Origin of the sequence: Paracoccus mutanolyticus (assembly GCF_003285265.1) — a bacterium.
GTDB lineage: Bacteria > Pseudomonadota > Alphaproteobacteria > Rhodobacterales > Rhodobacteraceae > Paracoccus > Paracoccus yeei.
Window position 1 is genome coordinate 1,461,087 of the sequence record NZ_CP030239.1, and the last position, 53,730, is coordinate 1,514,816.

A 53,730-nucleotide genomic window follows, 5' to 3' on the forward strand; every position below is an offset into this window, starting at 1 on the left:
AGAACGAACCCTTCAATCTCTTGGCTGGCAATCGCGCTGCCAAAGCGCGCCGTGGACGCGACGGTGGAGGGGTTCCGTCAGCGGATGAGAGATCGTGGGGCCATTCAAAATCTTGCAGTTGGCCAAGTGTAGCAGATGGACCAGGCAGCTTGGCGCCATCCCGGGCCCGGAGATGGGTCATGATCTCCTCGTGCTCCTCCACGGCCTGCGCCCAGCGGGTGGGCGTGGTATTGGCGACGTAGCGCGCCCTCTGCACCCGCGCGGAGAGCGAGCGGTAGTGCGTGGTCAGCGTGTGGTTCTTCGCCGCGCCGAGCACCGCCTCATGGATCCTCTGGTTGGCCGCGAAGCGCATAGCATAGTCCCCATACACGACGCCCAATCCGAATTCTTCCGCTTCCTGTAACCGCCGCCCAATGCTTAGCAACAATCCCATACAAAGCCATCATGCGATCCACAGGCGCGCCGCCATCTTTCGCGCCTTGCTGGGCGATGGCGTGTTGGAACATCACTCTGCCATCGACGATACCAAGACCAACCTCAAAGGCAACGTACAAGCGGCCGATACAACCTGCCGTCACCAGAAAAAAATCACCGAGAGGGGCGCGGGTTCGTAGCGCAATGCCGCAGTTCGTCCAAGACGGCTTGTAATGCCCTCGCACCAAACCACCTTCAGCGAGCTCGTGAGCCAAGGTATTCTCGCTCATTTGCTGAATCGCGCAATACCACGCAGCGCCCGCAGCCGCAGCAACTCGCCCAACACGCTGGTCATTCCTTGATGGCGACGTCGACTTTACCAAGCCGCGCCAACCAGGCTTTCCAAGCACCGCAGCAATTAGCCGTGCCGCTTCGCGCTGCCTGAGGATGCGGCGCTGGCAACAGTTTCTTGTCTGTACAACCCTTAGGAAAGGTGGACGTGGCAACCTTAATGCCGAGTTATGCAATACTGCCATGATATCAATAACCGACATATTCGCTGTGTACTGATATGACGCCACTGTTCGCGCTAACAACTAGAGCGCTGACGACAGATCCCACACCCATCAGTGTGGATCGTAATTTTGAAACAAGTTCATGAGCCTATATCTGGCCCAATGTTCTTGGCAGGGAGACGCCGTTGATTGCCGTCCTCAGATACCCTTGGCGACCACATCCAGGGATAGGCAGAAGAGCGACCAGAGCCTCAGTTAACCAAATACCGTCTGCAGCAAGATTGCAAGCCTTTACCGTTCTAGCATTTCACACACGGGTAAGAGATTAGGCGCTGTTGAACCCGCAACACGAGGTGAACACGCATTTCTCCACCCCGCCCTATTCGATCATTGCGATGAAGGATTCGCGCGTTCACAAGGTGATGGACACGAATGACCTGTTCCCCGAGCCGCTGAACAGCAACGTGATGTTTTCGGTGCCATCCCCTCCGTAATTGATAATGCGATAGGTCGGGCCGGTGCCATAGGTGCGATGCTTCTCAAGGGTTCGGATGGATATGCCGAGGCACCGCTGGACGTACGCGCTCAACACGCTTGGTGCGCGCCGCATATGCAGGCGAGGCATAGCAAGCTCCGCGCCGTCGCAAGATCGGCGAATTCGATCACCACATGACGGTCGAGCGCCGGACCTTCAAGCACCTCGGCCTCAGGGTGGCGAGGCCGAGGTGCTTGAAGGTCCGGCGCTCGACCGTCATGATGGTGTTCGCCGATCTTGCGACGGCGCGGGCTTGCTATGCCTCGCCTGAATATCAAGCGGCGCGCAACAAGCGTGATGGAGCATGCGTCGCCCATGTGGTGATCGTCGCGGGCGTGTAACCGCAAGGCCCAGAATTTTGGCCGATGCGCGGCGCGGCGCTCTAGTAAATCCCGCAATTTTTCAAATGCCCGGACTAAAGCTTTATCTACCTTTTCGATGCTTACGACGGGAACCGGGCCGCGAACTCGCCCTATCACATGGCCAGCCTCTGGTTGGTTCGCGACTTTGACAACGGGTTCCGCCTGGGTGGCGGGGTGCGCTACGTCGGCGAACGCTACGGCGACGATGCGAACAACTATCCGCTGGACAGCAATAACTCTGGTCGACGGCAGGAATCTTGCCGAGCTGGGCAAAAATGGATATCCTGACCGCGCGCCGGCCATCTTGTCAAAGCCACGCGCGATAAAACCACTTTTGCAGATAAACCTCGATTCGTCACAACTGGACGGGCCGGCAGGATGATTTTCATAGTCGTGAGATCTCGAACGCGGCTTCAGGCGCTAACGCTGCACATCACAACGACCAGGAAGCGACATGTTCAAGGTGCTGCGTGCGTTAGAGATGAAGTCAGACTGGCTTCCACGGTGGGTGATCGGATCGGCACCATGCTGATGTATGTCAACAAGCCGCGAGGGGCTGGGTTTTCAATAGACAAGTTTTTCAAACGAAAGTTTCGTAAGGCAGTTCCGGAAATATTTAGTCACAAATTTGACTGTGCGGCGTCAAAGTAAATCCGCTAGAACGGTCGCATGCGTAGGTGTTGACGATGATCCACATCCTGATCGTCGTGTCCTGGGTCAGTGCGGCCAGTCCTCATCGGGCCAATCCCGCGAGGTATGGATGACACGCCAGGATGACGGCTTCCCGGCCGGCGATCCGCTGGCGGGCGGTAGGAGTATGAAATCGTGCAATGGCACCGAAATTCTTCATCGGCGGCATTCGTGCCGTCAATAGCGGCTTGGTAGGCTGGTGCAACGTATTGTTTGCGAGTGCGGATTACGTTCAGGAATCAGTCGCGCATTGATTTCGCGCGCATTCGCGTTTGCTTTTTCAACGAAAGCTGGAACGCGTCACGAATTGCAATGATGCTCGACCTGACGCCAGCCGTTTCAAAGTGCGCAAAAGTCCCACTCGGCCCGCAAGAGCTATCCTTCGTGGTCTTGCCGGGTTGCCGAGACTTCTTCGGCGGGCTTCTTGTCGTTGGGGGCGAGATAGAGCTTGATGCCGCCGCGGTCGAGGAGGAGCTCGATGTCAATAGGGCGTCGATTCCAGCTGGATCGACACTGCGTGATGATCGACAGACCGATACCAAGAAGTGGATATGAACAACTCCTCAGGCGGCCACTGCATGGCGGTGAAGGGTCCTTTCGCCCCGGATGATCGCCGTGATCAGGTGAAGCAATAGAGTCCAAAGAGCCCTGAGATGGGCGAGGATCTTGCGGATATTGTGCCCGCAGGCGCAGAGGACGGCGAAGACCGCGTCGCCGATGCGGCCTTTCAGCGGGCATCTGGCCAGGCGACCATCGCTCTTCATGTGCCCGATCTCAGGCTCGATGGCACTTCGTCGCCTGAGGAGCTTTGCCAGGAGCGGGGTGATGCCGCGTCTTGTGCCGCTGATCAGGACCTTGGTGGTCTCCACGCCATGGCCGCGATAGCCGCGATCGACTACGGCGAGATCGAGCACCTGGTCGGTCAGGATGACGACCTGCTCCAGCGCCGGTACCAGTGTGTGGCCATCATGAGAGTTGCCGGGAAAGCTGCGCACGCCAACGACGAAGCCCTCCCCGATGATCGTGGCGAGGCTGACCTTGGTGCCGAATTCGTAGCGGACCCGCGTCTTGCCCTTGGAGATGCAATCGAGCTCGGGTTCGTGCAGCCGTCCCGCCCGCCAAAACAGGCGGGGCCGGCCCTAGGCCCTAAGCTACCGCTTGATCCTGAACTGTGCTGCTCTGCCGCACGCCCTGGAGGCGCGGAGCAGCTCTCGAGCCGCACGCGGCAACGCCCTTGAGCTTGGCGCGGGCCAAGGCATGCGCGGGGACTGACGGAATAAAGATTGCGCCCCACCGGCGGCCAGCACGGTCGATGGGCCCGGGCGCGTAGTTCTGGCGCAGATCGACCCCCGCTTCCTTCGCCAAGCCGACCAACAGCGCGCGGGCGCGCTCGTAAAGCCGCGCATCCGTGGGATGGGCGATGGTCTTTTCCATCACGGTCGTATCCACAGCCACCCGCTTCAGGCTCTTGTCGGTGACCGCGCCAGAAGCTCGGCCTGCCTCGATCGTCTTGGTCAGCAGCCACTCCACTCCTTCCTCCCCGATCCGCTTGCGCCAGCGCACCAGCGACGAGGGATCGATCGGGGGACGGTGCTGGAAGAACGTCTCGCCGGTGAAGTGCTGGTAATACGGGTTCTCGACCCACCGGGCGACGACTGCCTCGTCAGAGAGCTTGAAGGCGTGCTGGAGATACATGAGCCCCGCCACCAGGCGTGGAGATGTCGCTGGCCGTCCCTGGCGAGACGGAAAGAAGCTCGCCCACTCCCGTTCAAAGAAATCCCAGTCGATCAGTGCCGCAAGCTTCACCAACTCATGGCGGGCGTCGATCATGTCGACCAGTCTCGGGCGGAGCAGGTCATCCTGTTCAGGGGCGCGGGAATGGGGCTTCATCGGCGACCGGAAATTGCAGGGTATCTGGCAAAAGCATATTTGATGCCTATGAGATCCAGAAACACACCGATATAAAGAGTTCAAACTACATACTCATAGACAATTCTAGTCCGGAAAAGCTCATAAGGCGCTAGCGGGCGCCTATGCAATCCCAAGACCTGATGGCGGCATTACTAATTGGCCTGCGGACCGTTTGGCGCGACCCTATCGAACGGCCCGCCCCAGCGGCCTAGTGGATAGGCGGGATAGCAGGCGGCGCGGAACGCCGTGGCGCGCCGATCAATGCGGGCTGGCCGGGCGTGCGGATCGTGGCGGAGGTAGGGACCGCTACAGCGCGCCGACATGCACACGGGCGCACACACCGGGCGGCGACGACCTTCAATAAGACTACAGGTGAAAACAACTTCGGCCATCGGATGACTCGTCCGTTGTGCGTTCTGTAGTGCTGCATATCCAGCCCAGGAAGGGGAGCGACACGTGCGAACGTCTCCTTATCGCCTGCTCATTGATTCGCCGCAGCCACATACTTGTTACATAGGGTCATTTGAAACGTGTCGCCGTGTCGCCCCCCTCCCCCCCCTGGCCGAAGCATGAGGAAAGCCCCACCGCGCGGGCCGGCGGCAGCGGCCCATTGGGCCGTCCTGGCGGCCAGTGGCTCGGCACGGCCCACAGGGTGGGCAGAAGGGGGCGGCGGATGCCGGTTGCATCGCCGGGCCGCTTTTGCGCACCCCTCCCGGACTGTCGTGGATAGTTGGTAAAAAGCCCCATTCATGTCTAATATTGATTTGGCATTGATCCATAGGGCCACCGTATGCGCATTCGTCAGTTGCACTGTTTCGTGGCCCTGCAGTAATCGCGATATGATCGCGTTCACCGTGGGCCTGTCGGCGTGTCGCTCATGCGGGACGGCTGGCCGGTCAGCGATGCCGCGATCCGAGACCGCCTCAAGATATCGCGGACGGCGGCGTCGCTTTCCGCATCACCCCTGCTGGCAGAAAGCGCCCTGTACGCCTTGCGCGCTATAGAACGCGACGAAGCCGCGCGCAGACAACAACGCAGCCATGCTGAACGGGCAGCACTAATCTTATAACGAACTTCACCGACTAGATGTGCACCCACGCACCAAATAGAATGCCTCTAGTGCGGCAAAAAATTCCTTTGCCACCGCGGAGTTCAACGCGGCACTAGACGCCTCTTTGAAGGGACTAGAATGAAAACGAAGGAAAACTGAAAGGAACAATATACCGTAAATTGAACAATATATGACATAACACGGGATCAGACTCGTGGGGCCCGCGTGCTAGCTGGGTGCGGTGGGTATCTCTTTGATCCAAACGAAAAAACCCGCCGAAGGCCGGGCAATTCCGCTATTTTTTGACCGGCAGGACCAGATTGCCCGCCTCGAACCAGAGGTTCTCGTCCGCCCAGAGATGCAGCTTGCGATAGACCCCCAGTACCCCGTCCGGTCCAATGACGACCGCGCTGTTATAAAGCCGGTCCCCCTCGCGCTCGGCAATTCCACCCACCCGAGCGCGGACCAGCTTTCGGCATCGGTCAGTGGCGGACAGGGTGAGGTCATGCCGCGGCTCCGTTCGCTCGGGCATGCGCCTGTTCCGCGTCACCGTCGAGCCACCAGCGTTCCGCTGCCCGATAGCGCGCGACAGCCTGGCCAGTTCGTCCCCGGCGCGACGGCGCAGGGCGTCCAGGATCGATTCGTGCTCGCGCACGGCTTCGCTCCAGCGTTCGCCGTGCTCGTCGATATTCGTTGTCGTGGTTCCGCGAATGCAGACGTTCTTGGGATTGGAACCACGTTTTCGGAGCAACGCAAGACAGATACTCGTCGGATCGTGATGTGACGAGCACGACGTAGTTTTAACGTTCGCGAGGCACGACGATCAGCCAATTTCGATCAGCTCCAGGTACCCCGCTGGGGGCATTGTCATGCAGGTTTCAAACCGTCCGAAAAGTATTCATCCCCTGCAAGAATGTTGAGCGCCGTTGATTTCTTTGCGCCTTGTTCACCTTCTAGGATAATCATTTCGACGAGCGGCAAATCCTCGATGCTGCGATAGACGGGGCGACCGATCCACCCCTCGATCATGGACTGGGCGGCCTGCATGTAGCTCTCGATCTGGGCGTCCTCCGCGTTTTCCGCGTCGGGGTTGACCCGCAGATCATCGTCGCTGCACCCTGTCCCATCCCAAATCGCCAGCTACGAAACCATCTTTACCTGGGACGGCGTCGACCTTATCCGATCACCAGGGCCCGTTCGTCATTTGCCTACGACTTATCATGGCCGGCTCCTGACTAGTCGAGCTTCACTACCCGCCAACCACACTGCCATAGAAGCCAGCTTCAGCAAGCCGGTCGGTCTGTATCAGTCCATCTCTGGGACAATTGTGCTGTGATCGATTTCTTTAAGCCAATTGAACCTGTCACCTCAACTGGATCTGATTTATTTTATACCGAATGGTCGATCTCCTCACCCGCGGGATTGCGCAGATGGGGCTTGACCTGGAAATCGGCCTGGCTGCGGTTCATGGACGTGTCTCCTCCATTTCGGCGAAGGTTTCCTTCGCGATCTTGATGGCATGGTTCGCGCGCGGCACGCCGGCGTAATCGGCTACATGCGCGAGCCGCGCCTCGGCTCACACGCGCCAGGATCGTCGGCGCCGGTGCTGGTGCCGTGGCGACCCACTTTCAGCCATAGCCCGCGGAATGTCGTTCGGGTCATTGCCCTGGCACGCTGCGTGACGCCCAGGGCCGCGCAGGCCTTCAGCGTGCCGTCCCAGCTGTCCACATGTGCCGGTGTGGTCGCGGTCCACAGCCAGCCTTTCTGCGCGAAATGCGCGTCTATGGCGTTTTCGCGGCAGTTCGGTTGGTCGATGGCGACCATCGCGGTTCGAGCCGTGCCGCGACCCCTCTGCCGGGTCCGGTGCTGGGCATGGCGCGCACCGTCATCGGCCGCCTGCGCGCCGCCGAGACGCCCGAGCGCCTGATCCAGCAGGCCGCGCTGCTGCTGCAGCGCCCAGCAAGGGCTTCCGGGTGCTAGGAACGGCGAGCACTTCCAGGAGAAGGTCGCCCCGAACGGCTTTGGCGCGCAGGTGGTGACCTTCGACCGCGAGAGCTGTCGCGTCTAGCTTCTGTTGATTCATCCGGAAGCCCGCTGTATCGAGATAGGGCGACGTGCGAAAGTGATAGATGCAATTTTTCGGGACTGGAGTGACGAACAGCGACGGTCAGGCCGAAATCGCCCTTCCGCAAATCGCGCGCGCGGTGCTGGTGATGTCCAGATCAACAAAGTTCGCGCGGAAGCGAACCAAGTCTGAATCGCCCGTGCCGCCCGATACGTCCAGAACGTTGACGAAGAAAAAAAACGGAATAGCCCCGAACGATCTGAAAAGAATGTCACCAACTCTTATCCTTTCCATAGTGGGCCTAAGGGCGCGCGGACATGGCGGCTTCTGGCGTGTGCCGCGTATTCTCCTGCGCCCGGTGGCGTGGCCGGGGCGACACTACAACCAAGAGAAACCCCTCCGAGGAACAGAATCCACTTTGCATTTGCGCGATTAGGCGGTTCACAGCACGATCTTGCCCCGGCGCATGGGGGTTGTCCATCAGGGTTCGCCCGACGGTTCAGCCCCAAGCCAGGCCGAAAAATGCGCATCGGCTTCCTTGCGCGTGGTGTCCTCCGTCGCGTGGTTCCTCCGGCGCGAGTGCCACGAAGTCGAATCCGTTCAGGTCGCCGGCTTGGACGACGTCGTGGTCACAAAGCGGATGACCGGGCGGCAGACCCACCATGGCGCGAGAACGAAGCGACCGCCGCGCTTCCCGAAAGGTCGGTCGATTCCACCGAGTGTCGCGCTGCTCCACTCCGAAAAGTGTCAAGACACGTAATGCTCGAAGCGCCAGTGAAGAAGAACCCTACGAGTAACTGAGCACAATTGAATCACGTACGAAGACGTAGCCACAGAGAGAGGTTACCAAGGAAAATCAGACGTCGAACAGTTAATGACAGAGAGGACCCCATCATCTAGATATCACCCACCTTCACAATTAGCTACGCAGATTGTGGGAAATTCGATCCTCATGACTAGTTGCGTTTGCCGCTATTGCCTTCTTGAAAAGGGATGCAATGAAGAGTTCGCGTAATTTCTGCGATTTTTTCCGTTGTTTGTGCGATTTATTTCGGATGATCGTTGTCATTTCGATGCTTCCCATGTTTACATGGGGTTTCGCGCTACGGTTGCTCCGGCGCAGTTTGATCGGTTTGGGAAACTGGTTGCGTTGCGCATTTCGAAGTGTTGCGGGTCATTTTCCGGCGTCCGATGTTGGTCATCGCAAATTAGCTGCGACACGGGCATCACCTGCGCCCCCGATGTGGATTACAAATTTATTTCTGCTGCACATGAGTTATGGGTATCGAAATATTTCATGCTGCACAACGGTCCGACAGGATGGCCGGCCCTAGACGATATTGCGGCGCCGCGCGACCTGGATCGTTCCGAGTGAGACACCAACCAAGGACCTGGACGACGGCTTCCTGCCGGCATCGGATGCAAAAGGCTTCATCACGGCTTGCCGCCAGTTGCGCGTCTGGGACCGGCAGATCTGCTGACCGCATGAGACCGCGATGATGGCAACGATCGGAGCTTCCGTCAGATGTAGGTTCCAGACCATGGAAGCGCATGGCCGTAGTTGCGCCCAGGTGAGCTGTGCCCATCGAGTTGCCGCGCAATCCCATTCCCGTTTGATCATGGCCAGCTCCAGTCGGGTCGCGCAGCCGGGCGGACATTGCGGCGAAGCCGTCCAGCACATCGCGCGGCTTGTCCGGGAAGCACAGTTCGGATTTCGCCGGGTTCGATGATGGCGTAATCCGACCGTCATGCCGTCGTCCAGGATTGGATGCTTCGGCTGCGCCGGGAGCCGTCCGCCTCACAGAGCCTGCGCCCCTGCCCTTCCGCGCTTCGCCATTCCTGAATAAAACCCCGCCGCTCGGACAGGATGTACCGCGCACATAGAGCAAGTGGATGAGCGCTTTTTATGGCGCGGGCCTTTTCGGTCAGTTCCTCGCCGTCGACAACCTCAAAGCCCTGCTGACCGCCGAAGGTGTCATGCGCGCAGCCCGTGCAGCAGGCGAGAAACCGCCTAGCTCGACTACCCGAACGAACACTTCCATCTCACCGGATCGGTTGACTTCGAGTCGTGCCATGATGAGTTCATCTCACAAGTGATCCGGGCGCGCAGCATCGCGATGATCGAGCAAGCCGCTGATGCCGGGGCAAGACGCGCTGCAGTCCGCGACCTGAGCGGTCAGTCGCCCTTGTGCTCGGGCTTGCCCTTGCGCTTGGTGTGGGCCATGTCCTTCAGTTCCTGCTCGGTCATGGACTTCTCCATTTCCCTGGACGCGCCGCGCAGTTCGCTAGACCGCACGGCGGCATGCGAGATCTCCAAAGCCCGCGCGCTGATGCTTGGCCGCGTCCGCTGCGCCACACCATGCCGCCGCCGCGCAGCTTTATGCCGAACTGCCGGATGTGCTCATCGGCCGTGATTACGACCACCGCGACATAACAGTCTCACATGCCGATTCAGCCAACCCACCTTGCCGGATTGTCGCGGTCGCGGTTGTCCTGTCCGTCAGCCCAACGTATGACCGCTTCGATACGCCCGCGTAGCCGTTTCGCCGTCTCGCCGATGGTTGTCCAGATCGGTTCAAGAACCGGGCAATGTCGTGCTATCAAGGGCGCGCCCGCCGCCTATCCGTTCCACGCCCAGGTGCGCGAGGCGACCGCGCCGATCTTCTACGAGATCCTCACGCGACACCGACAGCGTAGGTCATCAGGGCTGCATTCCACATCCGACGCCCGAGAGCTTCGCGTTCTTAATGCTTTCGGCGAGAGCGTTGTCATAGGAATCCCCCACACTGCCGACTGAGGTATCGATGCCTGCCTCAGCCAGTCTCTCGGTGTATCGGATCGACAGATACTGGCTGCCCCGATCACTGTGATGGATCAGCTTATCGGCCTCGCGCAGCTACGCTGGCATGGCAGATGGCCTGGTTCAGGACATTTGCCCAACTGCTGGGCGCTGTCCGTTCGGGAACTCTGGCGCGGCGATCGTGCTGCTGACCTTTACCGCGGCGATCGTGCTGCTGACCTTTACCGGGTCAACCGTAACGAACGAGAAGTCGCAGATCCGTGTCGACCTCGATCAATTGCGGATTGCCATGATCTGGTTCCTTGTCGGGATCACGGGCGCAATGATCGCCGCCGCGTTCTTGAACTGCGCACCGGCGGCGTCGATGCGGCGATGCACGACACGCCCAATGTCCTTTACTACATCAAGACGGCGGGCAACGGTCAGGTCAAGACTGTGGGCGAGCAGATGATGGGCCACGAATATCCGACCGACCCGTTCCATCCCGCACCCCGTGTTCATGGCGGAAGAGAATGGGAGTCGAACCCACCCGGGACAGGCCTGCTGCCCCAACCGGATTTGAAGTCCGGCCGCCCCACCGGGGACGATTCTCTTCCAAGCCCGTCATTACTGACGATTTTTTCGCTGCGTCGGAAGCGGTGCTTTGCCGCTCTCGCAACGCGTTCTCAACTTTCACGTTTCGCACCTGTTCTGTTCCCGGCGCGATTGCGCCTCTTTAGCACGTGTCCTTTGCCGGGCGGAACCGGCATAATGGGCGACCATCGCCACCGTCGAATGGCCCGTTACCGCCTGAATGGTTTCGTCGCTGCATCCTGCGGCTGCGAGTTCATGCGTTGCGGTATGACGCAGCGCGTGCATGTCGTAAGCCTCGGCTCCGATATCCTTCCTGACGGCCATCAGCAGCGCGTGCGCGCCATCGTAGCTTGTCGGTCGCCCATTGGGCTGCGCGCAGATCGTAAGCCCGACCTTGGAGGTTGCGCCCAGCGCCTCGCGCAAGCTGCTTGTCAACGGTATCCACAGCGCTGCGCCTGTCTTGCTCTGCCGAACGTTCACCCCGCCGCTCTCGAGATCATCCCACCGCATCTTGAGCACATCGCCGATGCGCTGGCCGGTGCCGAGAAGCAACTCGAAGATCAGCCGGGATCGCGTGCCGATCGACGTTGCCTGTCTGAAGGCGGCGATCATTTCCGCAAGCCAGGGCAGACGGGGCGGGCGACCACTCTTCAGCAGCCGCACGCCTTTCGCCGGATTGTCATTGCGCCAGCCCTGGTCGATCGCATGCTCGAACATCACGCGGAGCACCTGGACGATGTAATTGGCGAAGCGCACCGCCTCCTTGTTGCTGTCCTGCGCCCGGATCACATCCTTGCGCTGCATGCGCTCGGCCGGCAGATGGCCAAGCTTGCTCTTCACGAACTCGAGCACCTTCAGATAATCCGCCCGTGTGCGGGGCGCCAAGTCGGTGAACCGATCGCTAAGCTGGTAGGAGATCACCAGAGCCCTCAGCGTGCGCCCCTCTGGCACCGGTGCTCGGCCGCGCAGGATGGCCGCATATTCCGCGGCGAACTCTGGCGTTCCTGGCTTGGTGGCAAAGCGCACGGTCTTGAAGCCACGGCGCTGAAAATAGATCGCGCCGCCCTTCTTGGCATAGACGTGACGCGGCAGCTCCTTCTTTGTCATCGCCGCATATCCGTCATATCGAATTCGTCGCCCGGTTCTTGCGGCCCGCACCGCACGTCGATTTCGCCATGCTGACCGATCTTGAAGCCAGTCACGGGCAGGCCTGCCGCCTTGGCGGTACGGATCGCCTTCTCAAGGTCGGCCTGGCTGAACCTCACGCGTGTCGCCATCATCCCATCCTCTCGGAAAGCGCCGCCCAGCCCTCGGCACGCACCTGGGCGGCCGTGGGGCGGCGAAGTCGGTGACGGCGCCCCATAGGCCCGCCCAGCCGACCTGCGGCGCCAGCAGGGCGCCCAGCGCCGCCATGCCGAAGGCAAGGATCAGAAGCGTGGCAGCCACGAACATCAGGGCGCTGATGACGGGCCGCCTTAGCTCATGGCGCATCATTGGGCACCTCCGGGCTGCCGGCCCATCTGGCGGGCGATCTCGGCCATCCCTTTCGGGGTGAGGCGGGCCTCGTAGGCTTTGACCTTCCGGCCACTGGGGTAGATTAGCACCACGGGGAGATTCGCCATGAAGCCCGCTTCGACCGCATGGCGGTTAGTCAGGACCAGGCTGGAACCATCCAAGGGCTGCGCTGTGTGATCGACGCGAATGATCCGTGTGACGGGAGTTGTGGCGGAACGCCGGCTCATGTGGCACCTCTAAGGAACACGTTGTGCGATATCGGGGCCGGCGCAGGCGCGGCGCCGGACCAATCCATGATCTTGAGCCACTGCCAGCGGTGAAGGTCTGGCATGGCGTCGGTGCGGTCACCGATGAAATTGCTCACATGCACGAACCGGCAAAATGCGGCGAAGCCTGCCGCGCTGGTGATCGGGGTGCACCTGATCTTGTCGGCAAGCGCCTGCATTTCACGCGCAAGCGCCGAGGTGACGGGTCCTTGAAACTCGATCTCTCGGGGATCATCGCCCGCCGCCTCCCATTCGGTGAAGGCGGCGACATAGGCGTTGCACAGTTCCGCCATGCGGTCTGCATGCGGTGGCCAGCAGGCTGCCGGCGCTGCCCCGGCCGTCAGCGGGGCGCCCAGCGCCGCGGCTGCGCCTGCGATAAGGGAGCGTCGGTTCATTACACACCCCCGACCAGGCGTTGCAGGGTCAGGACATCCTTGAGCTGCTTGCCCATCGCGCGCCGGGACGGCTCGGGGTGGGCAAGGAGATAGTCGACCAGCCGATCCTGCTGGCGGGCAGGCAGCGCGTAGACCCGGCGCAAGATCTCTTCGGCGCGCATCTCGACCTCACTCTTCATGCCAGCGCCTCCACGAGTTCACGCGCTTGGGCGACCAGCATCTGGCCCAGGTCGCCGGTATTTCCGATCACTCCGCCGTCGTCAGCCGCGACGATCTTGACCGCCCACGCCAAGGCCGAGGTCGCAGGTGCCATGGCGATCTGATCCTGAAGCTTAATCAGCGCGGCCATTTCAGCATCCCAGGCGGCGGGATCGTCGTCGCGCTTGGCTGCTCTCCCGACAGTCTGCGCGTCTGGTGCCAGCAGGCGACCAGACCGCGGGATCCGGGGAGCGCCCAGCGCCACAGCATGCGCGGAGCCAAGGAGCGGCAAGGCGAACGTTGCGGCGAGTTCATGCGGGACCTCCGTTTTCGCCAAGAGCCTCCACAAAGTCCTCAATGTCCTTGCGACGCCATACGGTGATCCCGTCCCACTTGATGGGCTTGGGGAAACGGCCTTGCCTGACGCGGTTCCAGATCGTATTGCGATGCACTCCCAAAATGCTCGCGACCTGCACGTCTCGCAGCAAGAGCGGCTGTAGAACGGCGCCAGTCATTTCGCACCGCCGATCTGGCGCAGCTCGCGGGCGGCGACCTCGAGCCCGAGGACGGGCAACGCGATGCGCTGGGCGGCCAGGATGGCAATGTGATCCTCGATCAGGCTGACGGCTCAGCCAATGCGCGCGTCAACTGTCGCAAAGGGCAGGTTGAATGGAGACGGTGCTTGGTCCATATTCATGGGAAATTCCCTTCGATCGGGTTTCAACATGGCCGGTGTCAGCGCGCCAACGCTGCCCGGCCGCTTTCATTCAGGATTGCGGGTGCCGGCGGCTTCGGCGCGTTCCTTTACAGATCGGACGATTTCTGCGTTCCGACTGGTGAGATTTTCTTTCCCGGCTTTATCCAAGAACTCTGCTGCCCAACGGGGCAGGCGCACCGTCATTCTGATCTCTTCGGTCATACATATCTCCATTCACCAAATTAGTGACATCTTATATGTCACTAATTTGGTGATCAAGAGATTTATTGCGGTGATCACCAATTTCGTGCAGCCATCGTCGCATGGCAAAGCAAGATGACTACACGCGATACACGATCCGTATTCCGACCCCGCTCTATAACCGGGTGAAGGCCGCTGCCGGGGACGGATCAGTGAACACAGAAATCATCGCGATCCTGAAAGAAAAATACCCTGACCCAGATCTGGACAGAGGCAGCGTTGTCGATGCGATCCAGGATATCCTGTCGGCGCTGACCAATGATCCGCCCGAACGCTGGCGCGACTGCGTTTCTCATTTCGCCGACCGCTATAATCTGGACGCTGATGCCTTCGATGTGGTTCGCGACTGGTCGCAGTTGACTGTCAGCTACACCCTCCCTGGGGGGAACCGCATCTCCATGAGCGCCGATAGGCCAATGGAGGACGCTCTTGCCGGATGGCTGGCCCAAGTCGAACACGCAGAGACCCAAAGCGAGCAACAAGATCAGCTCGCGGAACTCAACCGGTTTCTAGGTGACGGGGACAACTCACAATTCGAGGCCGTGATTGACACCAACTCCCCTTCTCCGCGCCGGATGGGCTGGCGCGTGGTGCTGCGCCTGAAGCCCTGACCACGACTTTCCGTTACTACAGATATTGACGCCCAGCGCCTCGCTCATTACTGTTACTACATGAAATGCACCAGCGACCCGGCGAAGCGCGCCAAGACCCTTGCCGAGCGGGGGATCGATCTTGAAGCGGACGGCGCCGAGGTTCTGGCTGGCGCGACCCTGACGTTCGAGGACGACCGCTTCGACTATGGCGAAACCCGGCTCATCAGCATCGGCTTCCTGCGGGGCCGCATGGTGGTGATGGTCTGGACGGAGCGGGGCGATACCGCCCACGTCATCAGCATGAGAAAGGCCAATGACCGTGAACAGAAAGCCTATGCCTCCCGATTTTGACGACGACGCCCCCGACCTGGCGACCCCGTACTGGGAAAAGCGCGCCGCCAACGCCACAGTCCAGCGCGGCCGGCCCAAGCTGGACAATCCCAAGATCAGCACCACCATTCGCCTCAGCCCCGAGGTGATCGCCTATTTCAAGGCGGGCGGCCCGGGCTGGCAAAGCCGCATAGACGAGGCGTTGCGCAAGGTGGCGGGGGTCTGACACGCCACCATTGGGGCCTATACGAAAGCCCCCGGCCTAGGACCGGGGGCTTCGTGACCGCGCCGGGAAACCACTCCCTCGCGATCTGCCAGGCGCGCCAATGGAAACGCGCCAAGCCGTTCATCAGCCGCCGCGCGCTGCCTTCTCGGCCCGCAGCCGGGCGCGATAGCGCAGTTCGTGCAGCAGGTTCTTCATGAAGATGCGGGTCGCCTCGGGGAAAATCTCGTCCTCAATGATCACATCGGCCTGATCCTTGATCGGCAAGGTCTGCTCGACCACGGGAAAACGGTCACGACCGCGACGCTTGTAGATCGACAGGAGGCGATCCTCGGCCATCTTGGCCACAAACGTACCCGGATACTCGACACCGCGAAAGCTGGCGCCGGCTGGGGTTTTCCTGATCCGGCCCTTGAACTTCGACACGCCCATATCGTTCAGCCCGAACCACATCCCCATCACGGCCGAGCCGTCGCTTTTGACCCTAAGCTTCATGTCCTTCATCCGCTTGCGCAACTCCATCGCCTTGCGGATTTGCAGTTCCGACGTGAGCCGCTTCGAGGCCATGACGCGCAGCGCGCTGGCAGTGCGGCGCAAGGCCTTGGTGGTAGCGGCGCCGATTTCCTCCTTGGTGTTCTCAAGCTCGGCCATGACGCGCCGCACCTCGGACAGGTCCAGGTCGATGGCAGCGTTTGGCGAGGCAATGCGGCGGCTCCAGCGGGTCATGGGGCTCTCTCCGGGCTGGCCAGGGGAACCACGACACCAAGGGCCGCATGGGCCTGCCCGGCGGCAAGCAGCGGCGTGCGGTGGACCAGTCCACGCTGACACGCTCGGCCTCGACGCGCCGGGCAGTTTCGGCGTCAAGTTCGACGCTGGTTTTCAAGGGACGCTCCAACGATTTCAGCCTCTTTCGGAACCGGATGGGTGCATTTTCCGGGCTTTCGGTGCGCGTTCCTCTGGCGGAATTTCCAACGCCCGGGCGATCGGAAGAAACGGAAATCGGTTTTGAAAGACCACGCACAAGTAAATTTCTGCGGGACCTCGCCCCCCGCATGGCGTACCCCTCGCAAAAGGACCCGTGAAAGACCCCCTTTGGCTCTCGAGGATAGTGGGGCGGGCGGCACGCGCCGCCGGTCGCAGCTGGGCAGCCAAACCATCAGCGGTTGCCACTGATCCAGGCGCCCGCCGGGCGCCCGCTCAGCGTCAGAAGGCCTGCTGCAAAATGAAGGCCGGCGTTCACAGGGCCACCCCCACGCGGCGCAGCTCGATTTCGGTGACGAGGCCACGGTCCAGCATATGCCGCGCGACGGCAGGCTTGATGCTGGACCCGGCATAGGCACGGCCCGCCTTGACCGGCTCCACCCAGCGCTCTGCCAGCGCGTCCAAATCGACCACAGGTGGGCCCTTGTGCGGCGGCGCTGCGCGTTCCCGGTATGCGTATGCTTGCCGCGGTTCGGCGGGCAGCAGCGGCTTCATGGCTTCCTCGTTGTAGATTAATTATCATCGTCAGATTCATCCGAACCTTCAGATTCTCGGTCGCTCGGCGCACTTGCGCATCTTCACCGCATCGGATTTTGTCGCAGACCCGTTCTTGGTGGCATGCGGAAGCGTCAGCCAGCGGCGGGCCTCGGCCATGTCGGCGGGGCCACCCAGCGCCGAGGAACTTCCCGGCTCGATGCCGATCGCTTCGAGGATGCGTGAACGAAAATCGGCTAGTGGAATGGCAAGGTGTTGTGTCCCTTCATCTTCGAAATCAAATGGGGTCTCAAAAGCCGTGTCCGAAAATTCGCATGCGGCGGCGGCATCATCATCATCATCATCTTGATGGTTAGTGATGGTTCTTGATGGTTCGGGTGAACGGCCGTTCACCTTTTCCTGTTCGCTGGTTCGGGGTTTGTGTTTCCGGGTTCGGGGTGAACCCTGTTCAGGGTGAACATGGTTCAGGGTTTCCCGTTCACCCTTTTGTAGCAGATCGAGGTTCAGGGTATATTCGTTACAGTTACGCCGGCCGGTGCCTGTCAGGATTGAAACGAGAGCCTGCGCCTCAAGCCGCCGAACGATCTTTTGAACGCCACGCTCGGTCATGCGTGCCTTCTTGGCGAGGGACTTGATCGACGGCCAGCAATAGCCGTCATCGTCTGCAAAATCAGCGATGGCGAGAAGCACCAGCAGGTCGTTTCGATCCGCTGGGCCATGACGCCACGCCAGCGAAGAACAATACACGCTCATTCCGCGCCCACCCCGAGGATGCGATCACGCAGGTCGCGATAGTCGTTCGGGATCCAGGGGCCGAGGCCGTCTGGCGCCCGAGCCGGCTTCTGGACAGTGCCCAGCGCGTCGCAACTTTCGCTGTTTGTTCCCGAAATGTCCGAAAGGCCCGCGCAACTAGGCCTGCTGATTATCCCCGGATTTTTGCACGGATTTGAAGTCCGGCCGCCCCACCGGGGACGATTCTCTTCCATCGCGGCCCTGGTTAAGCCATCCGCGGGCGGGCAACAACACGGGCGGCTATCGCACGCGCCTTGTTCGGGTCCGTCCGCCTCGCCGAACAGGTCGATGCGGTGCGGGTTGATGCGACGAAGGTCGCCGCGGCGCAAGGTCAGGCCGTGGCGGTCGAAGAAATCCAGGATCTGGATCGCGACCTTGCGCCCGTTCTGCACCCGGTCGCGAAAGGCGGGGGCGGTGAACCAGTCGTTGCCGGGGCCGGCCAGGTCGCGGATGATCGCCACCATCTCGCGCGTGGTGGCGCGGGCGAAGAAATGGTCATGCGCGATCTGGTCGATGGCCCTGGCGCGCGGCCATGCGCAGGATGCGGCGGACCTCGGCCTCCTCGGCGCCGAACTCGGTCGCGAAATCGCGGGTGCGGGGCGGGCGAAAGCGGTCCTCGCCCGACAGGCGGGGCAGGATGCGGGCCAGCATCGCCTCGTCCTCGGGGGACAGGCGCGGCAGGTGGCCGGGCAGGCGGACGAAGGCACCGTCCAGGGCGATGCGGCCGGCCTCGGCGTCGTGGCGCAGGAAGGCGGTGAAATCGGGACGCGACAGGCGCGGGTCCAGCGCCAGGCGCAGCTTTTCGCGGCCGATGCCCTGCAGGTCGGCGTTGTCGCGGTGAAAGGCGTCCAGCGCCTCGGCCATCTGGCGGCGCAGGCCGTCCAGCGCCGCCGGGGTGCTGACCAGGCGGGTGCCGGGGATCAGAGCGGTCGCCGGGGTTTCCAGACCGGCGGCGGACAGTGCGCGGTCGCGGGCGAAGGCGTCCAGATCGACCGGCCCCAGCGCCGCCAGCGCCCGAAGCGCGGCCAGGGGATCCGGCAGAGCGGCGGCGCGCAGGGCGGCCAGACGCTCGGGCCGGGCGCGGCGGCGGGCGGGGGCGCGCAGGTCGACCAGCCGGCCGCCGCCGATGGTGCGCCGGGCCGATACGTCGCGCAGGATGAAGCGTTCCCCGAAGCTCGCGGCAAGCGGACGGTCGAGCACCAGCTGGGCAAGCGCCGTTTCGCCCGGCGCGATGGCCCCCTCGAGCGGCACGATGCGGGCCCCGGTTTCCGCCGCGCCCAGGTGCAGGCGGGCGGGGAACCAGGTCGCCAGCGCCTTGGGCTCGGAGGCGAGCACCCGCAACTCGACGTCGATGCGGTCGGTCGGCGCGTGCAGGTCCGGGTCCAGCGCCACGTCGCCGCGATGAATGGCCTCGCGCGCGGGGCCGGCCAGGTTCAGCGCGCAGCGCTGGCCGGCGCTGCCGGTCGGGGCGGGGCGGTTCTGGGCATGGATCGCGCGCACCCGTGCCGGGATGCCCTGGGGTGAAAGCAGCACCTGGTCCCCGACCGAGACCCGGCCCGAAAGCACGGTGCCTGTCACGACCGTGCCCGCGCCCGACAGGGTAAAGCTGCGGTCGATGGCCATGCGGAAGCGGGCGGCGTCGGCGGGGCGGGCGGTCCGGGCCTCCGCCGCCGCCAGGGCGTTGCGCAGGGCGTCGATCCCGTCGCCGGTCAGCGCCGAGACCGGCAGGACGGGCGCCCCAGCCAGGCCGGTGCCCGCCAGCAGCGCGGAAACCTGGGCCGAAAGTTCGGCGATCCGCGCGGGCGTCGCAAGGTCGGCCTTCGTCAGCGCCACGATGCCGTGGGACACGCCCAGCAGGTCCAGGATCGCCAGATGCTCGCGCGTCTGCGGCATGATGCCGTCGTCGGCGGCCACGACCAGCAGCGCCATGTCGATGCCGCCGGCGCCGGCCAGCATGGTATGGACGAATTTCTCGTGCCCCGGCACGTCGACAAAGCCGGTGACGGCACCGCCGCCCAGGTCGGCATAGGCAAAGCCCAGTTCGATGGTGATGCCGCGGGCCTTTTCCTCGGCCAGACGGTCGGCGTCGACGCCGGTCAGCGCCTTGACCAGCGCGGTCTTGCCGTGGTCGATGTGGCCCGCGGTCCCGACGATCATGCCAGGGCGTTCAGCAGCGCCGCGTCGTCGGGCAGGCAGCGCAGGTCCAGGATCAGCGCGCCGTCGTGGATGCGGCCAATGATCGGGGTTTTCAGCGACCGTAGCCGGGCTGCCAGCGCCTCGGGCGCGGGGGTCAGGGCAAGGCCCGCGCTGGGGATGGTGTCCGTGGGCAACGCGCCCGAGCCGATCTGGCTGGCGCAGGGGACGACCGCCGCCGCGCAGCCCAGAGCCTGCGCCACCTGCGGGGCCAGGCGTTCGGCCTGGGCGCGGATCTCGGCCTCGGGGCGCGACAGCAGGCGCAGGGTCGGCAGGCGTTCGGCCAGCGTGTCGGGGTCGCGGTACAACCGCAGCGTCGCCTCGGTCGCGGCGATGCGGATCTTGTCCAGCCGCAGGGCGCGTTTCAGCGGGTTCTTGTTGATGGCGGCGATGATGTCGCGGCGGCCGACGATGAAACCCGCCTGCGGTCCGCCCAGCAGCTTGTCGCCAGAGAACGTCACCACGTCGGCGCCTTCGGCCACCGCCTCGGCCACGGTGGGCTCGGGCGCAAGGCCCCAGGATCGCAGATCGACCAGCGTGCCCGAGCCGAGGTCGTTGACCAGAGGCAGGCCCGCGTCATGCGCGATCCGGGCAAGATCCGGGGCGGGCACCTCGGCCGTAAAGCCCTCGATCCGATAGTTCGAGGTATGCACCTTCATCAGCAGGGCGGTGTCGGGGCCGATGGCTTCGCGATAGTCGCGGGGATGGGTGCGGTTGGTGGTGCCGACCTCGCGCAGGGTGCAGCCCGCCTGTTCCATGATCGCGGGCATGCGAAAGGCGCCGCCGATCTCGATCAGCTCGCCGCGCGACAGGACCGCCTCGCGCCCCCGGGCCAGGGTGTTCAGGACGATCAGCACGGCGGCGGCGTTGTTGTTGACGACGGTGGCGTCCTCGGCCCCCGTCAGTTCGCACAGAAGGCCGCGCAGGTGGCTGTCGCGTTCGCCGCGCCCGCCGCTGCCGAGGTCGAATTCCAGCGCCGCGGGCGCGCGCATCGCGTCCAGCGCCGCCGCGATGGCGTGATCGGCCAGCACGGCGCGGCCCAGGTTGGTGTGCAGGACGGTGCCGGTCAGGTTCAGGACCGGCCGCAGCGCCGAGCGGGCGGCGGCGTCCAGCGCGCGGGCCGCGGCCTTCAGGATCGCGCCGGCATCGGGCAGGGGATGGGGCCGGTCCTGGCGGATCGCGGCCAGTTCCGCGCGCAGCGCCTGTGTCGCCAGGGCCCGGCCGTGGGCCGCGACCAGCGCATCGGCCTGCGCCAGCAGCCGCTCGACCGAGGGCAGGGCGCGCAGGTCCATCAGTATCCTGCCAGGAACGGGTTATAGCCGCCCCGGACCCAGTCCGTGTCCCGCATCATCAGGTCCAGGCCAAGGCTCGCCACATCGTCCGCGATCGCTTCCAGCGTGGGGTTCTTGTTCTGGTACAGGATCTTGACCCATTTGCCGCATTCGCGGCAGATCTCGGCCTTGACGGCGGCGTCCTCGACCTCGACCGAGCGATAGGTGATGCCCTTGGTCGAGCCGCAGCAGGTGCATTTCACCCGCACCTCGTTCCAGAGCGTCTGGCAGGTGGCGCAGGAACAATAGCGCGCGCCTTCGGCGCCGATGTTTTCCGTGACCAAGCTGGCCACGGGCCTTCCGCCGCAGGCCGGGCAGGTGCCGATGCCGACGGGCACCAGCCGGTCGGCCTGCAGCCCCGAGGCGGCCAGCGCGGCATGGACTCAGGGCCGCCGCCGCGAACAGGTGCGGGGCCACGCTGTCGGCGGGTATGGTGCCCGCCAGCACGTTCTCCAGCACCCAGTCGCGGTCCGAGGGCGTTGCGTCCCGCAGCGCGTCCAGCGCCAGCTGCGCGGGCTGCGGCATGTCGATGGGGCCCAGGCGCTCCAGCAGCCGGTCGAGCGTTCGGGCAAGGCCCGCGCGCAGGTCGGACGGCCCCAGCGGCGGCATGGCGGCGCTTCGGGCCTGTTGCAGGCGTTCGGCCGAGGGAAGATCGGGGGCCGGAAGCTGCGCCGCGACCTGGGCTTGGGCGTCACAGATCGCCGCCAGGAAACGCAGATACGGGCCCAGGTTCGGGTTGTGCCCGGCCAGAAACGCCAGGCGTTCGGACCGGGTGCGGAACAGGGCCGGAGGGTCGGGCAGGCGGGCCAGCGGAACCTTGGCCACGCCGCCGATCATCGAGGGGTCGGGTTTGACGGTCGTCATCTTATCCTTGGGGCCGAACCGGCCACTGTCCTTGGGCCGGGCCTACTCTGCCGGGCCCCGGCCGCCGCGTCCAGCCAGTTCGCGCAGCCATTTGCGGTGGTGGCGCCAGGCCCAGCCGCCGGTCACCGTGCCGCGCGTCATCGCCCGCAGGGTGCCCCGCGTCCAGATCGCCGCATAGACATGCAGGATGAAGACCAGCGTGATGCCGACCGCCGCCAGCGAATGGACGAGCACCGCCCAGCGGCGGGTCTGGATGTTGACGAGATGGCCGAAGAACTGTTCCCAGATCATGATGCCGGTGACGATCAGCACCACGATCAGCACCGACATCCCCCAGAAGACGAACTTCTGCCCGGGGTTGTATTTCCCCATCTCGGGCAGTTTCTCCTCTTCTCCCTTCACCACCTCGCCGATCTGGCTGACCCAGGTGCGATCCTCGGGCTTGGGCAGATTCAGGCGCCACAGCTGGGCGAACAGGATGAAAAAGCTGAAGAACAGCAGCACGCCCACGAAGGGGTGCAGCCAGCGTGTGGTCTGGCCGCCACCGAACAGCCCCGTCAGAAAGTAAAGCGAGGGGTGAAACAGCGCCATGCCCGAAAGCAGCAGCGCGATCAGGCTGATCGCCGTCACCCAGTGGTTCGCCCGGGTGAAGCCGCGATAGCGGCTGACCAGGACGGGCCGGGTGCTTTCGATCCGGTCGCCCGCTTCGGAATAATAAAGACGGTCCCGCATCATGCCCCCTTGCCTGGCGATGTGGTCGAGCCCTGCACCAGCTCCCCCACACTGCCGCCTGGGCGCTGAGGTTGATGCCTGCCTCAGCCAGTCTCTCGGTGTATCGGATCGACAGATACTGGCTGCCCCGATCACTGTGATGGATCAGCTTATCGGCCTCGCCCGGCGCACGCTGGCAGATGGCCTGGTTCAGGGCATCCGAGTACAGCCCCGGCTGGTCGGCATGGTGCAGCACATAGAACACATGCGTGCCGCCCACGCCTTCGGGATCATAGATGCCGGCATTGTCATAGCCGCGCGATTTCAGGTCCGCGACCCGCTCCTCGGCATGGGCGACCATGTCCTCCTTGGTGCCGAAGACGATGGCCTGGGTGGGGCAGGCCTTGGCGCAAGCCGGCCCCTGCCCGACCGCCACCCGGTCCGAGCACAGCGTGCACTTGTAGCTGACATGGGTTTTCTGGCTGACGCGCGGGATGTTGAACGGGCAGCCCGTCACGCAATAGCCGCAGCCGATGCAGTTCTCGTGGATGAAATCCACGATGCCGTTCGTGTACTGCACGATGGCGCCGGGGGCCGGGCAGGCCTTCAGGCAGCCCGGATCGGCGCAATGCATGCAGCCGTCCTTGCGGATCAGCCATTCCAGATCGCCGCTGTCGGGGTTCTCGTATTCGGTGAACCGCATCAGGGTGAACATGTCGGGCGTCAGGTCGTGGGGGTTCTGATACATGCCCACGTTGTGCTCGATCTCGGGGACGGTGTCGTTCCACTCGGCGCAGGCCGACTGACAAGCCTTGCAGCCGATGCATTTGCTGACGTCGATCAGCTTGGCGACGGGCGTCAGCTGGCGCGTCGGCGGCGCCAGGTCCGGCATGGCCGAGGCGCGGACGACATCGCCCGCCCCCAGGTTGGCCGGCATCGGCTGGACCGGAGGATTGGCCACCGCCGTCCGCGGGCTGTCGAGGTTCGGGTCCATGGTCATGACACGGCCTCCCCGGTCGCGGGTTCGATATTGACAAGGAACGCCTTGAACTCCGGCGTTTCCACGTTTGCGTCACCGACGAAGGGCGTCAGGCTGTTCGGCCCCCAGCCCTTGCGCGCCGCGCCCACAAACCCCCAGTGCAGCGGGATGCCCACCACATGGACCAGCTTGTCGCCGCATTGCAGCGGGCGGATGCGCTTGGTCACCAGCGCCTTGGCCTTGATCGAGCCGCGCTTGGACCAGACCCGCACCCAGCCGCCCCGGGTGATGCCCCGTTCGGCCGCCAGTTCCTCGCTGATCTCGACGAAGAATTCGGGCTGAAGCGCGGCATTGATGCGGTTGTTCTTGGTCCAGTAGTGGAAATGCTCGGTCAACCGATAGGAGGTGGCGACAAAGGGGAATTCGTCGCTGGTGCCGAATTGCTCGGCATCGTCGACAAAGACCCGCGCCACCGGGTTGCCCCGCATCCGGGCGTTGAACGGGTTGGCGATGGGGCTTTCAAAGGGCTCCATATGTGTCGGGAAGGGACCGTCGCGCATCATGCCCCGGGTAAACAGGCGCGAGACGCCTTCCTGGTTCATGATGAAGGGGCCGATCTCGTCCGGCCTGGCGGTGGGGGCGATGTCGGGAATGTCGTAGCCCGTCCATTTCTCGCCGTTCCATTCCATCAGCTTGCGCGAGGGGTCCCAAGGCTTGCCCTGCATGTCCGCCGAGGCCCGGTTGTACAGGATCCGGCGGTTCAGCGGCCAGCTGTAGGTCCAGTTCAGATACATGCCGGTGTCGTCGGGATCGGTGTTGTCCCGCCGCGCCATCATGTTGCCTTCCTCGGTCCAGCAGCCCGAGAAGATCCAGCAGCCGCCCATGGTCGAGCCATCGTCGCGATACTGGCTGAAGTTCACCAGCTGCTTGCCGGCCGGCGTCAGCAGCTTGGTGGTGTCCTTGAGGTCATAGACGTCGCGCAGCGCGCGGCCGTTCATTTCCTTGGCCAGTTCCTCGGCGGTGGGTTCGTTCGGATCGGCATAGTCCCAGGTCAGGTTCAGGATCGGATCGGGGAAGATCCCGCCCTCGTCCTGATAAAGCTTCTTCACCCGCAGGAAGATCTGCGACATGATCCAGGTGTCGCGCCTTGCCTGGCCCGGGGGCGTGCCCGCCGCCCAGTGCCATTGCAGCCAGCGCCCCGAGTTCACCAGCGAGCCGTCGTCTTCGGCAAAGCAGGTGGTCGGCAGCTGGATCACCTCGGTCTGGATCGAGGCGGTGTCCACGTCGTTGTGTTCGCCGTGGTTTTCCCAGAACCGGGCGGTTTCGGTCTCCAGCGGGTCCATGATGACCAGAAGCTTGAGCTTGCTCAGGGCCTCGGTCAGCTTGGCGCGGTTCGGGAAGGCCAGCAGGGGGTTGAAGCCCTGGCAGAAATAGTTGGTGATCTGCCCGGCCTTCATCAGCTCGAACATGCGCAGGATGTCATAGGTGGGCACGTCGAGCTTGGGCAGGTAGTGATAGGCCCAGTCGTTTTCGACCCTGGCGGCATCGCCCCACATGGCCTTCATGAAGCTGACCATGAACTTGGGATAGTTCTGCCAGTAGCTGGTCTGGCCCGGCCGCAAGGGCTTGAAGTTCCGGCTGGACATGTAGGTCGCCCAGTCGGCTTCCTTTTCCGTGGGCATGTTCAAATAGCCCGGGATCAGGTTCGACATCAGCCCGATGTCGGTCAGGCCCTGAATGTTGGAATGCCCGCGCAAGGCGTTCATGCCGCCGCCCCGGACGCCGATGTTGCCCAGGATCAGCTGCAGCATGGCCATGCCGCGGATGTTCTGCGCGCCCTTGGCATGCTGCGTCCAGCCAAGCGCATACATCGAGGTCATGGTCTTGTCGGGCGCCGAACATTCGCCGATCATCTGCGCGATCTTCAGGAAGCGGTCGCTGGGGGTGCCGCAGACCTGTTCGACCAGTTCGGGCGTATAGCGCGAGACGTGTTCCTTGAGCAGGTTCCAGACGCAGCGCGGGTTCTGCAGCGTCATGTCGACCTGGGCAAAGCCGTCATCGCCAATGACATAATCCCAGCTGGACTTGTCATAGTCGCGCTTTTCCGGGTCGTAGCCGGAAAACAGCCCGTCGCTCCAGCCGAACTCGTCCTTCACGATGAAGGCCGCGTTGGTGAAGTTCTTGACGTATTCCCACTGGACCTTGTCGTTCTGGATCATCCAGTTGATGAGCGCCATCAGGAAGGTGATGTCGGACCCCGGCCGGATCGGCGCGTAATAGTCGGACACGGAGGCCGTGCGCGTGAACCTCGGGTCCACGACGATCAGCTTGGCGCCGCGATGCGCCTTGGCCTCGGTCACCCATTTGAAGCCGCAGGGATGGGCTTCGGCGGCGTTGCCGCCCATGACGATCACCAGGTCGGTGTTCTTGATGTCAGTCCATGGATTGGTCATCGCTCCACGGCCAAAGGTCGGGCCCAAACTGGACACCGTGGGGCCGTGTCAAACGCGCGCCTGATTGTCGAAACCGACGATTCCCATGGACCGGACCGTCTTGTAGGTCAGCCAGGCCGTTTCGTTCGTGGTGGCCGACGCGGCCAGAAATCCGGTCGTCGTCCAGCGGTTGACCGTGACGCCCGCGTCATTGGTCAGGACCATGTTCGCGTCGCGGTCGTCCTTGAGCGCGCGGGCGATCTTGTCCAGGGCGTCGTCCCAGCTGATCTCCTCGAACCCGGCGGCGCCGGGGCGGCGGATGCGGGGCGTGGTCAGGCGGGTTTCGGAATGAACGATGTCCTTCAGCGCCGCGCCCTTGGGGCACAGCGTGCCGCGGTTCGTCGGGTGGTCGGCATCGCCCTCGATATGGGTGATGACCGCCTGTTCGCCGGCCGCCACGTCACCCTTGGAATAGATCAGGATGCCGCATGCGACCGAGCAATAGGTGCAGGTGTTGCGTGTCTCGGTGGTCGAGGCCAGCTTGAAGGCGCGCACATGCGCCTGTTCCGCTGCCTCGGCGTCGCCGAAGCCCAAGGCCCCCAGCGACGTCGCCGCGACACCCGCACCCGCAATTTTCAGGAAACTGCGGCGTGAGAGGTCGATGTTCATCAAACCCTCCTTTTGCCTGTCGTATAGATAGGTATGAGCGAAGATTGGCCCGGTATGGCAGTCCTGTCAAGCGAACGGACGCCGAAGGGGCGGGTTCCGAAGCCCGCCCCCCGATCGTGAAAACGGCCTTCTGATCGCCGCTCAGACCTCGACGGCAATGGCGCCGATGGGGTGCGAACAGCAGGCCAGGATATAGCCTTCCTCGATGTCCTCGTCGGTGATGCCGCCATTGTGAACCATGTGCACCTCGCCCGAGGTCTTCTTGATCCTGCAGGTGCCGCAAAGGCCAAAGGTGCAACCCGAGGGGATGTTCAGCCCATTGGCCTTGGCCACCGCCAGGACGGTGTCGGTCTCGGCGCATTTCGCCGTGATGCCCGAAGCGGCGAAGGTGATCTGGGCCGCGCTGTCCTCGTCGGGGACCACATCGTCCAGGACGGGGGCATCGGCCTCGTTGCGGATGGGCGCGCCGAAGCTTTCCTGGTGATAGCGGTCCATGTCATAGCCAAGCGCGATCAGCATGTCGCGCACCGCCTGCATGAAGGGCTCGGGGCCGCAGCAGAAGACTTCGCGTTCCAGGTAATCGGGCGCCATCAGGCCCAGCATGATCTGGTTCAGGCGGCCGCGATAGCCGTGCCAGGTGCGGAACGGGTCCGATTCCTCGACCGTGAAGCGCAGCTGCAGGCCGGGCACCCGGTCGGCCATGCCTTCCAGCCGCTGGCGAAAGATGATGTCGCTGGGCGCGCGGGCGGCATGGACGAAGACGATGTCCGGCATCTCGCCCGAATCCCAGGCCCAGGTGGTCATCGACATCATCGGCGTGATGCCCGACCCCGCCGAGATCATCAGGTATTTCGGCGCCTCGTGGCGCAGAAAGCTGAAGATGCCGGCGGGCCCGAAGGCTTTCAGCCGCATGCCGGGGCGCAGGTGATCCAGCATCCAGCGCGTGCCGATGCTGCCCATCTGCGCCTTGACCGTGACCGAGATCGACAGCGGCCGCGACGGGCTGGAGCTGATCGTGTAGGTCCGCTGCACGTTCCCGCCCGGCACCGGCAGGTCCAGCGTGATGAACTGGCCCGGCTGATAATCGAACCAGGCCCCCGACGGTGCGCGGAAGGTGAAGGTGGCGGTGTCCGATGTCTCGGGCACCACCATCGCGCATTCCAGCAACTCGTCGTCCTTCCACGGCTTGTCGCCGAATGCCTTGACCAGAACCGCCATTATTCGGCCGCCATGGCCGGGCTGGGGGTCAGGTGCTTTTGCATGTGCCGCACATACCAGTCGACGAAGTGGATCACGCCTTCCTCCTGCGTGGGGGAATAGGGCCCGGGCTGATAGGCGGGCGACAGGATGCCCTTCTGGTTTTCCTCGACCACGCGGCGATCCTCGTCATTGGTGGCGAGCCACACCTCGGTCAGGGTTTTCAGGTCGTAATCCTTGCCCTCGACAGCGTCCTTGTGGACCAGCCACTTGCTGGTCACCTCGGTTTCGGTCGGGCTGATCGGCAGCAGGCGGAACACGATGGCGTGGTCGGGCAGGAAGTGGTTCCAGCTGGACGGGAAGTGATAGAACATCAGGCTGCCCGCGTCGTTCCAGGGCATGGTGCCCATGCGGCGCGCGACGGCCGCCTTGGTCGACATGGTGAAGCTTTCGGCATTGTCCAGCAGCGGAACCCGCGCCAGACGCCACTGCATGTCGGCCTGGTTCACGAAACGCGCGGGCACGCCCGCCTTGTCGCAGCGGTCCCAATGGGCCAGGATTTCCGGCGAGGCGGCGTTCGGCCCCTCCATCACCGTCATCAGCGGGTTGTCGGAATAGGTCCGGCAGAGCGAGGGGTGGCTGCCGCCGCAGTGATAGCATTCGCGGTTGTTCTCGATCACCAGCTTCCAGTTGCCGTTCTCGATGATGGTCGAGGAGAAGGCCACCTTGGCATCCGCCAGGCCCGAGGGCGCCAGATAGGGGATCAGGTTCTTGCCCAGTTCGGCGATCGAGGGCGGCACCTCGGCCAGGCAGACAAAGACCATGCCATTCAGGTCGACGCAATGCACCGGCTTGAGCCCGAACTTGGACGCATCGAAGTCGTCGCCCATGTCGCGGGCGTATAGCAGCTTGCCGTCCAGTTCGTAGGTCCACTGGTGATAGGGGCAGACCAGCTTGGCGGTCGAGCCGCTGGGCTTGGAACACAGCCGCTGGCCGCGATGGCGGCACACGTTGTGGAAGGCGCGGATCTTGCCGTCGCCGCCGCGCACGATCAGCACCGGATAGGCGCCAACCTGCATCGTCGCGTAGTTGCCGGTCTTGGGAATTTCGCAGGCCGGGATGGCGAACAGCCATTCCTTGTACCAGATCTGTTCCAGATCGTTCTGGAACACGCCTTCGTCGCAGTAAAGATCGCGGCTCAGCGAATATTTCGGCTGCCGATTGGCAAGCTGGGACAGGATTTCCGCGGGGTTCAGCATGGCTTGATTCCGGTGGCTGGGGTGGGAGGGGCTTCCTGATCCGAGATTTGCACCCCTTTGGCGGATCGCAATCCGACAAATGCGACATTCAGACGACGGAAACGAACCCCGGCGGCCGGCCCATGCATTTGTGCCGAGCAGTCCTGGCCTTGTGCTAGGCTGACCGGGCGCCAAGAAGACAGGAGCAGAACGATGATGATGCGGTTTCTGGCAGCGACCATCGCCCTGGCCATGGTCTGCATTCCCGCCCCCCGGGCCGAGGAACTGCGCTTTTTTCGCATCGCAACGGCCGCGACGGGCGGCACCTATTATCCAGTCGGGGCCCTGATCGCCACGGCGATTTCGGCACCGCCCGGCTCGCGCCCCTGCGCGCAGGGCGGGCCCTGCGGGGTGGCGGGGCTGATCGCCTCGGCTCGCCAGCGAAGTGATGGATCAGCTTATCGGCCTCGCCCGGCGCACGCTGGCAGATGGCCTGGTTCAGGGCATCGAGGACGAAGCCGGTCGCCATCGATGTCGAGACGCGCCAACCGACGATCTTTCGGGCGAAGACGTCGATGACAAAGGCGATCATGTGGTGCGCGGCGGGACGCTGCAAGCGCAACCATCGCGACCTGCGCGGCAAACGGGTTTCCGTGGACATGGCGGGTTCGGGCACGATGGTGGATGCGGGGATCATCCTGGCGGCCGCCGGTCTGGCGCCGGGCGATTTCACGGAAGCAAGGCTGAGCGCGTCCGATGCCGCCCGCGCCCTGTCCAGGAACGAACTGGACGCCTTCTTCTTTGTCGGCGGCTACCCCGCCCCCGCCATCGCTGAACTGGCTGGCCAGGTCGAGATATCCCTACTGCCGATTCCGGCGGAACTGGCGCGCCAGGTTGCGCAGGATCACCCGTTCCTGTCCGAAAGCACCATCCCGCCCGGCACCTACCAGGGACAGGGCGAGGCTGTGCCCACGTTGTCCGTGGCCGCCATCTGGGCGACCTCGGCCCGCCAGCCCGACGACCTGATCCTGTCGATCACCCGCGCCTTGTGGAGCGAGCCCTCGGCCCGGCTGCTGCGCACGGGCCGTCCGATGGGCCGCGCCATCGAGCGGTCCCATGCGCTGGAGGGGCTGGGAATCCCCCTGCATCCCGGCGCCGCGCAGTTCTATCGCGAGATCGGGATGCTGGACTGAGGCCTTGGCCCCAGACTTGCGCATAAGCCTGTGGACAAGAACCCGCGACTCAGGGGGCGGGACATGTGCGGGAATCGGGGCCTGCGCAGAGCCTGTGGACGAGCCCCTGGAACGGCTGGCGAACGAAGGCGGGTTTTCCACATGTCGACAAGCCCATCGGCCTTTTCCACACGTTGTGGACAACAAAAGTTCTCACAAACTTATCCACAGGTTGGATAAAACTATATTTATGTTTTTAAACGGAAATTTCTGGTCGTGCTGCGAGAGCGCATTTTTCTCCACATTCCTCGCTGCGGTGGAATTCTGGCGTGGAACATTGATTTCCCGTTATGCACAGGGCCTACCACTACATCATCCTTCTTTATCTTTACCTATTTTTTTGAAAGAAGGGACGGCGGAGGCGCCCATGACCGATCTGCTCGCCCAGGCCTATCCCTGGATCAAAGCCCTGCACATCATGGCGGTGATTTCCTGGATGGCGGGACTGTTCTATCTGCCGCGCCTGTTCGTCTATCACGCCGAGCGCGGCCGCACGGGGACCGAGCCTGCGGCCTCGCTGGCGATCATGGAGGAAAAGCTGCTGCGGCTGATCATGAATCCGGCGATGATCGTGACCTGGATCGCCGGCCTGCTGCTGGTCCTAACCCCTGGAATCGTTGATTTTTCACAGGTCTGGCCTTGGACCAAGGGCGCGGCCGTGCTGGCGATGACCGGGTTTCACATGTGGCTTGCGCGTCAGCGCCGGGCTTTGTCCGAGGGCCGCGGAGCAAACGGCCGGACCTATCGGATGATGAACGAGGTTCCGACCCTGCTGATGGTCGTAATCGTGCTTTCGGTGATCCTGCGGTTCTGAGAATTGACTCAGGGGCCGTTTCTGCCTATGTGACAGCCGTCCGCCGTCCGGTGGTCTTTTCCGCACACAGATTGACGCGCTGCCCCGCTTGCGGGTGCGCCGCATCGCATAGGCATGGATATGAGCGAAGAACGCCTTAATCTTTCCGACCTGAAGGCCAAGAGCCCGGCAGACCTGCTGTCCATGGCCGAGGAATGGGAGATCGAGAACGCCTCGACGATGCGCAAGGGCGAGATGATGTTCTCGATCCTCAAGGAGCACGCCGAAGAAGGGTTCGAGATCGGCGGCGATGGCGTGCTGGAGGTCGTCCAGGACGGCTTCGGCTTTCTGCGCTCGACCGAGGCGAACTATCTGCCCGGTCCCGACGACATCTATGTCAGCCCCGACATGATCCGGCAGCATTCGCTGCGCACCGGCGACACCGTCGAGGGCGTGATCCGCGCGCCGGGCGAGAACGAGCGCTATTTCGCGCTGACCAAGGTCGAACGCATCAACTTCGAGGACCCTGAAAAGGCGCGCCACAAGGTCGCCTTCGACAACCTGACGCCGCTTTACCCGAATGAGCGGCTGAAGATGGAGATCGAGGATCCCACGATCAAGGATCGCTCGGCCCGGATCATCGACCTGGTCGCCCCGATCGGCAAGGGCCAGCGGTCGCTGATCGTGGCGCCGCCGCGCACCGGCAAGACGGTGCTGCTGCAAAACATCGCCCATTCGATCGCCCGGAACCATCCGGAGTGCTACCTGATCGTCCTGCTGATCGACGAGCGGCCCGAGGAAGTCACCGACATGCAGCGGTCGGTCAAGGGGGAGGTCGTCTCCTCGACCTTCGACGAGCCGGCCAGCCGACATGTCGCGGTTTCGGAAATGGTCATCGAAAAAGCCAAGCGACTGGTCGAGCATAAACGAGATGTTGTTATTCTTCTCGACTCAATCACAAGACTTGGTAGGGCGTTCAACACCGTTGTCCCCAGCTCGGGCAAGGTGCTGACCGGCGGTGTCGATGCGAATGCCTTGCAGCGGCCGAAGCGTTTCTTCGGCGCCGCGCGCAATATCGAGGAAGGCGGTTCGCTGACCATCATTGCGACGGCGCTGATCGACACCGGATCGCGCATGGACGAGGTGATCTTCGAAGAGTTCAAGGGTACCGGCAACAGTGAGATCGTCCTGGATCGGAAGGTCGCCGACAAGCGCGTCTTCCCGGCCATGGACATCCTGAAATCCGGCACCCGGAAAGAGGAACTTCTGGTGGATGCGAAGGATCTGCAGAAGACTTATCTGCTGCGGCGCATTCTGAACCCGATGGGCACGACCGACGCCATCGAGTTCCTGATCTCGAAGCTGAAGCAGACCAAGACGAATGGCGAATTCTTCGAGTCGATGAACGCCTGACAGGAGACGAGGCTGGGTGGATACGATCTTTGCCGAGGCGACGCCGCCCGGCCGGGGTGGCGTCACAGTGGTCCGCATCAGCGGACCGCAGGCGCATGCCTTGTTGCAGGATCTGGCGGGGCCTGTCGAACAGCCCCGCCACGCCACCTTGCGCGCGATTCGGGACGGCAGCGATCTGATCACGGTGAATTGATTACCATAGGATTAGCCGTGAGCTCCACTGCCTTTAGTCGCGTGGTTTGCGCGATCGCTATCGCTGCACTTCTCCCAGTCACTTCGCTGCCCGTCATCGCACAGGGGAGGCTGCCCGGTCTTCTCGGCGGGCAGAGGCGGGTGAGTTTACCCGCAGGGCTTTCGTGAATGGTCGGATGGATCTTGCGGAGGCCGAAGGTCTGGCCGATCTTCTGGCTGCGGAAACCGAAGCGCAGCGGAAGCTGGCGGTCCAGGCTACGGATGGCGCCTTGGGCCGCAAGGTGGATGCATTGCGCGCGAGGCTGGTCCGGGCAGGGGCGCTGATCGAGGCTAGCATCGACTTTGCCGATGAGGAGGTTCCGGAGGACGTTCCTGATGAAGTCTTCTATGTTATTCAGGACATATCCAGTGATTTAGCGGGGATGCTGATCCGCTATCCTGCCACTGAACGTCTTCGTCAAGGATATGAGGTTGCAATCATCGGCCCCCCCAACGCGGGCAAGTCGACGCTTCTGAATCGTATCGCGGGCCGGGATGTGGCGCTGGTGTCGGACATTGCGGGGACGACGCGCGATATCATCGAACTAAGAACCGACCTTCGTGGCCTTCCGGTGACCTTTCTGGATACCGCGGGATTGAGGCATTCGGACGATGTCGTTGAGGCGATGGGCGTCGAACGTGCTCGGCAGCGGGCATTTGACGCGGATCTGAGAATTCATCTGTCAGAGGATGGTGCACGACAGGATCCTTATCGAGAGGGCGACCTAGCGGTGCGATCCAAGATCGACCGAGAAGGTAGGTACGACGGAGTGTCGGGCGCCACCGGACAAGGGCTCGCGGAATTGCTAGACATGGTATATGAACGGCTGCACGTCCGAGCGGTGAATCCGGGTTTGGTTAGCCACAGGCGGCAGGCGGAGGCTCTGAGTCGGGCAATCACCGCTCTTGATGTCGACAAAGAGGCTCCTGCAGAGATACTGGCCGAATCAGTGCGGCAGGCGTCACATGAACTGGCTTCGATGGTTGGCCGCATCGGAGCCGAAGACTATCTGGATGAGATCTTCTCGTCATTCTGCATCGGAAAATAGGTGTTTCACGTGAAACAATTTGATGTAGTGGTTGTCGGTGGCGGACATGCCGGAGTCGAGGCCGCAATGGCATCTGCCCGCATGGGTGCCAATACGGCCTTGATCACGCTGTCCCGAGGTGATCTAGGCACGCTGTCGTGTAATCCAGCCGTTGGCGGACTGGGCAAGGGTCATCTTGTCCGGGAAATCGATGCCTTGGACGGTGTGATGGGGCGCTTGGCTGACGCGGCCGGTATTCAGTTTCGGTTGCTGAATCGCCGTAAAGGTCCTGCGGTACAAGGTCCGCGTGCCCAGGCAGACAGAAAGATATACCGATCCGCGGCCGCAAAGATGGTCTCGGAACAATCTAACCTAGTCCTCATCGTCGGAGAGGTGTCCGATATTGAGAGAGACGGAGACAGAGTTGTAGGCGTTAAGCTCGCTAACGGCGATCATATCCTAACAGGGAACGTGATTCTTACCACGGGCACGTTTCTCAACGGTCTCATCCACATCGGGGAAACCACACGAAGGGCAGGACGGTGGGGCGATGGTACGTCGATAGCCTTGGCGCAGACCCTGCAATCGCTCGGCCTTCCCTTAGGACGGTTGAAGACGGGGACGCCGCCCCGTATCGAAAAGGCAAGCATCGACTGGGCCAGCTTGGAACAACAGAGAGGGGACGATGAACCTGTTCTGTTTTCATACCTGAGTGTCCAGACGGCGCTTCCCCAAATTTCATGCGCCATTACCCATACCAATGCCACGACGCATGCCATCATCAGGGCAAACCTATCCCGATCAGCAATGTATGGCGGCCGCATAGATGGCGTGGGGCCGCGATATTGCCCGTCGATCGAGGACAAGGTCGTTCGATTTTCCGAAAAGAACACACACCAGATCTTTCTGGAGCCTGAGGGGTTGGATTCTACGCTGGTTTATCCGAACGGGATATCCACTTCGCTTCCAGAGGACGTTCAGCATGACTACGTCCGTTCGATAAGAGGCCTGGAATATGCCAAGCTTGTTCAACCAGGCTATGCGGTTGAATATGATTATATTGATCCTCGCGCCCTAAGGCCGACCTTGGAACTCAAGGCGGTCGAAGGGCTCTACCTGGCAGGCCAGATCAATGGCACGACGGGCTATGAAGAGGCAGCAGCTCAAGGCTTGGTCGCGGGCTTGAACGCAGCGTCGAAGAGCTTGAAGCGTCCCTCCGTTACCTTCAGCCGGTCACAAAGCTACATTGGCGTCATGATCGACGACCTTGTGACGCGCGGAGTCACCGAACCATATCGTATGTTCACGTCGCGCGCTGAATATCGCCTCTCACTTCGGGCGGACAACGCTGATCAAAGACTGACCCCACTTGGTCTGGAACTCGGCTGTGTGACGCAAGATAGAGCGGACGCGCACAAGGATAAAATGCGCCGCATTCATGCGTTGCGTCAGCATTGCGAGCGGGTTCAATTCACGCCGTCGCAATTGAATAAGGCGGGGATTGCGGTTAGGCAGGACGGCAGCCGGCGCAGCCTGTTTTCTCTCCTTGGCCAATCGGAAATTACGCCTGAATTGGTACTATGGCTCGACGAAATCGTGAGTAAGGCCGATCCCATCATACGGCAGCAGGTGGCCACCGATGCCCTTTATGCACAGTATGCTGATCGCCAAGCGCGTGACGCAGAACAACTTAGGAAAGAAGAAGCGGCAACTATTCCTGAAACCTTTGATTACGATGCTCTGTCGGGGCTGTCTAACGAGCTCAAGCAAAAGCTAAATAAGCAGAAGCCAGCTAATCTGGCAGAGGCAGGCCGAATCGAAGGTATGACGCCTGCAGCCTTAACTTTTATTCTTGCGGTAATTCGGTCAGGCGAGCGCAGAAGTGCATGAGCGATGTTTCACGTGAAACAGAACAATTGGAGCATTACGCGGCACTCGTTCGTAAGTGGAGTGGTACGATAAATCTGGTGGCGCCAAGCACGCTTAAAGATCTTGAATTTCGTCACATTCAGGATTCACAACACCTTGTTCACCTATCATCAAACTCTGATGGCGCTTGGGCAGACTTGGGAAGTGGTGGTGGTCTTCCGGCCATTGTCGTTGCCATTCTGCGCCCCGGAACGCCTGTGACCTTGGTGGAAAGTGACCAGAGAAAATGCAGTTTTCTCAGGACAGTTGTCCGTGAGCTTGGCCTGCGCAATGTCACCGTGTTGAATCACCGCATCGAGAAGACATCACCTCTGAATTCTCAGAACCTCAGCGCGCGCGCCCTTGCCCCATTACCGCTCCTCATGTCATATGTTGCACGACATCTCGCACCATCGGGCAGGGCTTGGTTGATGAAGGGTAGAAACTGGCAGTCAGAGGTCGATGAGGCCCGGAAAACCTGGACGTTCGATCTGCTGAGCCATTCCAGCATCACCGATTCGGACGCAGCGATCTTGGAGATCACAGGGATCTGTCATGCGTGAAACGCGGATAATTGCAGTCGCCAACCAGAAAGGCGGGGTCGGAAAAACGACGACCGCCATCAATCTCGGCGCTGCCTTGGCCGAGGCTGGTCACAGTATTGCCCTTGTCGACTTGGACTCCCAAGGGAACGCATCTACGGGCCTTGGCTTCAATCCGGATGAGCGGGAAACGACGACCTACGATCTGCTGGCAGGTGATGTTACTTTCCATGACTGCCTTATGCCAACCAAGTTGGCCAACCTCAGCCTTGTGCCGTCCAGCCGCGATTTGTCGTCGGTTGATTTCGAAATGTCCAACCGGCCTGGCAGGACTCATCTCTTGCGGCGGAAACTGTCCGGTGTGTCGGAATTCGAGTTTATCCTGATTGACTGCCCGCCTGCGCTTGGTCTGCTGACGGTCAATGCGATGGTTGCCGCCGATAGCGTCCTCGTGCCCCTTCAGGCTGAATTTTATGCCCTTGAAGGGCTTTCGCAGTTGCTCATGACGGTTCGCGAGGTGCGGCAGACTGCCAATCCCGATCTGCGGATCGAAGGGGTTCTGCTGACCATGTCGGACAATCGCAACAACCTGTCCCAGCAGGTCGAAGCGGACGCGCGCAACACCCTGTCGGGTCTGGTTTACAAGACGGTAATCCCGCGCAACGTGCGCTTGTCCGAGGCGCCGTCCCATGCGATGCCGGTTCTGCAATACGACTCGAACTCGAAGGGCAGCGCAGCTTATCGCGCTTTGGCTGAAGAGTTTCTGAGCCGCCAAGTCGTGGCCGCCTGAGGGGAGCGAATCTGATGGACAACAAGCTGGAAAAGCGTGGTCTGGGTCGGGGGTTGTCTGCCCTGATGGCAGATGTAGACCTGATTCCGTCGGAAAAGCCCGCGCCCCGGCAAGTCGTCCCGGTCGAGCAACTGACACCAAACCCTGATCAGCCGCGTCGAAGCTTCGCGCCTGAGGCGCTGCAAGAGCTTGCGGCTTCGTTGCGTAATCGCGGCATGTTGCAGCCGCTGATCGTACGCCCCCATCCCAGCGACCGCGGCCTTTACCAGATCGTCGCGGGCGAGCGGCGTTGGCGCGCTGCCCAGATCGCCCAGTTGCACGAGGTTCCGGTGATCGTCCGGGATCTGAACGATACCGAGGTTCTGGAAGTCGCCATTGTCGAAAACATCCAGCGCTCGGACCTGAATGCGATCGAGGAAGCGGCATCCTATCGCCAGTTGATGGATCGCTTTGGCCATACCCAGGAAAAGCTGGCCGAGGCGCTGAATAAAAGCCGCAGCCATATCGCTAACCTCATGAGATTGCTGAATCTTCCTGACCAGGTTCAGGCTTGGCTGCGCGAGGGGAAGCTGACTGCCGGCCACGCCCGTGCCCTGGTGACGGCCAGCAACGCCGTCGACCTGGCGCGCAAGGTCATCGAACGCAATCTGTCCGTACGAGAGACCGAAGAACTGGTCCGCCGGCAAGCCGAGGGTGCAGCGGCCAAGTCAAAGCGTCCGCAGTCTGAGAAGGATGCCGACACTCGCGCCCTGGAAGGCGACCTCAGCGCCCATCTCAAGATGAAGGTGGCGATCAAGCACGCGGGCCAGGACGGCGGCCAGCTCGTGATTTCTTACAAGGATCTCGATCAGCTCGACCGGCTTTGCCAGATCCTGGCCGGGCAATGAAAAACCCCGGCGCGGGCCGGGGTTCTTGCAGGGGCGGCGATGTCAGTGCGCGGGGTTTGAACTGACCCCGACCTTGGCCGGACGCAGCAAGCGGTCGTGCAACATGAATCCGTCCCCCATCACTTGGATGATCTGACCAGCCACGGTGCCAGCCGCAGGCGCTTCGAACATGGCTTCGTGCTGCTGGGGATCGAATTTGTCGCCGATCTGCGGCGAAATCACCGTAATCCCGTGCTTGGCGAACACGTTGCTCAGTTCGCGTAGCGTCAGTTCCACGCCCTCAATCAGGGCAGATGCGGCAGCACGCTGTTCCTCGTTCGCCATATCCAGCGCCCGGGACAGGGCGTCATAAACGGGCAGCAGATCGCGGGCCAGGCGCGAGCCACCATATTGCTCGGCCTCGCGGCGGTCCTTTTCGGCGCGCTTGCGCGCATTCTCGGCATCGGCCAGCGCGCGCATGAAACGGTCGCGGAAGCTGTCCCGCTCGGCGATCAGCGCCTCGATGTCCGGGGATCCCTCGGTCGGTTCGGCCAAGGGGTCGGCGAAGTCCTCGTCCAGCGGGCTTCCGTTCGGGTTCTCGTTCGTCATGTCCTATCCTTTCCGGCCAGAAATCATCCGGCCGACGAGCTGCGCGGTATAATCGACGATCGGCACGATACGCCCGTAATTCAGCCGCGTCGGGCCGATCACGCCTACCGCACCGACAATTTTGCGGTCCGCATTCATATAGGGTGAAACCACCAGAGAGGAACCGGAAAGTGAAAAAAGCTTGTTTTCCGAGCCGATGAAAATGCGCACCCCTTCACCCTGTTCGGCAAGCTCCAGGAACTCGGCGATGTCGCGCTTGCGCTCCAGGTCGTCGAACAGCGTGCGGATGCGGTCCAGATCTGCCAGTTCGTCCGCCAGCAGATTGGCGCGGCCCCGCACAATCAGTCGCGCGTCCGAGCCTTCGCCGTCCCACATCGCCAAGCCCGATGAGATCAGTTCCGCCGCCAGCCGGTCCAGCTGCTGCCGGCTGACATCCATTTCGGCGGCCACGTCGCGGCGCAATTCTTCAAGTGTGCGGCCTTCGGCAAAGGCGTTCAGGAAATTGGCCGCCTCGCGCATGCGCTGGCTGTCAGGCCCGGAGGCGGGGCAAAGACCCGGTTCTCGACCCGTCCGTCGGCAAAGACCAGCACGACCAGCGCCCGGTCGGGCGCAAGGGACACGAACTCGATATGCCGGACCGGGGCTTCCTGCTTCGGCATCAGCACCAGGGACGCGCCATGCGTCAGTGCCGACAAGGCCGTGCTGACCCGGTCCAGCATGGCTCCCGTATCGCTTCGATCCCGGCCCAGGGTCTCCTCGATCATCTCGCGGTCGGCGTTGGAGACGGGGCCCGCCTCCATCAGTCCGTCCACGAACAGCCGCAGGCCCAGTTGGGTCGGCATGCGCCCGGCCGAGACGTGCGGATGATCCAGAAGCCCCAGATGCTCGAGGTCCTGCATCACGTTGCGGATGGTGGCTGCGCTGACCTTTTCGCTCATGTCGCGTGTCAGCGTGCGCGAGCCGACGGGCTCGCCCGTCTCCAGGTAGGATTCGACCACCCGGCGAAAAACCTCGCGCGAACGGTCATTCAGGTCGGAAAGCAAGGCAATATCGGGCATGGGACATTCACGGGTTGCGGTCATTGGCGGCTGGCCTGTATCTGAACGGCAAAACTCCCGAAAGGAATGACGGATGCGCCCCTCCGGCCGAAATTTAAGTGATATGCGCCCGATTTCAATCGAAACGGGCGTGATGCGCCATGCCGAAGGCTCGTGCCTGATCGTCTGCGGCGACACCCGCGTGCTGTGCTCGGCCACGATCGAGGACAAGGCGCCTCCCTTTCTGAAAGGGTCGGGGCAGGGCTGGGTGACCGCCGAATACGGCATGCTGCCGCGCGCCACCAACTCGCGCAACCGGCGCGAGGCGGCGGCCGGCAAGCAGTCGGGCCGCACCCAGGAAATCCAGCGGCTGATCGGTCGCGCCCTCCGGGCCGGGGTTGACCGGCGCGCCTTGGGCGAACGCCAGATCGTGATCGACTGCGACGTGATCCAGGCCGATGGCGGCACCCGCTGCGCCGCGATCACCGGCGGCTGGGTTGCGCTGCGGCTGGCGGTGAACAAGCTGCTCAAGGCCAACATCATCTCGACGGACCCGATCCTGGATCATGTCGCCGCGGTATCCTGCGGCATCTATGCCGGCCAGGCGGTTCTGGATCTGGATTATGCCGAAGACAGCGAGGCCGGGACCGACGGCAATTTTATCATGACCGGCGCCGGTCGTCTGGTCGAAGTGCAAATGTCGGCCGAAGGCGCGACCTTTTCGCGGGCCGAAATGACCCAACTGCTCGACCTGGCTGAGGCGGGCATCGCCGAACTGGTCCGTGCCCAGAAGGACGCCGTCGCATGAGACGCCTCGCGGAAAGGCGCCTGCTGGTCGCGACCCACAACCGCGGCAAGCTGGACGAGATCCGCGCCATGATGGCGCCCCACGGAATCGAGGTGACATCGGCCGGCGACATGGGCCTGCCCGAACCGGCCGAGACCGAGTCGAGCTTCATCGGCAATGCCCGCATCAAGGCCCGTGCTGCCATGCAGGCGACCGGCCTGCCGGTCCTCGCCGATGACAGCGGCATCACCGTCGACGGGCTGGACGGCGCGCCTGGGGTCTATACCGCCGACTGGGCCGAAACTCCGAACGGGCGCGACTTCATGCAGGCCATGGCCCGGACCTGGAACGAACTCGAGGCTCGCAAGGTCCCCGAGCCGCGCACCGCCCAGTTCCGCGCCACGCTGATCCTGCTGTGGCCCGATGGGCATGAGGAGATCTTTGAAGGCGTCGCCCCCGGCCGGCTGGTCTGGCCGCCCCGTGGCGTCCAGGGCCATGGCTACGACCCGATCTTCGTTCCCGACGGCCATGATCTGACCTATGCCGAGATGATGCCCGAACAGAAGAATGCGATCAGCCACCGCGCCCGCGCCTTCGCCCTGCTCGAGGCGGCCCTTGCGTAGGATCTCGACCGGATCGCCGTTCGAGGCCGCGCTTGGCTACAGCAGGGCGGTCGTCAAGGGGCCGTGGTGTTTCGTTTCGGGCACTACCGGCTATGATTACGCCGCCATGCGGATGCCCGACAGCGCCGCGGAACAGGCCCGGGCCGCCTTTGCCACCATCTTCGCAACCCTGGATCAGGCTGGCTTCGCGCCGGCCGACATCGTCCGCGTGCAATACACGATCACCGATGCCGCGCTGCTTGACGAAATCGCCCCGGTCCTGGGTTCGGCGATGAAGGATGCGTTACCTGCGGCGACGATGGTTGTCGCGGGCCTCATCAGACCCGAAATGAAGATCGAAATCGAAGTGACCGCGTATCGGGAATGACCGCCATCGCCGCAGCCCTTGCCCCGGATCCGACCCTTGCCGACGATTGGCGGGCAGGGGGCTTCGCGCTTTACGTCCACTGGCCGTTCTGCGCGGCGAAATGCCCCTATTGCGATTTCAACAGCCATGTCGCCACGACCATCGACCAGTCCCGCTGGCTGGCCGCCTATCGGGCCGAGATCGCGCGTCTGGGCCGCGAGACCCCGGGCCGGGTGCTGAACAGCATCTTCTTTGGCGGCGGTACGCCCAGCCTGATGGCGCCCGAGACCGTGGCAGGCGTGATTGAGGCCGCCCGCGCCGCCTGGCCCTTTGCCAATGATGTCGAGATCACGCTGGAGGCCAATCCGACCAGTGTCGAGACCGGCCGTTTCCGCGCCTATGCCGAGGCCGGGGTCAACCGCGTCTCGATGGGGGTGCAGGCGCTGAATGACGACGACCTGCGCCGGCTGGGGCGGATGCATTCCGTGGCCGAGGCGCGCGCCGCCTTCGACATCGCCCGGGGCTGCTTTGCCCGCGTCAGCTTCGACCTGATCTATGCCCGCCAGGATCAGGACCGCGCACATTGGCGGCGCGAACTGACCGAGGCGCTGTCCATGGCGGTCGATCACCTCTCGGCCTATCAACTGACCATCGAGCCGGGCACGGCCTTCGGCGCGCGCCATGCCAAGGGCGGCCTCAGGGGCCTGCCCGACGACGATCTGTCGGCGGACATGTATCTCGACACGCAGGAGATCTGCGCCGCGGCGGGGATGCCGGCCTATGAGATCTCGAACCACGCCCGGCCCGGCGCCGAAAGCCGGCACAACCTGGTTTACTGGCGCCAGGGCGACTGGGCGGCGGTGGGGCCGGGCGCGCATGGGCGGCTGACGCTGGGCCCGGACCGCTGGGCGACCGAGGCGCATCGCGCCCCCGAGGCGTGGCTGGCCGCGGTCGAGGCCCAAGGCAACGGCGATCTGGCGCGCGAGCTTCTGCCCCTGACCGATCGGGCGCTGGAATACCTGCTGATGTCCATGCGCCTGGTCGAGGGGATGGAGATCGACCGCTATCTGGCCCACGGTACGCGCCTGCCGGACGCGCGCGTGGCGGACCTGGCCGTGCTGGGGCTGGTCGAACGGCGCGGGGGCCGATTGGCCGCGACGCGCGACGGGCGGCCGGTCCTGAACGCCATCCTGCGCGAACTGGCGGACTAGATGCAGTATCTGTGGCTCGCCCTCGGCTGGTTGGCGTTGACCCTGGGCCTGATCGGCGCCGTGCTTCCGGTGGTGCCGACCGTGCCCTTCCTGCTGATCGCGGTCTGGGCCTTTGCGCGGTCCTCGCCGCGCCTTGGCGCGCGGATCATGCGCAATCCCACCTTCGGCCCGCAACTGCGCGCCTGGCGCAAGCGCGGGGTGATCGGCCGGCGGGCCAAGGTCTTTGCGACGCTGGCGATGGCCTGCGGGGTCGGCTGGTCGCTGTGGTTCGGGCTCGATCCCCGGCTGGTCCTGGTCCAGGCGCTGGTCTGCGGCGCGGTCGCGGCCTGGCTCGTGACCCGTCCCGAAGCCTGAGCGCGGGCGAATACAACCTTTTGCCCACTTGCTGCGGCCTTGCCCCGGCGCGAACCTGCCGCTGTTTCAGGTCTATCGGAGGGAAGGCCATGACAGATACATCCGGGGTCAAGATTCACCCCGCCGTGGATAACGGCATCAAACCCGCCAAGCCCGGTTTCTCGGGCGGTGAACTGCATTGCCACTGTGCCTCGGATCCGGTTCGCGTCGCCGTCAAGTCCCAGACCGCGCACAACCACGTCTGCGGCTGCACCAAGTGCTGGAAGCCGGAAGGCGCCATCTTTTCCCAGGTGGCTGTCGTCGGCCGCGACGCGGTCGAGGTCCTGTCGGGCGCCGACAAGCTCGAGGTCGTCGACAAGGACGCGCCGATCCAGCGCTATCGCTGCAAGGGCTGCGGCGTCCACATGTATGGCCGCATCGAGAACACCGAACACCCGTTCTATGGTCTCGATTTCGTCCATACCGAGCTTTCGGACGAGGACGGCTGGGCGGCGCCGGAATTCGCGGCCTTTGTCAGCTCGGTGATCGAGTCGGGCGTCGATCCCTCGCGCATGGACGCGATCCGCGCCCGGCTGCGCGAACTGGGGCTTGAACCCTATGACGCGCTGTCCCCGCCGCTGATGGATGCCATCGCGACGCATATCGCCAAGAAATCCGGCGCACTCGCCGCTTGACGAAACCCCGGTTGCCGGGGGAACAGCACAAGGGGGCCGGTCACGCCGGCCCCCAAGACCATGTCCGGCCATGCCGCCGCAGGCCAACCGGCCCCCACGCAAGGAGAACGCAGAAATGAGAACCCGCGCCGCCGTCGCTCTTGAAGCCGGAAAACCGCTGGAGGTCATGGAGGTCAACCTGGAAGGCCCCAAGGCCGGCGAGGTCATGGTCGAGATCAAGGCCACCGGCATCTGCCACACCGATGAATTCACCCGCTCGGGCGCCGACCCGGAAGGCATCTTCCCCTCGATCCTGGGCCATGAGGGCGCGGGCGTGGTGGTCGAGGTCGGCCCCGGCGTCACCAGCGTGAAGCCCGGCGACCATGTCATCCCGCTTTACACCCCGGAATGCCGGCAGTGCGCATCCTGCCTCTCGGGCAAGACGAACCTTTGCACCGCGATCCGCGCCACCCAGGGCCAGGGCCTGATGCCCGACGGCACCACGCGGTTCTCGATGCTGGATGGCACGCCGATCTATCACTACATGGGCTGCTCGACTTTCTCGAACTACACCGTGCTGCCCGAGATCGCCGTCGCCAAGGTGCGCGAGGACGCGCCCTTCGACAAGATCTGCTACATCGGCTGCGGCGTGACCACCGGCATCGGCGCGGTCATCAACACGGCCAAGGTGGAACCCGGCGCGACGGCGGTGGTGTTCGGCCTGGGCGGCATCGGCATGAACGTGATTCAGGGCCGCGGATTGCGGGCGCGGACAGGATCATCGGCGTCGACCCAACGACGACAAGAAGCCGATGGCCGAACATTTCGGCATGACGCATTTCATCAATCCGAAGAATGTCGAGAATGTCGTGCAGGAAATCGTCAACATGACGAAGACCCCCTTCGACCAGATCGGCGGCGCGGACTACAGCTTCGACGCCACGGGCAACACCACCGTGATGCGCCAGGCGCTGGAATGCACCCACAGCGGCTGGGGCCAGTCGGTCGTCATCGGCGTCGCCGCGGCCGGGGCCGAGATCAGCACCCGTCCGTTCCAGCTGGTCACCGGCCGGGTCTGGAAGGGCTCGGCGTTCGGCGGCGCACGCGGCCGCACCGATGTGCCGAAGATCGTCGACTGGTACATGGCGGCAAGATCGAGATCGACCCGATATCACCCACACCATGGGACTCGACGACATCAACACCGCCTTCGACCTGCTGCATGCGGGCGAGTCGATCCGCTCGGTCATCCTTTCCGATCGGTAAGCTCTGCTTAGGTAAAAGGACGGCGGGGGCGGGCGACCGGCCCCGCCGTCAACATGAAAGGACCGATCATGGCACAGCACTTCCATCTGGACGACGATGACGACGACGACGAGCGCCCGCAAGAAGGCCAGAAGGACGAAGGGCTGGGCCTGCCGGAAGGCGACAAGATCGGCAAGCTGTATTTCAAGTCGCGCACCGTGATCGTCGCCGGCACCATCACCGACAAGCTGGCGCAGCGCACCGTCGCGCATCTGCTGGCCCTGGCCGAGGATGGCGACAAGCCGATCAACATGCTGATCTCCTCGCCCGGGGGGCATGTGGAATCGGGCGACATGATCCATGACGTCATCAAGTTCATCCGCCCGACCGTGCGCACCATCGGTTCGGGCTGGGTCGCCAGCGCCGGCGCGCTGATCTTTGTCGCGGCGAAACGGGAAAACCGCTTTTGCCTGCCGAACACCCGCTTCCTGATCCACCAGCCTTCCGGCGGGATCGGCGGCACCTCGTCCGACATGATGATCCAGGCCGAACAGGTCCGGTTGATGCGCGACCGGCTGAACCAGATCTTTGCAGATGCCACGGGCCAGCCCGTCGAGCGGATCGAAAAGGACACCCAGCGCGATTTCTGGCTGAACACGCAAGAGGCGCTGGATTACGGCCTGCTGGGCAAGGTCATCCGCTCGGTCGACGAACTGAACTAAGGCGGGGTCGGGACTGCGGCGACGGCTTGGGCGGCATTCGCCGCCTTGGACCGGTCCCGCGGCCTTCCCCTTCGTTCGTGGCAGAAGCGCGGTTTCGGTCTTGCCGGCCCGCCGCCCGGCGGGTTTCCTCGCCCCGACATTTCACGCCCTGACAGGAGAGAAGCCTTGACCCTGACCTATGAGACCCTCTCGGAAAACCGCAGCTTCGGCGGAACCCAAGGCGTCTATCGCCACACGTCGCAGGCGACCGGAACCGACATGACCTTTGCCGTCTATCTGCCGCCCGCCGCCCAGCACGGCAAGGTGCCGGTGCTGTGGTATCTGTCGGGCCTGACCTGCACCCATGAAAACGCCATGACCAAGGCCGGGGCGCAGGAATGGGCCGCGGATTATGGCATCGCCCTGATCTTTCCCGACACCTCGCCCCGCGGCGAAGGCGTCGCCAATGACGAGGCCTATGACCTGGGCCAGGGGGCTGGCTTTTACGTCGATGCGACGCAGGAACCCTGGGCGCCGCATTTCCGCATGTGGCACTATGTCACCCACGAGCTGCCCGAGCTGGTGTTCGACAATTTCGCCCTGGACCGTGACGCGCAGGGCATCACCGGCCATTCGATGGGCGGGCACGGCGCGCTGACCATCGCCATGACCTTTCCCGAACGCTACCGCTCGGTCTCGGCCTTCTCGCCGATCGCCAACCCGACCGAATCCGATTGGGGGCGCAAGCAGTTCAACGCCTATCTGGGCGGCGACCGCACCGCCTGGGAACGGCACGATGCGACCCTGCTGATGCGCGAGCGCGGCTATCCGGGCGAGGTGCTGATCGACCAGGGCGCCAGCGACCAGTTCCTGGACCTGCTCAAGCCCGAGGCGCTGGCCCATGCCATGGCCGCGCGCCGCCAGCCGGGCGAGTTCCGCCTGCACCAGGGCTATGACCACAGCTATTTCTTCGTCCAGACCTTCATGGCCGACCACATCCGCTGGCACGCCGAACGGCTGGCCTAAGCGGGGGGACGCGCTCGGGCCATCCTCGGAACCGGGGCAGGGGAATGAAACGGGTGGATTTTTCCCGTTGAAACGGTCACCATCGGTTCATGCATGACCTGACCGAACCCCAATCCAGCCGGGCTGCCCGATGAACAGGCCGCCCGGCATCATCCTGGCCGGCGGGCTTTCCACCCGCATGGGCGGCGGCAACAAGGGCTTGCGCGTCCTGGCGGGCGAAACCCTGCTGTCCCGCGTGATCCGCCGTCTGACGCCGCAATGCGCGCCGCTCGCGATCAACGCCAATGGCGCGCCCGATGCCTTCGACGACTATGACCTGCCGGTCATCTCGGACGGCTTCGCGGGTTTCGCCGGACCGCTGGCCGGGGTGCTTGCGGGCATGGAATGGGCCGAGGCGCTGGGGGCCGACAGCGTGGTCAGCGCCAGCGTGGACACGCCCTTCATCCCCGAGGATCTGGTCTATCGCTTGCTGGATGCACGGGGCCGGTCCGGACTGGCCCTGGCTGCCAGCCCCGATGACAGCGGACGGCTGCGCGACCATCCGACTTGCGCGCTGTGGCCGGTGGCCCTGCGCCAGGACCTGCGCGATGCGCTGGAATCCGGACTGCACCGCATCGGCCAGTTCGCGGCCGCCTATCAGCCGGGGCGTGCAGTCTTTGACAGCCACCCGGTCGACCCTTTCCTGAACATCAACACGCCCGAGGATCTGGACCGCGCCGCCCTTCTGGTCTGAGCGCTGGTCGCTAGACGCCATAGCGCCGCCACAGGCGGGCCAACGCCAGCGCCACCGCGCGCGCAAAGATCACGGTCATCAGCGACAGGACCAGCAGGGCGGCAAAGACCAGATCGGTCTTCATCCGGCCGTTCGCGTGGATCATCAGCGCGCCCAGGCCGCGCGCGCCCCCGACCCATTCGCCGATGACCGCGCCGATCGGGGCATAGACCGCCGCCAGCCGCAGCCCGGTCGCCAGCGCAGGCAGGGCGGCGGGGATGCGCAGGTGGCGCATGATGCGGATGCGGCTGGCGCCCATCACCTGCGCCAGGTCCAGCGCCGCCTGCGGTGTCCGCGACAGGCCGTCCAGAAAGGCCGAGGCGACCGGAAAGAACACGATCAGCACCGTCATCGCCACCTTGGGCGCCATGCCGAAGCCCAGCCACAGGGTCAGGATGGGCGCCAGGGCAAAGACCGGGATGGTCTGGCTGAAGGTCAGGATCGGCCGCAGCACCCCCGTCAGCCTGACGGAAAACCCCATCGCCACCGCCAGCGCCGCCCCCAGCGCCGAGCCGAGCAGAAAGCCCAGCATCACCTCGGCCAGGGTAAAGCCCGCCTGGGTCGCGATCTCGGCCCGGTTCAGCCACAGGGCCTGCGCCACCGCGCCGGGCGAGGGCAGCAGAAAGGGCGGCATCCCCGCCATCCAGATCGTGCCCTGCCACAGCAAAAGCGCGGTCGCGGCCAGGGCAAGCACGGTCCTCATGCCATCATTCCCCGCATCAGGTCGGCTTGCAGCGCCATCACCTCGGGCGCGTCATAGGGCCGGGCGGCGCCGGGCGGGCGCGGCCCGGGGACCGGCCATTCCTTCAGCCCGGTTTCGCCAAGCAGCAGAATGCGGTCGCCCAGGCGCGCGGCCTCGGCCGGGTCGTGGGTGACGGCAACACGGTGCGGTCGCGCAGCAAGCGCGCCGCCAGGTCCTGCATCTGTGCCCGCGTGCGCGCGTCGAGCGCCGAGAAGGGTTCGTCCAGCAGGACCAGCGGCCGATCCTCGAACAGGGTGCGGGCCAGGGCCACGCGCTGGCGCTGGCCGCCCGACAGATGGGCCGGCAGGTGATGGGCGCGGTCGGCCAGCCCCACAGCCTCGATCAGATGCGCGGCGCGAGTGGTTGGGTCGCTGGGGGGCTCTGCCCCCGCGAGGCCGACCCCTCGATGGGGTCGCCCTCGCGCCCCCCGGGATATTTCGGCACGAAAGAAGCCAGGAGCGTGCCGCGCAGCCGCGCGCCCAGGGTGACGTTGCCGGACACGTCCAGCCAGGGGATCAGCCCCGGGTCCTGCGCCATCAGCGCCACGGGCTGATCGCGCGTCACTTCGCCCTGGAACCGCGCCCCGGTGTCCAGCCCGGCCAGCAGCCGCAGGATCGTGGACTTGCCGACGCCCGAGGGCCCAAGCAGGCAGGTCCAGTCCCTGGCCCCAAGATGCAGGTCGAGCGGCGCGAACAGCGGCTGGTCGCCGACCCAGGCCTGGCCGCGCACCCGCGCCGTCATGCCGTCCCCAGATCCCAGAACCCGACCTCGAGCCGGGTGGCCGTGGCGAAGTGGTGGACCAGCGCCGCCCAGCGGGGGCTGGATTGCGGCGCGTCGCCCAGCCGTTTGCGGACAGCGTCGTCCAGCAGGGCGCCCGCGGCGCGGCAGGCCTGCTGGTAGTCGTCGCCCGCGTAAGTGTCGATCCAGTCGCGATAGGGGGTATCGGGCGCCCCTTCGCGGCCCAGCCGGGCGCCGATTTCGCCATAGCCCAGCACGCAGGGCATCAGCGCCGCCAGCAGGTCCAGGAAATCGCCGGAATAGCCCGCCTCGAGCACGTAGCGGGTATAGGCCATGTTGCCCACGGCCTCGGGCGTGGCCAGCATCGCGGCCGTGTCGATCCCGGCCGCGGCGCAGGTCTGGACATGCAGCGCCATTTCCTGGTCCAGAAGCGCGTGGACAGTGGCCGAGCAGGCCCGCATTTCCTGCAGATCGCCAGCCTTGACCACCGCCAGCGCCCAGGCGCGCGAGAACTGGATCAGGAACAGGTAATCCTGCACCAGATAGGTCAGGAAGGCCGCGCGCGGCAGGCTGCCGTCGCCCAGGGCCTGGACGAAGGCATGGCGCGTATAGGCGTCCCAGTCGGGGGCCGCCGCGCGCCACAGCGCGAATGTGCGGCCATAGCTCATTCCACACCCACGTCCAGCGCCAGTTCGGACACCGGCAGCACGCTGTCGATCAGCCCGGCGTCATGCAGGAACTTTTCGAAGCGGGCGTAGCGGCCGTGGTCCAGCGCTGCCGGGCTTTGCGAAAAGCGCGGCACGGTGTCCTTCCACGCCTGGGCGTTCAACTCGTCCCGAAGGTCGGGGGCGGTGCCCGAAAACAGCGTCCATGCCTCGTCGGGATGGTTCACCATGTATTGCGCGCCGCGTTCGACGGCATGCAGCAGGCGGCGGGTGCGGTCGGGGTCCATGCGCTGGGGATTGGCGACAAAGATCAACTCGTCATAGGTCGGAACCCCCTGTTCCTCGATGAAGAAACAGCGTCCCTCGGCGCCTTCCAGCCGCATCTGGGTCAGCTCGAAATTGCGATAGGCGCCGATGGTCGCGTCCACCTGGCCGGCGATCAGGGCGGGCGACAGCGACCAGTTGACGTTGACCATCTCGACATCGTCCAGCGTCAGGTCCGCCGTCTTGAGGATGGCGCCGACCAGCGCCTCCTCGACGCCGGAGACCGAATAGCCGATCTTCTTGCCCTTGAGATCGGCGATGGTCTGCGGCCCGTCGGCCCTGACCATCAGGCAGTTCAGCGGCGTGGCGATCAGGGTGCCTACGCGCTTCAGCGGCAATCCTTCGTGCACCTGCAGGTGCAACTGCGGCTGATAGGTGATGGCATAGTCGGCGCGGCCCGCGGCGACCAGCTTCGGCGGGTCGGCGGGGTCGGCCGGGGCGACGACCTCGACCTCGAGCCCTTCGTCGGCGAAGAAACCCTTCTCCTGCGCCACGATGATCGGGGCATGGTCGGGGTTCACGAACCAGTCCAGGATCAACGTGACCTTGTCGGCGGCCAGCGCGGGCTGGGCCAGCAGGGCCAGCGCGGCAGCCAGCGTGAAATGTCTCATGATGGGTCTCCCAAAGCCAGAAGGGTGATTTCGCCGTCCCAGCGGCGGGACAGGGCATCGGCGGCGCGCCAGGACCGCAAGCCGGAGCGGCAGGCCAGCACGAGGCGCTGGCCCGGGGCGGGCAGGGGACCGGCCGGGCCATAGCCCGGATCGCGCAGGGCGTCGGGCGTGGCCTTCTGCGGCGCCTCGTCCTCGGGGCGCAGGTCGACGACAAGATCGTCCGCGCGGATGTCGCCCGCGGCGATGAAGCGCGGGCCCGCCGCCTCGGGCGCGCCGTCGAACCGGAACTGGGTCAGGCGGCCCGCATCAAGGCGCGTCAGCTGGCCCAGGGGCGAGGGTTGCAGCCCCAGGATCACCGACAGCGCCATCTGCGCCTGAAGGCAGCCGAGCATGCCCACGACCGGGCCCAGGACGCCCGCGCTGGCGCAGGTCTGCGCGCTGTCGGGCGGATCGGGAAACAGCGCGCGCAGGCTTGGCGCGCGGCCGTGGCGGTCGTTGCCGCAAAACCCGCCGGCATAGCCCGAAAGCCCCAGCGCCGAGGCCGAGATCAGCGGCCTGCCCAGGTCGAGGCAGCAGTCCGACAGCGTATAGCTGACGGCATAGCTGTCGGCGCAATCCAGCACCAGGTCGGCCGCCTCGATCAGGGCGGGTGCATTGGCCGGGGTCAGCCAGTCCAGCACCGCCTGGACGCGCACCGCCGGATTGCGCCGGGTCAGCGCGATGCGCACGGCAATCGCCTTGGGCAGGCCGATCTGGGTTTCCAGATACAGCGGCTGGCGGTGCAGGTTGGTTTCCGCCACGACGTCGGGATCGACCACGGTGATGTGGCCCACCCCCGCGCCGGCCAGATATTGCAGTGCCGGCACGCCCAGCCCGCCGGCGCCCACGACCAGCACATGCGCGGCCTCGATCCGGGCCTGGCCTTCGGCGCCGACCTCGGGCAGCACCATCTGGCGGGCATAGCGGTTCATGCCGTGGCCTCCAGCCAGGCGCGGATGCGGCCCTCGGGATCGGGGTTGAGCGTGATGTCGGTCACGGCCGAGGCGACGTCCGCGCCGGCGGCAAAGGCAGCGCGCGCGCGCTCGGGCGTCAGCCCGCCGATGGCGACCAGGGGGATCGCGCCGACCAGGCGGCGCCATTCGCCGACGCGCTCCAGACCCTGCTGTTCCCATTTCATCTTCTTCAGGATCGTCGGCCAGACCGGCCCCAGCGCCACATAGTCCGGCGCCAGCGCCAGGGCGCGGTCCAGTTCCGCGTGGTCGTGGGTCGAGATGCCCAGCCGCATCCCGGCGCGGCGGATGGCGGCAAGGTCGGCCGTGTCCAGATCTTCCTGTCCCAGGTGGATGAAGTCGCAGCCCAGGTCGAGGGCCGCCTGCCAGTGGTCGTTGACGACCAGCGTGGCGCCATGCTCGCGGCACAGTTCCTGCGCCAGTGCCAGTTCCCCCAGCAACTGCGGGGCGGGCTGGTCCTTGATGCGGATCTGCACCAGCTTCACGCCCAGGGGCAGGGCCCGGCGCAGCCAGTCGGCGCTGTCGAAGATCGGATAGAAGCGGGGCAGCGTCATGCCAGCACCGCCATGCCAAGGACCGGGGTCGAGGGCGCGGCCATGTCGCGCGCCTCGATCGGGGTTGCGTCATGGGCCAGCTTCCCGGCCTCGATCGCCAGGGCCATGGCGCGGGCCATGGCGACCGGGTCGCCCGCCTTGGCGACGGCGGTGTTCAGCAGGACCGCGTCGAAGCCCAGCTCCATCGCCTGAGCGGCGTGGCTGGGCAGGCCGATGCCCGCGTCCACCACCAGGGGCACCCTGGGGAAATGCGCCCGCAGGCTGCGCAGCCCGTAGGCATTGTTCAGCCCGCGTCCCGAGCCGATGGGGGCGCCCCAGGGCATCAGCACCTCGCAGCCCGCGTCCAGCAGCCGGCCGCAGACCGACAGGTCCTCGGTGCAATAGGGAAAGACCTGGAAGCCGTCCCGGGACAGGATGCCCGCCGCCTCGACCAGGGCGATCACGTCGGGGCACAGCGTGTCGTCGTCGCGGATGATTTCCAGCTTGATCCAGGGCGTGCCGAACAGTTCGCGCGCCATCTGCGCCGTCGTCACCGCCTCGCGCACGGAATGGCAGCCGGCGGTGTTGGGCAGGACCGGCACGCCCAGGCCGCCGATCAGGCGGTGAAAGTCCTGGCCCGCCCCGCCTTCGCGGCGCAGGCTGACCGTGGCGATGCCCGCGCTATACTCGTGGATCGTCCGCGTACGGTGCGGCTGGAGCGTGGTCTGACAAGCAGCACGGATCAGACCCGGTGGCTGAAGGCGGACTACTTCCGATACGATGGCGCCACGACCTCCAACGTCGCTCCGACAGAGGGCAACTTGACCGAGCATGTGGTCTGGACCGGCAGGAAGTTTCCGTTGAGCGCGGTCGCGACCTTCGCCGCGCCCAGTCCGATCTCGACAAGCGCGTCCTGCACGGTCGGGCCGGACAGGTCGCGCGTCTCTCCGTTAAGGGTGATCTTCACCAGAAGGACATGACTGCCATCAAGCAGATATTCGACGGCAGCGCGCCATGGCGGGGGCCAGCAGATAGCCGTGGCGGTAAAGGCCGTTTGCGAACAGCGTGTTCCCCCGCCGGCGCAGGCGGGGCAGGTTGTCGGGAAAGGCCGGGCGGGCATCGGCGCCCAGCTCCAGGATCTCGGCCTCGGCAAAGCCCGGGTGCAGGGCATAGGCGGCGCTGAGCATCTCGACCGCGGACCGGGCGGTGACGCGATGCTTGCCGCCGGACTCCAGCATGGTGGCGCCGATCATGTAGACGCCATCGCCGCGCGGCACGACATACAGCGGAATGCGCGGATGTAGCAGACGGACGGTGCGGGTCAGGGCCACCTCGGGGCAGCGGATCACCAGCATCTCGCCTCGGACGCCGCGCAGGTCCGAAAGCGCGTCGCGGGCGGCCAGGCCACGGGCATCGACGGTCAGGCCGGACGGATCGCCCTCGGTCTCGATCGTCAGGCCGCGGCCGGCCAGCCCGTCGCGCAGCGCCATCAGCGCGGCGCGGGGGTTCAGATGCGCCTCGGATTCGAAGAACAGCCCGCGCGGGAACGGCCCTGCAACTCGGGCTCCAGGGCGGCGATGGCCTCGGCGTCCAGCGGGCGATGCGCCTGCGCCATCCGGGCAAAGCGGTCAAGGTCGGCGCGGTCGCGCGACGGGGCAAGGCCA

At 64.2% G+C, this 53,730-nt stretch carries 62 protein-coding genes, 1 tRNA gene and 10 pseudogenes (2 of these 73 running past the window's edge); 27 read left to right on the forward strand and 46 right to left on the reverse strand.

The genetic code is table 11. From position 1 onward, the window contains the following. Together DPM13_RS07820 and DPM13_RS20560 are read right to left on the reverse strand one after the other, a co-directional pair. A protein-coding gene (locus DPM13_RS07820; RefSeq protein WP_262983273.1) for an FCD domain-containing protein crosses the window boundary here: on the reverse strand, window positions 1-352 show its 5' portion. Its footprint begins 41 nt before the window's first position; only the first 352 of its 393 coding nucleotides appear in the window; its start codon is at window positions 350-352; its stop codon lies beyond the left edge, outside the window. Continuing rightward, window positions 321-704, reverse strand: a complete 384-nt coding sequence (locus DPM13_RS20560; RefSeq protein ID WP_189654990.1) for a hypothetical protein — start codon at window positions 702-704, stop codon at window positions 321-323. The genes DPM13_RS07820 and DPM13_RS20560 overlap by 32 nt, the downstream gene beginning before the upstream one ends. A gap of 560 nt (window positions 705-1,264) precedes the next feature. Here DPM13_RS20560 and DPM13_RS20565 point away from each other — a divergent pair. From DPM13_RS20565 to DPM13_RS07840, 3 genes are all read left to right on the forward strand, one after another. Further along, the gene (locus tag DPM13_RS20565; protein WP_189654869.1) at window positions 1,265-1,423 is read left to right on the forward strand and encodes a hypothetical protein; all 159 of its coding nucleotides are present in this window, start codon (window positions 1,265-1,267) and stop codon (window positions 1,421-1,423) included. Between the two features lie 175 nt (window positions 1,424-1,598). Next, the gene (locus DPM13_RS07830) at window positions 1,599-1,805 is read left to right on the forward strand and encodes a DUF1330 domain-containing protein (RefSeq protein WP_112887774.1); all 207 of its coding nucleotides are present in this window, start codon (window positions 1,599-1,601) and stop codon (window positions 1,803-1,805) included. 930 nt (window positions 1,806-2,735) lie between these two features. Further along, the gene (locus tag DPM13_RS07840) at window positions 2,736-3,071 is read left to right on the forward strand and encodes a hypothetical protein (protein ID WP_145963324.1); all 336 of its coding nucleotides are present in this window, start codon (window positions 2,736-2,738) and stop codon (window positions 3,069-3,071) included. Window positions 3,072-3,079: 8 nt separating this feature from the next. On the opposite strand, the pseudogene DPM13_RS22560 reads toward DPM13_RS07840, so the two are convergent. The 5 genes and pseudogenes from DPM13_RS22560 to DPM13_RS07870 all read right to left on the reverse strand — a co-directional run bounded on the left by DPM13_RS22560 (window position 3,080) and on the right by DPM13_RS07870 (window position 7,302). Next, window positions 3,080-4,406, reverse strand: a pseudogene (locus DPM13_RS22560) (transposase). 1,367 nt (window positions 4,407-5,773) lie between these two features. Further along, window positions 5,774-6,133: a nitrilase-related carbon-nitrogen hydrolase gene (locus DPM13_RS22565; protein ID WP_223252443.1), complete on the reverse strand. Its 360-nt coding sequence runs from the start codon at window positions 6,131-6,133 to the stop codon at window positions 5,774-5,776. Window positions 6,134-6,345: 212 nt separating this feature from the next. Further along, complete coding sequence (locus tag DPM13_RS07860) at window positions 6,346-6,525, reverse strand: VapE domain-containing protein (protein WP_112887777.1); 180 nt, start codon at window positions 6,523-6,525, stop codon at window positions 6,346-6,348. A 418-nt stretch (window positions 6,526-6,943) separates the two neighbouring features. After that, window positions 6,944-7,036 (reverse strand): annotated as a pseudogene (locus tag DPM13_RS22570) (4-carboxymuconolactone decarboxylase); the annotation flags it as partial. Then, window positions 7,030-7,302 carry a hypothetical protein gene (locus tag DPM13_RS07870; protein ID WP_112887778.1) on the reverse strand — a complete coding sequence of 91 codons (273 nt, stop codon included), beginning with the start codon at window positions 7,300-7,302 and terminating at the stop codon, window positions 7,030-7,032. The gene DPM13_RS07870 and the pseudogene DPM13_RS22570, both read right to left, overlap by 7 nt. 2,134 nt (window positions 7,303-9,436) lie before the next feature. On the opposite strand from DPM13_RS07870, the gene DPM13_RS27645 reads away from it, so the two are divergent. Next, on the forward strand, window positions 9,437-9,640 hold the full coding sequence (locus DPM13_RS27645; RefSeq protein ID WP_449579260.1) for a hypothetical protein: 204 nt from the start codon (window positions 9,437-9,439) through the stop codon (window positions 9,638-9,640). Between the two features lie 79 nt (window positions 9,641-9,719). Here the strand turns inward: DPM13_RS27645 and DPM13_RS07885 are convergent, their stop codons facing one another. The 13 genes and pseudogenes from DPM13_RS07885 to DPM13_RS20585 form a co-directional block, all read right to left on the reverse strand. Further along, a complete protein-coding gene (locus DPM13_RS07885) occupies window positions 9,720-9,860 on the reverse strand; it encodes a DUF3008 family protein (protein ID WP_223252444.1) in 141 nt (46 codons plus the stop codon). A gap of 134 nt (window positions 9,861-9,994) precedes the next feature. Further along, window positions 9,995-10,147 (reverse strand): phage integrase central domain-containing protein, encoded by a 153-nt coding sequence (locus DPM13_RS26770; RefSeq protein WP_397246031.1) that lies wholly within the window; start codon window positions 10,145-10,147, stop codon window positions 9,995-9,997. Between the two features lie 142 nt (window positions 10,148-10,289). After that, a pseudogene (locus DPM13_RS07895) lies at window positions 10,290-10,421 on the reverse strand (IS3 family transposase); the annotation flags it as partial. Between the two features lie 195 nt (window positions 10,422-10,616). Beyond that, complete coding sequence (locus tag DPM13_RS20570) at window positions 10,617-10,826, reverse strand: hypothetical protein (protein WP_189654870.1); 210 nt, start codon at window positions 10,824-10,826, stop codon at window positions 10,617-10,619. Window positions 10,827-10,843: 17 nt separating this feature from the next. Continuing rightward, window positions 10,844-10,939 (reverse strand) — tRNA-Sec (locus DPM13_RS20140). A gap of 76 nt (window positions 10,940-11,015) precedes the next feature. Further along, a complete protein-coding gene (locus DPM13_RS07905) occupies window positions 11,016-12,023 on the reverse strand; it encodes a tyrosine-type recombinase/integrase (RefSeq protein WP_112887782.1) in 1,008 nt (335 codons plus the stop codon). Beyond that, a complete protein-coding gene (locus tag DPM13_RS20575) occupies window positions 12,020-12,193 on the reverse strand; it encodes a hypothetical protein (RefSeq protein WP_189654871.1) in 174 nt (57 codons plus the stop codon). Before DPM13_RS20575 ends, DPM13_RS07905 begins: the two co-directional genes overlap by 4 nt. 213 nt (window positions 12,194-12,406) lie before the next feature. Then, entirely contained in the window at window positions 12,407-12,658 is a 252-nt protein-coding gene (locus DPM13_RS07915; RefSeq protein WP_145963327.1) for a hypothetical protein, read from the reverse strand. Beyond that, window positions 12,655-12,990: a hypothetical protein gene (locus DPM13_RS07920; protein ID WP_145963328.1), complete on the reverse strand. Its 336-nt coding sequence runs from the start codon at window positions 12,988-12,990 to the stop codon at window positions 12,655-12,657. The genes DPM13_RS07915 and DPM13_RS07920 overlap by 4 nt, the downstream gene beginning before the upstream one ends. Before the next feature lie 101 nt (window positions 12,991-13,091). Then, a complete protein-coding gene (locus DPM13_RS07925; protein ID WP_112887786.1) occupies window positions 13,092-13,271 on the reverse strand; it encodes a hypothetical protein in 180 nt (59 codons plus the stop codon). Then, window positions 13,268-13,627, reverse strand: a complete 360-nt coding sequence (locus tag DPM13_RS20580) for a hypothetical protein (protein WP_189654872.1) — start codon at window positions 13,625-13,627, stop codon at window positions 13,268-13,270. The genes DPM13_RS07925 and DPM13_RS20580 overlap by 4 nt, the downstream gene beginning before the upstream one ends. After that, a complete protein-coding gene (locus DPM13_RS26775) occupies window positions 13,602-13,805 on the reverse strand; it encodes a helix-turn-helix transcriptional regulator (protein WP_080621284.1) in 204 nt (67 codons plus the stop codon). Before DPM13_RS26775 ends, DPM13_RS20580 begins: the two co-directional genes overlap by 26 nt. Before the next feature lie 248 nt (window positions 13,806-14,053). Next, a complete protein-coding gene (locus tag DPM13_RS20585) occupies window positions 14,054-14,209 on the reverse strand; it encodes a hypothetical protein (protein ID WP_189654873.1) in 156 nt (51 codons plus the stop codon). 101 nt (window positions 14,210-14,310) lie between these two features. On the opposite strand from DPM13_RS20585, the gene DPM13_RS07935 reads away from it, so the two are divergent. Genes DPM13_RS07935 through DPM13_RS07945 form a run of 3 tightly spaced genes read left to right on the forward strand, consistent with a single transcriptional unit; the run spans window position 14,311 to window position 15,397 of the window. Continuing rightward, a complete protein-coding gene (locus tag DPM13_RS07935; RefSeq protein ID WP_112887787.1) occupies window positions 14,311-14,859 on the forward strand; it encodes a hypothetical protein in 549 nt (182 codons plus the stop codon). 60 nt (window positions 14,860-14,919) lie between these two features. Beyond that, window positions 14,920-15,192, forward strand: coding sequence for a BrnT family toxin (locus tag DPM13_RS07940; protein ID WP_080621287.1), 273 nt, complete (start codon window positions 14,920-14,922; stop codon window positions 15,190-15,192). Continuing rightward, on the forward strand, window positions 15,176-15,397 hold the full coding sequence (locus tag DPM13_RS07945; protein ID WP_112887788.1) for a BrnA antitoxin family protein: 222 nt from the start codon (window positions 15,176-15,178) through the stop codon (window positions 15,395-15,397). The genes DPM13_RS07940 and DPM13_RS07945 overlap by 17 nt, the downstream gene beginning before the upstream one ends. Window positions 15,398-15,520: 123 nt before the next feature. Here the strand turns inward: DPM13_RS07945 and DPM13_RS07950 are convergent, their stop codons facing one another. Beyond that, the gene (locus DPM13_RS07950; protein ID WP_145963329.1) at window positions 15,521-16,045 is read right to left on the reverse strand and encodes a hypothetical protein; all 525 of its coding nucleotides are present in this window, start codon (window positions 16,043-16,045) and stop codon (window positions 15,521-15,523) included. A 122-nt stretch (window positions 16,046-16,167) separates the two neighbouring features. On the opposite strand from DPM13_RS07950, the gene DPM13_RS19675 reads away from it, so the two are divergent. Further along, window positions 16,168-16,476 carry a hypothetical protein gene (locus DPM13_RS19675; protein WP_145963330.1) on the forward strand — a complete coding sequence of 103 codons (309 nt, stop codon included), beginning with the start codon at window positions 16,168-16,170 and terminating at the stop codon, window positions 16,474-16,476. Window positions 16,477-16,630: 154 nt separating this feature from the next. Here DPM13_RS19675 and DPM13_RS07955 read toward each other — a convergent pair whose 3' ends face one another. The 13 genes and pseudogenes from DPM13_RS07955 to DPM13_RS22590 all read right to left on the reverse strand — a co-directional run. Continuing rightward, complete coding sequence (locus DPM13_RS07955) at window positions 16,631-16,870, reverse strand: hypothetical protein (protein ID WP_112887790.1); 240 nt, start codon at window positions 16,868-16,870, stop codon at window positions 16,631-16,633. A 48-nt stretch (window positions 16,871-16,918) separates the two neighbouring features. After that, window positions 16,919-17,560: a helix-turn-helix domain-containing protein gene (locus DPM13_RS07960; protein WP_189654874.1), complete on the reverse strand. Its 642-nt coding sequence runs from the start codon at window positions 17,558-17,560 to the stop codon at window positions 16,919-16,921. 59 nt (window positions 17,561-17,619) lie between these two features. After that, window positions 17,620-18,126, reverse strand: a complete 507-nt coding sequence (locus tag DPM13_RS22575) for a SelB domain-containing protein (protein WP_223252445.1) — start codon at window positions 18,124-18,126, stop codon at window positions 17,620-17,622. Between the two features lie 31 nt (window positions 18,127-18,157). Beyond that, window positions 18,158-19,819 carry a selenocysteine-specific translation elongation factor gene (selB, locus tag DPM13_RS07965; RefSeq protein WP_223252446.1) on the reverse strand — a complete coding sequence of 554 codons (1,662 nt, stop codon included), beginning with the start codon at window positions 19,817-19,819 and terminating at the stop codon, window positions 18,158-18,160. After that, window positions 19,816-21,147: an L-seryl-tRNA(Sec) selenium transferase gene (gene selA, locus DPM13_RS07970; protein WP_112887792.1), complete on the reverse strand. Its 1,332-nt coding sequence runs from the start codon at window positions 21,145-21,147 to the stop codon at window positions 19,816-19,818. Before selA ends, selB begins: the two co-directional genes overlap by 4 nt. Beyond that, a complete protein-coding gene (locus tag DPM13_RS27650; RefSeq protein ID WP_449579261.1) occupies window positions 21,147-21,479 on the reverse strand; it encodes a hypothetical protein in 333 nt (110 codons plus the stop codon). Before DPM13_RS27650 ends, selA begins: the two co-directional genes overlap by 1 nt. 148 nt (window positions 21,480-21,627) lie before the next feature. Next, window positions 21,628-22,050: pseudogene (gene fdhE / locus DPM13_RS27655) on the reverse strand (formate dehydrogenase accessory protein FdhE domain-containing protein); the annotation flags it as partial. Window positions 22,051-22,092: 42 nt separating this feature from the next. Continuing rightward, window positions 22,093-22,782, reverse strand: coding sequence for a formate dehydrogenase subunit gamma (locus tag DPM13_RS07980; protein WP_112888726.1), 690 nt, complete (start codon window positions 22,780-22,782; stop codon window positions 22,093-22,095). A gap of 64 nt (window positions 22,783-22,846) precedes the next feature. Then, window positions 22,847-23,761, reverse strand: a pseudogene (fdxH, locus tag DPM13_RS07985) (formate dehydrogenase subunit beta); the annotation flags it as partial. Beyond that, entirely contained in the window at window positions 23,758-26,841 is a 3,084-nt protein-coding gene (gene fdnG, locus DPM13_RS07990; protein ID WP_112887793.1) for a formate dehydrogenase-N subunit alpha, read from the reverse strand. The pseudogene fdxH and the gene fdnG, both read right to left, overlap by 4 nt. Before the next feature lie 141 nt (window positions 26,842-26,982). After that, a complete protein-coding gene (locus tag DPM13_RS07995) occupies window positions 26,983-28,059 on the reverse strand; it encodes a hybrid-cluster NAD(P)-dependent oxidoreductase (RefSeq protein WP_099648447.1) in 1,077 nt (358 codons plus the stop codon). Further along, window positions 28,059-29,297: an aromatic ring-hydroxylating oxygenase subunit alpha gene (locus DPM13_RS08000; protein WP_028719606.1), complete on the reverse strand. Its 1,239-nt coding sequence runs from the start codon at window positions 29,295-29,297 to the stop codon at window positions 28,059-28,061. The genes DPM13_RS07995 and DPM13_RS08000 overlap by 1 nt, the downstream gene beginning before the upstream one ends. 424 nt (window positions 29,298-29,721) lie before the next feature. After that, window positions 29,722-29,865, reverse strand: a pseudogene (locus tag DPM13_RS22590) (IS3 family transposase); the annotation flags it as partial. 88 nt (window positions 29,866-29,953) lie between these two features. Between DPM13_RS22590 and DPM13_RS08005 the strand changes: the two are divergent. The 9 genes from DPM13_RS08005 (at window position 29,954) to DPM13_RS08040 (ending at window position 38,100) form a co-directional block, all read left to right on the forward strand. After that, window positions 29,954-30,469, forward strand: coding sequence for a TAXI family TRAP transporter solute-binding subunit (locus DPM13_RS08005; RefSeq protein WP_262983328.1), 516 nt, complete (start codon window positions 29,954-29,956; stop codon window positions 30,467-30,469). Between the two features lie 406 nt (window positions 30,470-30,875). Continuing rightward, window positions 30,876-31,322 (forward strand): protoporphyrinogen oxidase HemJ, encoded by a 447-nt coding sequence (gene hemJ, locus DPM13_RS08010; RefSeq protein ID WP_028719608.1) that lies wholly within the window; start codon window positions 30,876-30,878, stop codon window positions 31,320-31,322. 120 nt (window positions 31,323-31,442) lie between these two features. Then, window positions 31,443-32,714, forward strand: a complete 1,272-nt coding sequence (gene rho / locus DPM13_RS08015) for a transcription termination factor Rho (protein WP_028719609.1) — start codon at window positions 31,443-31,445, stop codon at window positions 32,712-32,714. Window positions 32,715-32,730: 16 nt separating this feature from the next. After that, entirely contained in the window at window positions 32,731-32,907 is a 177-nt protein-coding gene (locus DPM13_RS20595; protein ID WP_189654876.1) for a hypothetical protein, read from the forward strand. Window positions 32,908-33,082: 175 nt separating this feature from the next. Then, window positions 33,083-33,994, forward strand: coding sequence for a tRNA modification GTPase (locus tag DPM13_RS08020; protein WP_189654877.1), 912 nt, complete (start codon window positions 33,083-33,085; stop codon window positions 33,992-33,994). Window positions 33,995-34,003: 9 nt separating this feature from the next. After that, complete coding sequence (mnmG, locus tag DPM13_RS08025) at window positions 34,004-35,863, forward strand: tRNA uridine-5-carboxymethylaminomethyl(34) synthesis enzyme MnmG (protein WP_112888727.1); 1,860 nt, start codon at window positions 34,004-34,006, stop codon at window positions 35,861-35,863. Next, on the forward strand, window positions 35,860-36,444 hold the full coding sequence (rsmG, locus tag DPM13_RS08030; protein WP_112887795.1) for a 16S rRNA (guanine(527)-N(7))-methyltransferase RsmG: 585 nt from the start codon (window positions 35,860-35,862) through the stop codon (window positions 36,442-36,444). Before mnmG ends, rsmG begins: the two co-directional genes overlap by 4 nt. After that, a complete protein-coding gene (locus DPM13_RS08035; RefSeq protein WP_112887796.1) occupies window positions 36,437-37,213 on the forward strand; it encodes a ParA family protein in 777 nt (258 codons plus the stop codon). The genes rsmG and DPM13_RS08035 overlap by 8 nt, the downstream gene beginning before the upstream one ends. A 14-nt stretch (window positions 37,214-37,227) precedes the next feature. Beyond that, window positions 37,228-38,100 (forward strand): ParB/RepB/Spo0J family partition protein, encoded by an 873-nt coding sequence (locus DPM13_RS08040; protein WP_080621299.1) that lies wholly within the window; start codon window positions 37,228-37,230, stop codon window positions 38,098-38,100. A gap of 42 nt (window positions 38,101-38,142) precedes the next feature. Here DPM13_RS08040 and DPM13_RS08045 read toward each other — a convergent pair whose 3' ends face one another. Beyond that, window positions 38,143-38,688: a nucleotide exchange factor GrpE gene (locus DPM13_RS08045; RefSeq protein ID WP_112887797.1), complete on the reverse strand. Its 546-nt coding sequence runs from the start codon at window positions 38,686-38,688 to the stop codon at window positions 38,143-38,145. Window positions 38,689-38,691: 3 nt separating this feature from the next. Further along, window positions 38,692-39,746, reverse strand: a pseudogene (gene hrcA / locus DPM13_RS08050) (heat-inducible transcriptional repressor HrcA). 73 nt (window positions 39,747-39,819) lie between these two features. Here hrcA and rph point away from each other — a divergent pair. The 10 genes and pseudogenes from rph to mobA all read left to right on the forward strand — a co-directional run bounded on the left by rph (window position 39,820) and on the right by mobA (window position 47,404). After that, window positions 39,820-40,533 (forward strand): ribonuclease PH, encoded by a 714-nt coding sequence (rph, locus tag DPM13_RS08055; RefSeq protein WP_028719616.1) that lies wholly within the window; start codon window positions 39,820-39,822, stop codon window positions 40,531-40,533. Beyond that, a complete protein-coding gene (gene rdgB, locus DPM13_RS08060; protein ID WP_112887798.1) occupies window positions 40,530-41,135 on the forward strand; it encodes an RdgB/HAM1 family non-canonical purine NTP pyrophosphatase in 606 nt (201 codons plus the stop codon). The genes rph and rdgB overlap by 4 nt, the downstream gene beginning before the upstream one ends. Then, complete coding sequence (locus DPM13_RS08065) at window positions 41,128-41,502, forward strand: RidA family protein (RefSeq protein ID WP_080621303.1); 375 nt, start codon at window positions 41,128-41,130, stop codon at window positions 41,500-41,502. The genes rdgB and DPM13_RS08065 overlap by 8 nt, the downstream gene beginning before the upstream one ends. Next, a complete protein-coding gene (hemW, locus tag DPM13_RS08070; RefSeq protein ID WP_112887799.1) occupies window positions 41,499-42,692 on the forward strand; it encodes a radical SAM family heme chaperone HemW in 1,194 nt (397 codons plus the stop codon). Before DPM13_RS08065 ends, hemW begins: the two co-directional genes overlap by 4 nt. Further along, a complete protein-coding gene (locus DPM13_RS08075; RefSeq protein ID WP_028719620.1) occupies window positions 42,693-43,046 on the forward strand; it encodes a YbaN family protein in 354 nt (117 codons plus the stop codon). A gap of 89 nt (window positions 43,047-43,135) precedes the next feature. Continuing rightward, window positions 43,136-43,720: an S-(hydroxymethyl)glutathione synthase gene (gfa, locus tag DPM13_RS08080; RefSeq protein WP_112887800.1), complete on the forward strand. Its 585-nt coding sequence runs from the start codon at window positions 43,136-43,138 to the stop codon at window positions 43,718-43,720. A 115-nt stretch (window positions 43,721-43,835) separates the two neighbouring features. Beyond that, a pseudogene (locus tag DPM13_RS08085) lies at window positions 43,836-44,965 on the forward strand (S-(hydroxymethyl)glutathione dehydrogenase/class III alcohol dehydrogenase). A 68-nt stretch (window positions 44,966-45,033) separates the two neighbouring features. Continuing rightward, window positions 45,034-45,666, forward strand: coding sequence for an ATP-dependent Clp protease proteolytic subunit (locus tag DPM13_RS08090; protein WP_028719623.1), 633 nt, complete (start codon window positions 45,034-45,036; stop codon window positions 45,664-45,666). Window positions 45,667-45,831: 165 nt separating this feature from the next. After that, entirely contained in the window at window positions 45,832-46,671 is an 840-nt protein-coding gene (fghA, locus tag DPM13_RS08095; RefSeq protein WP_028719624.1) for an S-formylglutathione hydrolase, read from the forward strand. A 130-nt stretch (window positions 46,672-46,801) separates the two neighbouring features. Then, entirely contained in the window at window positions 46,802-47,404 is a 603-nt protein-coding gene (gene mobA, locus DPM13_RS08100; protein WP_028719625.1) for a molybdenum cofactor guanylyltransferase MobA, read from the forward strand. Window positions 47,405-47,414: 10 nt separating this feature from the next. Here the strand turns inward: mobA and DPM13_RS08105 are convergent, their stop codons facing one another. From DPM13_RS08105 to DPM13_RS08145, 10 genes and pseudogenes are all read right to left on the reverse strand, one after another. After that, entirely contained in the window at window positions 47,415-48,146 is a 732-nt protein-coding gene (locus tag DPM13_RS08105; protein ID WP_112887801.1) for an ABC transporter permease, read from the reverse strand. 103 nt (window positions 48,147-48,249) lie between these two features. Next, a complete protein-coding gene (locus DPM13_RS26780) occupies window positions 48,250-48,519 on the reverse strand; it encodes an ATP-binding cassette domain-containing protein (RefSeq protein WP_397246060.1) in 270 nt (89 codons plus the stop codon). 8 nt (window positions 48,520-48,527) lie between these two features. Continuing rightward, entirely contained in the window at window positions 48,528-48,926 is a 399-nt protein-coding gene (locus tag DPM13_RS26785) for an ATP-binding cassette domain-containing protein (protein WP_397246063.1), read from the reverse strand. Beyond that, complete coding sequence (locus DPM13_RS22595) at window positions 48,923-49,591, reverse strand: TenA family protein (protein WP_112887802.1); 669 nt, start codon at window positions 49,589-49,591, stop codon at window positions 48,923-48,925. The genes DPM13_RS26785 and DPM13_RS22595 overlap by 4 nt, the downstream gene beginning before the upstream one ends. After that, entirely contained in the window at window positions 49,588-50,523 is a 936-nt protein-coding gene (locus DPM13_RS08120) for an ABC transporter substrate-binding protein (RefSeq protein ID WP_112887803.1), read from the reverse strand. The genes DPM13_RS22595 and DPM13_RS08120 overlap by 4 nt, the downstream gene beginning before the upstream one ends. Next, window positions 50,520-51,494 (reverse strand): HesA/MoeB/ThiF family protein, encoded by a 975-nt coding sequence (locus DPM13_RS08125; RefSeq protein ID WP_189654878.1) that lies wholly within the window; start codon window positions 51,492-51,494, stop codon window positions 50,520-50,522. Before DPM13_RS08125 ends, DPM13_RS08120 begins: the two co-directional genes overlap by 4 nt. Beyond that, entirely contained in the window at window positions 51,491-52,087 is a 597-nt protein-coding gene (locus DPM13_RS08130) for a thiamine phosphate synthase (protein ID WP_080621311.1), read from the reverse strand. The genes DPM13_RS08125 and DPM13_RS08130 overlap by 4 nt, the downstream gene beginning before the upstream one ends. Continuing rightward, window positions 52,084-52,746, reverse strand: a pseudogene (locus DPM13_RS08135) (thiazole synthase); the annotation flags it as partial. The pseudogene DPM13_RS08135 and the gene DPM13_RS08130, both read right to left, overlap by 4 nt. 86 nt (window positions 52,747-52,832) lie before the next feature. Then, window positions 52,833-53,033, reverse strand: a complete 201-nt coding sequence (thiS, locus tag DPM13_RS08140; RefSeq protein WP_112887804.1) for a sulfur carrier protein ThiS — start codon at window positions 53,031-53,033, stop codon at window positions 52,833-52,835. A gap of 19 nt (window positions 53,034-53,052) precedes the next feature. Further along, window positions 53,053-53,730, reverse strand: a pseudogene (locus DPM13_RS08145) (FAD-dependent oxidoreductase); it runs 256 nt beyond the window's last position.

Bases quoted from the DNA above. Each gene is read 5' to 3' on its own strand.
- DPM13_RS20560 (WP_189654990.1), bottom strand. From the start codon at position 704: ATGAGCGAGAATACCTTGGCTCACGAGCTCGCTGAAGGTGGTTTGGTG.
- DPM13_RS07830 (WP_112887774.1), top strand. From the start codon at position 1,599: ATGACGGTCGAGCGCCGGACCTTCAAGCACCTCGGCCTCAGGGTGGCG.
- DPM13_RS07860 (WP_112887777.1), bottom strand. From the start codon at position 6,525: ATGCAGGCCGCCCAGTCCATGATCGAGGGGTGGATCGGTCGCCCCGTC.
- DPM13_RS07870 (WP_112887778.1), bottom strand. From the start codon at position 7,302: ATGGTCGCCATCGACCAACCGAACTGCCGCGAAAACGCCATAGACGCG.
- DPM13_RS27645 (WP_449579260.1), top strand. From the start codon at position 9,437: ATGAGCGCTTTTTATGGCGCGGGCCTTTTCGGTCAGTTCCTCGCCGTC.
- DPM13_RS20570 (WP_189654870.1), bottom strand. From the start codon at position 10,826: ATGGAACGGGTCGGTCGGATATTCGTGGCCCATCATCTGCTCGCCCAC.
- DPM13_RS07905 (WP_112887782.1), bottom strand. From the start codon at position 12,023: ATGACAAAGAAGGAGCTGCCGCGTCACGTCTATGCCAAGAAGGGCGGC.
- DPM13_RS20575 (WP_189654871.1), bottom strand. From the start codon at position 12,193: ATGGCGACACGCGTGAGGTTCAGCCAGGCCGACCTTGAGAAGGCGATC.
- DPM13_RS07915 (WP_145963327.1), bottom strand. From the start codon at position 12,658: ATGAGCCGGCGTTCCGCCACAACTCCCGTCACACGGATCATTCGCGTC.
- DPM13_RS07920 (WP_145963328.1), bottom strand. From the start codon at position 12,990: ATGGCGGAACTGTGCAACGCCTATGTCGCCGCCTTCACCGAATGGGAG.
- DPM13_RS07925 (WP_112887786.1), bottom strand. From the start codon at position 13,271: ATGAAGAGTGAGGTCGAGATGCGCGCCGAAGAGATCTTGCGCCGGGTC.
- DPM13_RS26775 (WP_080621284.1), bottom strand. From the start codon at position 13,805: ATGACTGGCGCCGTTCTACAGCCGCTCTTGCTGCGAGACGTGCAGGTC.
- DPM13_RS20585 (WP_189654873.1), bottom strand. From the start codon at position 14,209: ATGACCGAAGAGATCAGAATGACGGTGCGCCTGCCCCGTTGGGCAGCA.
- DPM13_RS07935 (WP_112887787.1), top strand. From the start codon at position 14,311: ATGGCAAAGCAAGATGACTACACGCGATACACGATCCGTATTCCGACC.
- DPM13_RS07940 (WP_080621287.1), top strand. From the start codon at position 14,920: ATGAAATGCACCAGCGACCCGGCGAAGCGCGCCAAGACCCTTGCCGAG.
- DPM13_RS07945 (WP_112887788.1), top strand. From the start codon at position 15,176: ATGCCTCCCGATTTTGACGACGACGCCCCCGACCTGGCGACCCCGTAC.
- DPM13_RS07950 (WP_145963329.1), bottom strand. From the start codon at position 16,045: ATGGCCGAGCTTGAGAACACCAAGGAGGAAATCGGCGCCGCTACCACC.
- DPM13_RS19675 (WP_145963330.1), top strand. From the start codon at position 16,168: ATGGGCCTGCCCGGCGGCAAGCAGCGGCGTGCGGTGGACCAGTCCACG.
- DPM13_RS07955 (WP_112887790.1), bottom strand. From the start codon at position 16,870: ATGAAGCCGCTGCTGCCCGCCGAACCGCGGCAAGCATACGCATACCGG.
- DPM13_RS22575 (WP_223252445.1), bottom strand. From the start codon at position 18,126: ATGGTGGCGATCATCCGCGACCTGGCCGGCCCCGGCAACGACTGGTTC.
- selB (WP_223252446.1), bottom strand. From the start codon at position 19,819: ATGATCGTCGGGACCGCGGGCCACATCGACCACGGCAAGACCGCGCTG.
- selA (WP_112887792.1), bottom strand. From the start codon at position 21,147: ATGGACCTGCGCGCCCTGCCCTCGGTCGAGCGGCTGCTGGCGCAGGCC.
- DPM13_RS07980 (WP_112888726.1), bottom strand. From the start codon at position 22,782: ATGCGGGACCGTCTTTATTATTCCGAAGCGGGCGACCGGATCGAAAGC.
- DPM13_RS07995 (WP_099648447.1), bottom strand. From the start codon at position 28,059: ATGGCGGTTCTGGTCAAGGCATTCGGCGACAAGCCGTGGAAGGACGAC.
- DPM13_RS08000 (WP_028719606.1), bottom strand. From the start codon at position 29,297: ATGCTGAACCCCGCGGAAATCCTGTCCCAGCTTGCCAATCGGCAGCCG.
- DPM13_RS08005 (WP_262983328.1), top strand. From the start codon at position 29,954: ATGGTGGATGCGGGGATCATCCTGGCGGCCGCCGGTCTGGCGCCGGGC.
- hemJ (WP_028719608.1), top strand. From the start codon at position 30,876: ATGACCGATCTGCTCGCCCAGGCCTATCCCTGGATCAAAGCCCTGCAC.
- rho (WP_028719609.1), top strand. From the start codon at position 31,443: ATGAGCGAAGAACGCCTTAATCTTTCCGACCTGAAGGCCAAGAGCCCG.
- DPM13_RS08020 (WP_189654877.1), top strand. From the start codon at position 33,083: ATGGATCTTGCGGAGGCCGAAGGTCTGGCCGATCTTCTGGCTGCGGAA.
- rsmG (WP_112887795.1), top strand. From the start codon at position 35,860: ATGAGCGATGTTTCACGTGAAACAGAACAATTGGAGCATTACGCGGCA.
- DPM13_RS08035 (WP_112887796.1), top strand. From the start codon at position 36,437: ATGCGTGAAACGCGGATAATTGCAGTCGCCAACCAGAAAGGCGGGGTC.
- DPM13_RS08040 (WP_080621299.1), top strand. From the start codon at position 37,228: ATGGACAACAAGCTGGAAAAGCGTGGTCTGGGTCGGGGGTTGTCTGCC.
- DPM13_RS08045 (WP_112887797.1), bottom strand. From the start codon at position 38,688: ATGACGAACGAGAACCCGAACGGAAGCCCGCTGGACGAGGACTTCGCC.
- rph (WP_028719616.1), top strand. From the start codon at position 39,820: ATGCGCCCCTCCGGCCGAAATTTAAGTGATATGCGCCCGATTTCAATC.
- rdgB (WP_112887798.1), top strand. From the start codon at position 40,530: ATGAGACGCCTCGCGGAAAGGCGCCTGCTGGTCGCGACCCACAACCGC.
- hemW (WP_112887799.1), top strand. From the start codon at position 41,499: ATGACCGCCATCGCCGCAGCCCTTGCCCCGGATCCGACCCTTGCCGAC.
- DPM13_RS08075 (WP_028719620.1), top strand. From the start codon at position 42,693: ATGCAGTATCTGTGGCTCGCCCTCGGCTGGTTGGCGTTGACCCTGGGC.
- gfa (WP_112887800.1), top strand. From the start codon at position 43,136: ATGACAGATACATCCGGGGTCAAGATTCACCCCGCCGTGGATAACGGC.
- DPM13_RS08090 (WP_028719623.1), top strand. From the start codon at position 45,034: ATGGCACAGCACTTCCATCTGGACGACGATGACGACGACGACGAGCGC.
- mobA (WP_028719625.1), top strand. From the start codon at position 46,802: ATGAACAGGCCGCCCGGCATCATCCTGGCCGGCGGGCTTTCCACCCGC.
- DPM13_RS08105 (WP_112887801.1), bottom strand. From the start codon at position 48,146: ATGAGGACCGTGCTTGCCCTGGCCGCGACCGCGCTTTTGCTGTGGCAG.
- DPM13_RS26785 (WP_397246063.1), bottom strand. From the start codon at position 48,926: ATGACGGCGCGGGTGCGCGGCCAGGCCTGGGTCGGCGACCAGCCGCTG.
- DPM13_RS22595 (WP_112887802.1), bottom strand. From the start codon at position 49,591: ATGAGCTATGGCCGCACATTCGCGCTGTGGCGCGCGGCGGCCCCCGAC.
- DPM13_RS08120 (WP_112887803.1), bottom strand. From the start codon at position 50,523: ATGAGACATTTCACGCTGGCTGCCGCGCTGGCCCTGCTGGCCCAGCCC.
- DPM13_RS08125 (WP_189654878.1), bottom strand. From the start codon at position 51,494: ATGAACCGCTATGCCCGCCAGATGGTGCTGCCCGAGGTCGGCGCCGAA.
- DPM13_RS08130 (WP_080621311.1), bottom strand. From the start codon at position 52,087: ATGACGCTGCCCCGCTTCTATCCGATCTTCGACAGCGCCGACTGGCTG.